This window comes from Symmachiella dynata (genome assembly GCF_007747995.1).
Lineage (GTDB): Bacteria > Planctomycetota > Planctomycetia > Planctomycetales > Planctomycetaceae > Symmachiella > Symmachiella dynata.
Window position 1 is genome coordinate 4,562,152 of record NZ_CP036276.1, and the last position, 57,671, is coordinate 4,619,822.

Annotated in this window: 49 protein-coding genes, 1 tRNA gene, 1 other RNA gene and 3 pseudogenes (2 of these 54 only partly in view); 23 read left to right on the plus strand and 31 right to left on the minus strand. The window is 55.1% G+C overall.

What is annotated here, in order from left to right:
• From Mal52_RS17225 to Mal52_RS17235, 3 genes are all read right to left on the minus strand, one after another.
• Positions 1 to 897, minus strand: the 5' portion of a protein-coding gene (locus Mal52_RS17225) for a DUF1571 domain-containing protein (protein WP_145377558.1). 114 nt of this gene lie to the left of the window's left edge; 897 of the gene's 1,011 nt are visible here — the first part of the coding sequence; the start codon lies at positions 895 to 897; its stop codon lies off the left edge, out of view.
• Between the two features lie 395 nt (positions 898 to 1,292).
• On the minus strand, positions 1,293 to 2,273 hold the full coding sequence (locus tag Mal52_RS17230; protein ID WP_145377560.1) for a YdjY domain-containing protein: 981 nt from the start codon (positions 2,271 to 2,273) through the stop codon (positions 1,293 to 1,295).
• 99 nt (positions 2,274 to 2,372) lie between these two features.
• Complete coding sequence (locus Mal52_RS17235; protein WP_145377563.1) at positions 2,373 to 3,227, minus strand: alpha/beta hydrolase; 855 nt, start codon at positions 3,225 to 3,227, stop codon at positions 2,373 to 2,375.
• 199 nt (positions 3,228 to 3,426) lie between these two features.
• Between Mal52_RS17235 and Mal52_RS17240 the strand changes: the two genes are divergently transcribed.
• From Mal52_RS17240 to Mal52_RS17250, 3 genes are all read left to right on the plus strand, one after another.
• The gene (locus tag Mal52_RS17240) at positions 3,427 to 4,593 is read left to right on the plus strand and encodes a hypothetical protein (protein WP_145377566.1); all 1,167 of its coding nucleotides are present in this window, start codon (positions 3,427 to 3,429) and stop codon (positions 4,591 to 4,593) included.
• A 262-nt stretch (positions 4,594 to 4,855) separates the two neighbouring features.
• On the plus strand, positions 4,856 to 6,109 hold the full coding sequence (locus Mal52_RS17245; protein ID WP_145377568.1) for an outer membrane protein assembly factor BamB family protein: 1,254 nt from the start codon (positions 4,856 to 4,858) through the stop codon (positions 6,107 to 6,109).
• Between the two features lie 219 nt (positions 6,110 to 6,328).
• Positions 6,329 to 7,324, plus strand: coding sequence for an alpha/beta hydrolase (locus Mal52_RS17250; protein ID WP_145377570.1), 996 nt, complete (start codon positions 6,329 to 6,331; stop codon positions 7,322 to 7,324).
• Positions 7,325 to 7,385: 61 nt separating this feature from the next.
• Here the strand turns inward: Mal52_RS17250 and crcB are convergent, their stop codons facing one another.
• A complete protein-coding gene (gene crcB, locus Mal52_RS17255; protein WP_145377571.1) occupies positions 7,386 to 7,787 on the minus strand; it encodes a fluoride efflux transporter CrcB in 402 nt (133 codons plus the stop codon).
• A gap of 49 nt (positions 7,788 to 7,836) precedes the next feature.
• Positions 7,837 to 9,228 (minus strand): DUF1501 domain-containing protein, encoded by a 1,392-nt coding sequence (locus Mal52_RS17260; RefSeq protein ID WP_145377573.1) that lies wholly within the window; start codon positions 9,226 to 9,228, stop codon positions 7,837 to 7,839.
• A gap of 515 nt (positions 9,229 to 9,743) precedes the next feature.
• Here Mal52_RS17260 and Mal52_RS17265 point away from each other — a divergent pair.
• From Mal52_RS17265 to Mal52_RS17275, 3 genes are all read left to right on the plus strand, one after another.
• Positions 9,744 to 10,766 carry a response regulator transcription factor gene (locus Mal52_RS17265; protein ID WP_197534275.1) on the plus strand — a complete coding sequence of 341 codons (1,023 nt, stop codon included), beginning with the start codon at positions 9,744 to 9,746 and terminating at the stop codon, positions 10,764 to 10,766.
• Positions 10,767 to 11,275: 509 nt separating this feature from the next.
• Positions 11,276 to 12,190: a choice-of-anchor L family PEP-CTERM protein gene (locus Mal52_RS17270; protein WP_145377578.1), complete on the plus strand. Its 915-nt coding sequence runs from the start codon at positions 11,276 to 11,278 to the stop codon at positions 12,188 to 12,190.
• Positions 12,191 to 12,504: 314 nt separating this feature from the next.
• Positions 12,505 to 12,575, plus strand: a tRNA-Gln gene (locus Mal52_RS17275).
• Positions 12,576 to 12,665: 90 nt separating this feature from the next.
• Here the strand turns inward: Mal52_RS17275 and Mal52_RS17280 are convergent.
• A complete protein-coding gene (locus tag Mal52_RS17280; protein ID WP_145377579.1) occupies positions 12,666 to 13,154 on the minus strand; it encodes a hypothetical protein in 489 nt (162 codons plus the stop codon).
• Between the two features lie 457 nt (positions 13,155 to 13,611).
• Between Mal52_RS17280 and argB the strand changes: the two genes are divergently transcribed.
• The 3 genes from argB (at position 13,612) to argF (ending at position 16,932) form a co-directional block, all read left to right on the plus strand.
• Positions 13,612 to 14,499: an acetylglutamate kinase gene (gene argB, locus Mal52_RS17285; RefSeq protein WP_145377580.1), complete on the plus strand. Its 888-nt coding sequence runs from the start codon at positions 13,612 to 13,614 to the stop codon at positions 14,497 to 14,499.
• Positions 14,500 to 14,664: 165 nt separating this feature from the next.
• Positions 14,665 to 15,870, plus strand: a complete 1,206-nt coding sequence (locus tag Mal52_RS17290) for an aspartate aminotransferase family protein (RefSeq protein ID WP_145377581.1) — start codon at positions 14,665 to 14,667, stop codon at positions 15,868 to 15,870.
• 138 nt (positions 15,871 to 16,008) lie between these two features.
• On the plus strand, positions 16,009 to 16,932 hold the full coding sequence (argF, locus tag Mal52_RS17295) for an ornithine carbamoyltransferase (protein ID WP_145377582.1): 924 nt from the start codon (positions 16,009 to 16,011) through the stop codon (positions 16,930 to 16,932).
• 18 nt (positions 16,933 to 16,950) lie between these two features.
• On the opposite strand, the gene Mal52_RS17300 is transcribed toward argF, so the two are convergent.
• The 3 genes from Mal52_RS17300 to Mal52_RS17310 all read right to left on the minus strand — a co-directional run bounded on the left by Mal52_RS17300 (position 16,951) and on the right by Mal52_RS17310 (position 20,151).
• Positions 16,951 to 17,238 carry a YbeD family protein gene (locus Mal52_RS17300; RefSeq protein ID WP_145377583.1) on the minus strand — a complete coding sequence of 96 codons (288 nt, stop codon included), beginning with the start codon at positions 17,236 to 17,238 and terminating at the stop codon, positions 16,951 to 16,953.
• A 155-nt stretch (positions 17,239 to 17,393) separates the two neighbouring features.
• A complete protein-coding gene (locus Mal52_RS17305; RefSeq protein ID WP_145377584.1) occupies positions 17,394 to 18,671 on the minus strand; it encodes a SpoIID/LytB domain-containing protein in 1,278 nt (425 codons plus the stop codon).
• Positions 18,672 to 18,822: 151 nt separating this feature from the next.
• The gene (locus Mal52_RS17310; RefSeq protein WP_231962378.1) at positions 18,823 to 20,151 is read right to left on the minus strand and encodes a tetratricopeptide repeat protein; all 1,329 of its coding nucleotides are present in this window, start codon (positions 20,149 to 20,151) and stop codon (positions 18,823 to 18,825) included.
• 357 nt (positions 20,152 to 20,508) lie between these two features.
• On the opposite strand from Mal52_RS17310, the gene Mal52_RS17315 reads away from it, so the two are divergent.
• From Mal52_RS17315 to Mal52_RS17325, 3 genes are all read left to right on the plus strand, one after another.
• A complete protein-coding gene (locus tag Mal52_RS17315; RefSeq protein ID WP_145377585.1) occupies positions 20,509 to 22,833 on the plus strand; it encodes a DUF1549 and DUF1553 domain-containing protein in 2,325 nt (774 codons plus the stop codon).
• Between the two features lie 119 nt (positions 22,834 to 22,952).
• Positions 22,953 to 24,401, plus strand: a complete 1,449-nt coding sequence (locus Mal52_RS17320; RefSeq protein ID WP_145377586.1) for a DUF1501 domain-containing protein — start codon at positions 22,953 to 22,955, stop codon at positions 24,399 to 24,401.
• Positions 24,394 to 25,023, plus strand: coding sequence for a hypothetical protein (locus Mal52_RS17325; RefSeq protein ID WP_145377587.1), 630 nt, complete (start codon positions 24,394 to 24,396; stop codon positions 25,021 to 25,023). The genes Mal52_RS17320 and Mal52_RS17325 overlap by 8 nt, the downstream gene beginning before the upstream one ends.
• Before the next feature lie 66 nt (positions 25,024 to 25,089).
• Here the strand turns inward: Mal52_RS17325 and Mal52_RS17330 are convergent, their stop codons facing one another.
• Positions 25,090 to 26,076: a leucine-rich repeat domain-containing protein gene (locus Mal52_RS17330; RefSeq protein WP_145377588.1), complete on the minus strand. Its 987-nt coding sequence runs from the start codon at positions 26,074 to 26,076 to the stop codon at positions 25,090 to 25,092.
• 27 nt (positions 26,077 to 26,103) lie between these two features.
• A complete protein-coding gene (locus Mal52_RS17335; RefSeq protein ID WP_231962379.1) occupies positions 26,104 to 26,586 on the minus strand; it encodes an RbsD/FucU family protein in 483 nt (160 codons plus the stop codon).
• A gap of 532 nt (positions 26,587 to 27,118) precedes the next feature.
• Between Mal52_RS17335 and sucC the strand changes: the two genes are divergently transcribed.
• Together sucC and sucD are read left to right on the plus strand one after the other, a co-directional pair.
• On the plus strand, positions 27,119 to 28,306 hold the full coding sequence (sucC, locus tag Mal52_RS17340) for an ADP-forming succinate--CoA ligase subunit beta (protein ID WP_145377589.1): 1,188 nt from the start codon (positions 27,119 to 27,121) through the stop codon (positions 28,304 to 28,306).
• Positions 28,307 to 28,534: 228 nt separating this feature from the next.
• Entirely contained in the window at positions 28,535 to 29,413 is an 879-nt protein-coding gene (gene sucD / locus Mal52_RS17345; protein ID WP_145377590.1) for a succinate--CoA ligase subunit alpha, read from the plus strand.
• Positions 29,414 to 29,675: 262 nt separating this feature from the next.
• Here sucD and ndk read toward each other — a convergent pair whose 3' ends face one another.
• Positions 29,676 to 30,143: a nucleoside-diphosphate kinase gene (gene ndk / locus Mal52_RS17350; RefSeq protein WP_145377591.1), complete on the minus strand. Its 468-nt coding sequence runs from the start codon at positions 30,141 to 30,143 to the stop codon at positions 29,676 to 29,678.
• Between the two features lie 216 nt (positions 30,144 to 30,359).
• On the minus strand, positions 30,360 to 30,923 hold the full coding sequence (locus Mal52_RS17355) for a hypothetical protein (protein WP_145377592.1): 564 nt from the start codon (positions 30,921 to 30,923) through the stop codon (positions 30,360 to 30,362).
• 471 nt (positions 30,924 to 31,394) lie between these two features.
• Here Mal52_RS17355 and Mal52_RS17360 point away from each other — a divergent pair, with 471 nt between their 5' ends.
• From Mal52_RS17360 to ssrA, 5 genes are all read left to right on the plus strand, one after another.
• On the plus strand, positions 31,395 to 33,524 hold the full coding sequence (locus tag Mal52_RS17360) for a LamG-like jellyroll fold domain-containing protein (protein WP_145377593.1): 2,130 nt from the start codon (positions 31,395 to 31,397) through the stop codon (positions 33,522 to 33,524).
• Positions 33,525 to 33,690: 166 nt separating this feature from the next.
• A complete protein-coding gene (locus tag Mal52_RS17365; RefSeq protein ID WP_145377594.1) occupies positions 33,691 to 34,698 on the plus strand; it encodes an ABC transporter ATP-binding protein in 1,008 nt (335 codons plus the stop codon).
• Positions 34,695 to 36,980, plus strand: coding sequence for an ABC transporter permease subunit (locus Mal52_RS17370; protein ID WP_145377595.1), 2,286 nt, complete (start codon positions 34,695 to 34,697; stop codon positions 36,978 to 36,980). The genes Mal52_RS17365 and Mal52_RS17370 overlap by 4 nt, the downstream gene beginning before the upstream one ends.
• A 144-nt stretch (positions 36,981 to 37,124) precedes the next feature.
• A complete protein-coding gene (locus tag Mal52_RS17375) occupies positions 37,125 to 38,447 on the plus strand; it encodes a PQQ-binding-like beta-propeller repeat protein (RefSeq protein WP_145377596.1) in 1,323 nt (440 codons plus the stop codon).
• Between the two features lie 161 nt (positions 38,448 to 38,608).
• Positions 38,609 to 38,967, plus strand: a transfer-messenger RNA (tmRNA) gene (gene ssrA / locus Mal52_RS17380).
• A 298-nt stretch (positions 38,968 to 39,265) separates the two neighbouring features.
• Here ssrA and Mal52_RS30565 read toward each other — a convergent pair.
• From Mal52_RS30565 to Mal52_RS17425, 11 genes and pseudogenes are all read right to left on the minus strand, one after another.
• Positions 39,266 to 40,261, minus strand: a pseudogene (locus Mal52_RS30565) (tyrosine-type recombinase/integrase); the annotation flags it as partial.
• Positions 40,262 to 40,291: 30 nt separating this feature from the next.
• Positions 40,292 to 40,495, minus strand: coding sequence for a helix-turn-helix transcriptional regulator (locus Mal52_RS17390; RefSeq protein WP_145377597.1), 204 nt, complete (start codon positions 40,493 to 40,495; stop codon positions 40,292 to 40,294).
• A gap of 183 nt (positions 40,496 to 40,678) precedes the next feature.
• On the minus strand, positions 40,679 to 40,921 hold the full coding sequence (locus Mal52_RS29880) for a YkvA family protein (RefSeq protein ID WP_197534276.1): 243 nt from the start codon (positions 40,919 to 40,921) through the stop codon (positions 40,679 to 40,681).
• A gap of 128 nt (positions 40,922 to 41,049) precedes the next feature.
• Positions 41,050 to 41,325, minus strand: coding sequence for a hypothetical protein (locus Mal52_RS29885; protein WP_197534277.1), 276 nt, complete (start codon positions 41,323 to 41,325; stop codon positions 41,050 to 41,052).
• Positions 41,326 to 41,337: 12 nt separating this feature from the next.
• Positions 41,338 to 41,928, minus strand: coding sequence for a hypothetical protein (locus tag Mal52_RS17400; RefSeq protein WP_145377599.1), 591 nt, complete (start codon positions 41,926 to 41,928; stop codon positions 41,338 to 41,340).
• 31 nt (positions 41,929 to 41,959) lie between these two features.
• Entirely contained in the window at positions 41,960 to 43,132 is a 1,173-nt protein-coding gene (locus Mal52_RS17405; RefSeq protein ID WP_145377600.1) for a type IV secretory system conjugative DNA transfer family protein, read from the minus strand.
• Between the two features lie 313 nt (positions 43,133 to 43,445).
• Entirely contained in the window at positions 43,446 to 44,267 is an 822-nt protein-coding gene (locus tag Mal52_RS17410; protein ID WP_197534278.1) for a ParB/RepB/Spo0J family partition protein, read from the minus strand.
• 50 nt (positions 44,268 to 44,317) lie between these two features.
• The gene (locus Mal52_RS29890) at positions 44,318 to 44,521 is read right to left on the minus strand and encodes a hypothetical protein (RefSeq protein ID WP_197534279.1); all 204 of its coding nucleotides are present in this window, start codon (positions 44,519 to 44,521) and stop codon (positions 44,318 to 44,320) included.
• A 734-nt stretch (positions 44,522 to 45,255) separates the two neighbouring features.
• Complete coding sequence (locus Mal52_RS17415; RefSeq protein WP_145377602.1) at positions 45,256 to 48,981, minus strand: WD40 repeat domain-containing serine/threonine protein kinase; 3,726 nt, start codon at positions 48,979 to 48,981, stop codon at positions 45,256 to 45,258.
• A 57-nt stretch (positions 48,982 to 49,038) separates the two neighbouring features.
• Positions 49,039 to 49,656, minus strand: a complete 618-nt coding sequence (locus Mal52_RS17420; protein WP_145377603.1) for an RNA polymerase sigma factor — start codon at positions 49,654 to 49,656, stop codon at positions 49,039 to 49,041.
• Positions 49,657 to 49,854: 198 nt separating this feature from the next.
• A complete protein-coding gene (locus tag Mal52_RS17425) occupies positions 49,855 to 50,697 on the minus strand; it encodes a hypothetical protein (RefSeq protein WP_145377604.1) in 843 nt (280 codons plus the stop codon).
• Between the two features lie 226 nt (positions 50,698 to 50,923).
• Here Mal52_RS17425 and Mal52_RS17430 point away from each other — a divergent pair, with 226 nt between their 5' ends.
• Positions 50,924 to 51,145, plus strand: coding sequence for a hypothetical protein (locus tag Mal52_RS17430; RefSeq protein WP_145377605.1), 222 nt, complete (start codon positions 50,924 to 50,926; stop codon positions 51,143 to 51,145).
• A gap of 109 nt (positions 51,146 to 51,254) precedes the next feature.
• On the opposite strand, the gene Mal52_RS30570 is transcribed toward Mal52_RS17430, so the two are convergent.
• The 4 genes from Mal52_RS30570 to Mal52_RS17450 form a co-directional block, all read right to left on the minus strand.
• Positions 51,255 to 51,473, minus strand: a complete 219-nt coding sequence (locus Mal52_RS30570; protein ID WP_145377606.1) for a type II toxin-antitoxin system RelE/ParE family toxin — start codon at positions 51,471 to 51,473, stop codon at positions 51,255 to 51,257.
• A gap of 11 nt (positions 51,474 to 51,484) precedes the next feature.
• Positions 51,485 to 51,748, minus strand: a complete 264-nt coding sequence (locus tag Mal52_RS17440; protein ID WP_197534281.1) for a CopG family ribbon-helix-helix protein — start codon at positions 51,746 to 51,748, stop codon at positions 51,485 to 51,487.
• A 206-nt stretch (positions 51,749 to 51,954) separates the two neighbouring features.
• On the minus strand, positions 51,955 to 52,383 hold the full coding sequence (locus Mal52_RS17445; RefSeq protein ID WP_197534282.1) for a type II toxin-antitoxin system VapC family toxin: 429 nt from the start codon (positions 52,381 to 52,383) through the stop codon (positions 51,955 to 51,957).
• Positions 52,376 to 52,654: an AbrB/MazE/SpoVT family DNA-binding domain-containing protein gene (locus Mal52_RS17450; RefSeq protein WP_145377609.1), complete on the minus strand. Its 279-nt coding sequence runs from the start codon at positions 52,652 to 52,654 to the stop codon at positions 52,376 to 52,378. The genes Mal52_RS17445 and Mal52_RS17450 overlap by 8 nt, the downstream gene beginning before the upstream one ends.
• 174 nt (positions 52,655 to 52,828) lie before the next feature.
• Here Mal52_RS17450 and Mal52_RS17455 point away from each other — a divergent pair, with 174 nt between their 5' ends.
• Positions 52,829 to 53,803, plus strand: coding sequence for a tyrosine-type recombinase/integrase (locus tag Mal52_RS17455; protein ID WP_145377610.1), 975 nt, complete (start codon positions 52,829 to 52,831; stop codon positions 53,801 to 53,803).
• Between the two features lie 185 nt (positions 53,804 to 53,988).
• Positions 53,989 to 54,264, plus strand: a pseudogene (locus Mal52_RS17460) (transposase); the annotation flags it as partial.
• Between the two features lie 44 nt (positions 54,265 to 54,308).
• Here the strand turns inward: Mal52_RS17460 and Mal52_RS17465 are convergent.
• Together Mal52_RS17465 and Mal52_RS17470 are read right to left on the minus strand one after the other, a co-directional pair.
• On the minus strand, positions 54,309 to 55,238 hold the full coding sequence (locus Mal52_RS17465; protein WP_231962381.1) for an IS3 family transposase: 930 nt from the start codon (positions 55,236 to 55,238) through the stop codon (positions 54,309 to 54,311).
• Positions 55,239 to 55,288: 50 nt separating this feature from the next.
• Positions 55,289 to 55,573 carry a transposase gene (locus Mal52_RS17470; RefSeq protein ID WP_420824937.1) on the minus strand — a complete coding sequence of 95 codons (285 nt, stop codon included), beginning with the start codon at positions 55,571 to 55,573 and terminating at the stop codon, positions 55,289 to 55,291.
• Between the two features lie 73 nt (positions 55,574 to 55,646).
• Here Mal52_RS17470 and Mal52_RS30255 point away from each other — a divergent pair.
• A pseudogene (locus Mal52_RS30255) lies at positions 55,647 to 55,862 on the plus strand (integrase core domain-containing protein); the annotation flags it as partial.
• 242 nt (positions 55,863 to 56,104) lie between these two features.
• On the opposite strand, the gene Mal52_RS17480 reads toward Mal52_RS30255, so the two are convergent.
• A protein-coding gene (locus Mal52_RS17480; protein WP_145377612.1) for a hypothetical protein crosses the window boundary here: on the minus strand, positions 56,105 to 57,671 show its 3' portion. Its footprint extends 479 nt past the window's final position; the window shows 1,567 of its 2,046 coding nt (coding positions 480–2,046); its start codon lies off the right edge, out of view — the gene reads right to left on this strand; the stop codon is at positions 56,105 to 56,107.

Consider the following 57,671-nt stretch of genomic DNA (forward strand, 5'->3'; position numbering starts at 1 on the left):
GGGGGTCAGCTTAGCCATCTCTTCATCTTCGGTGTCGTACCATCCAAAGTTTTGAACGAGCACGGGGATAGACCATTCCTTGTCGATGAGAACCACCGATTTGCGGTAGTCCGCTTCGATCTCTTCGTCTTGGAAATTCAGCGTGAAACTGTAACAGGGACGTTCGTTGAACAGTTGTTCTTGCCCCATGCAGCATTCGACGCTGTCGCCGTGTGCCAAATCGCGGCGGCGAAACTTGGCCATGGTTTTGGCGAGGTTCAGCAGTCCGGCTTGCGTGATCGGATGGCGGGATTCGCCCATGGCGATGGAACTGTCGGGGGCGATGGACAAGGTGAGCTTGCTTTTCAGCCCGTTGCCGCCGGCATGTACAACCATTTTGTTGCCGTGTTGGCCTTCGACGAACAATACTTCGCGACCAGCATCGCCGTTGAGCCAATGCATATAGACGCTAAACGGTTTGTGACGGTTTTTGATTTCGATGGTCTGCAATTCGGTGAGTTCTTCGGCTTCGTCCAACCATTCCTGTTTGTGGAAGTTCGCCGTATAACCGGGGTGTTTTTCCAACATGCGAATGCCGTCTTCCAGCAGCGCAATATTGAGCAACAAGGCCACGCGTCCGCGGCAGACCGTGCCGAGCATCGCAGAGCTGTTCTCTTGTTCGCCGGTAGAGTCGCCGTTTTCGGCTGAGGTATCTCCGGCTGATTCCGGTGAGGCGGCACGCGGCGCGATTTGTGAGATCACTGGCCTTGCTGCCGTGTTACGGGAGACGGCGCGGGCCGGTTCCAATTGAAAATTGAGAACCAGAACTCCAATGGCGGAGCAGGTGATCAGCACAGCCAAAAAGTTAGGACGGGTCGCGCCCGCAGGCAGGGCGTGGTGGCGTGGCTTTCGCGTCATACGAGTCAAGTCCTCGAATGCGAGACACCGCAACGTATTGGTCGATCATTGCACGGCCCGGAAAATCTTTTTTTCGTGCGCGATCACAGTACGTTACATTCAGCGAGACCGGTTCAGCACGCCACAATAAATGGTCGTGTCGGGCGACCGCCGTCTCAAAACGGAGGCCGTCAGTGTGAATCGCCGCAGGCGTCTTGCCGTGTGAATGAATAAGGTCGGGTGTTTATTCTTCGGAACACAGCGATGCAGCGACGCATGATTTTATGTCGGCGTAGTACAAGGCGTGAATCAACACTAACTGGATTCACCCTTGAGGATCCCCTGTTCGCTAAAGTCCCCGCAGCTTTGCTTGTCGGACAATGGTCTCTCAATTCATAGCCGGCGAGTGCTAATCGTCACTTTTTAGAAGATTTTGACGGCGTGGTTTTCGAGGTTGTGGCTGGCTTTTTCGACGCTTCGCCTTTGACCGGTTTGAATTGCGGAATCAACTCGACAGTGACTTCGGTTCCCAGGGGAGGGATCTGGTCGGTCGCCGCCTCGAAAAGCAGGTTCGCCTCGGCATCGGTGCTCTTCATAGCGACATCGATGATTGAAGAAGAGAAATTGGCGACGCTGATAATCTGTCCCGATTCGGCCAAATAGTATTCCGGGCCACCCGGTTCGTCGCGCACGAACTGACTACCGGCGAACACCCACTCGGCAGTCATCTTCCGTGGTTGGCTGTCGTCGAAAAATTTCTCGATCCCCTTTTTGTAGGCCGCATCCTTGCTCCAAGCGAGCAGGCGTTTTTTTTGTTTCTCAGTCATGGGACCGAACCACAGCAACTCCTTGGCGAACTTGTCGTAGCGCAACTCCGATTCGGCGGGAATTTTGAGATCGTTGGGTAATTTTTCCATCGGCACGGAATAGAACCGCCGCGTAACGCGCTGTACCCAATCTTGAGCGCGAACGCGATGCAGGGTTTTCTTTTTATCCCGCCATTGCACAAAGATGTCGATCTTCTGGCCGGTGGGCGGTTTGTATTCCGGATCGAATTGCGCCGGTTTGCCCGGCTTCGCACCTATCCGCAGCAACGCAGCATGGATGTACATCGCCTTGGAATCCAAGGAGACGATCGATTCGTGTTCCAGAGTTTGAGACAAACAACAGAAAAACTCCAAGACCGCTTCGCGTTGCACGACTTTGGTCTTCAGCAAAACGCGTTTGCCTTTTAAGTCCAGCAACACCGTCTCTTCGGGATTCAATTTAACCAAGGCATCGGCAGCTTTTTCCTGCTTGGCCGGTTTCTTAGCGGCTGGTTTGTCGGCGGCGCGGGCTGTCGTCAACATTCCGCTGGTCACGAAAAGCAGAAGCAGAATTTGCGGAAATGTTCTCATGGCTGGGCCTCGTAGAAATTGATGTCAGAGCGCACCGTGGAACAGAATCATAACACAGATTGGACAGTCGCCCATAGCTAATCCGCAGCGGAGCGTCGACTAGCCGATCGAATCGATCCAGCTCAACAAGTCTCGCACCGTTTCGTCGCGATTCGGCTCGAACTCCAAGGTATGCGCTGCATCGATGTATTCAATCAGTTTGCGTTTTTCAGAGGCAAAGCGCAGGAAATAGCCGCGTGTCGCGCGATTGTCGATAATCCGGTCTTGGCCGGCGAGCATCAGCAGCGTGGGACAAACGATGCACTCAGGCGCATCAAGCAATTGGCGATCCAACTGTCGATTGGCCAGCAGGAATCCCACAGTCACTTCGCGCAAGGTGAGCGGATCGCTGGAAATGTACGTTTGCCAATCGGGATCGGTGGTGAACAGACCGGGATCTTGCAGTGGAATCGGTACGCGTTTTTTCTGCGCACCTCCCACATCGGCGAGTGACAGTTTGAGGTTTTGCGTAGCCGTCGCACGGATCTTGGCGCGGATGCCGGGATACAGTAACGCCAAACCATCGAGCAACTCCGGTCGCCGCGCCGCCGTGAGTGCGGCCAATTTCCCGCCCCAACTGACCGACAGCAGGATCACGGGAGCCTGTCCGCCACGATCATTGGTAAAACGGACCCACTGCAGGAACTGCGCCACGTCGTTCAACAACCGGTCCGCATGCGGAGCATTGCCACGGCTGCGTTCGTTTAAGCCCGATCCGCGGCGATCCAAAAAGAGTACGTCATAACCCGCTTCGCACAACTGACGGCTGGACGCGGTATACCAACCGGAGTGACTTTGAATGCCGTGCAAGGCGACGATTGTCCCCCGCGGCTTGTCATGGGCCGCTCTCCACCGCCGGTAATGCAGGCGATATCCATCCGAAGCGGTAAAAAACTCAATCGCCGGTTGATGCACAGTGGTTGCTCGGGTTCGGGGAGACGTTCATTGCAATTCGGGAGTTAATAATTGTTTGTATCGGCGAGGCGGTGGTGGGGCAAGCGTTTCTTGCGTTGGCGAAACGGCTTGCGGTACGATGGTTGTGTGTTAAACGCCGTGGGTTAAACAAAGTGCGGCGACCCAAACGGCCTTCTTCAATCAAACCGAAAGCTTTGCAATGACTGAGCGACACGTGGTGTCTTGGATCGCGGCTGTGCTCATTTTTGCCGGGCCGCTTCAAGCGACGGCGGATGAAATCGATGATCAACTGCAGACAATCGCTACCTGCGGCCCGGGCGGTCAAGGTTCGGCGGCGGCTAAGCAAGCAGCGCTCGAACTAGTCGATTCCGGCATCGAAATCTTGCCGCGACTGCTGGAGGCAATGGATACCGACAACATCCTCGCCGCGAATTGGTATCGCACCATCTACGAACAGGTGACTCGGCGGGAGTTGAAAAAAACATCGCCGCAGTTCCCCCTGCAATCACTGCGTGATTTCGTGCAGGATGCTCAGCATCAAGGGCGTTCGCGCCGGTTGGTCTTGGGGCTATTGGACCGGTTGGACCCGAAGTTTCGTGATCGTTTTATCGCCACGCAAATAGCGGACGCCGAGTTCCGTAACGATGCGATTACGACGTTGCTGAAACAGGGCGATGAATTCCAGGAAGCGGGAAAAACCGACTCTGCGGCCCGGGTCTATGAGACGGCATTTCGCGCGGCGCGGGAGAGTGGGTTGATTCAAACGACGGCGGCGAAATTGAAAGCGATCGGCCGCGAAGTCAGCATCATCGACCACATGGGGTTGGTGATTGATTGGCATGTGTTGGGACCATTTGATGCCCCGGGAAAAAGCGGGTTTGATACCGTCTTTCCGCCCGAAGAGACCGTCGACCTGCAGGCCAGTTATGCCGGACAAAACGGCCGGAAGATCTCCTGGAAACGTTTCCGCACCACAGACAAAATGGGAAGCGTGAATCTGGTGACCGCCATCGCCCCGGTGGAAGAGGCGGTCGGTTACGCCTATACCGAAATCCTCTCCCCTTGCGAGCAGGACGTGCAACTTCGCTGCGGCGCGGACGACAATTTGTCGGTGTGGGTCAACGGCGAAAAAGTTTTCGCGCGCCGGCAATGGCTCAATGGCACTCGGCTGGATCGCTTTACAGCTCCCGTGCATTTGAAAAGTGGTCAGAACACCGTACTGGTAAAAATCTGCCAAGGCCCGCAACACAAAAACCCAGCCGTCGGGAACAACTGGTCGATGCAACTGCGGTTTTGCGACAAGGACGGTGCGAGTGTCGGAACGCATTCGGCGCTGCCTGAAATTTCTGAGAAAAACGTGGAGTGAAGAGTCGGCTGGGGAGTGGTGTATTTTTGATATTGGACATCTGAAATTTGACGACAGAAAACCTCGCGCAAAGGCGCGAAGGTCGCTAAGGAAATAGATGGTCTGCGGATCTTCAGTTTGCTGCCATTGTGGCTTTGCTTGATTCAGAATCGTCTTTAGCGCGAAAACCCTCACCCCGGCCCTCTCCCAGAGGGAGAGGGAGGAATTGTTTTAGGGTTTGGGGTGTATTGTTTAACAGCAGCGGCGGTTGGAGAGTCAAACTATGTTTGTGAAATCTACAATTCTCGGGTGTCTGTGGAGCATCGCTTTGGTCGGTAGCGTCACGGCCGAAAACTGGCCTGGTTGGCGGGGGCCGGGGCGTAATGGGGTTTCGGCGGAAAGCGAACTGCCTACCGAATGGTCCGAGACGACCGGCATTCGTTGGAAGACAGCCGTGCCGGGGTCGGGGATCTCCAATCCGATTGTCTGGGACGACCGCGTGATCGTGACAGCTTCGGACGGCCCGCAACAGGCCGATCTGCACATCATTTGTTATGCGACCGACGACGGACGCGAATTGTGGCATCAACGTCTATGGGGCACCGCTCCTACGCGGTATCACGCCAACAAAAGCAGCATGGCCAGTCCGGCCGCCGTCACGGATGGTCGTCACGTCTTCGCGTTTTTTGGTACGGGCGATGTCTTTTGCACAGACATGCAGGGGCAACTGCAGTGGCAACGGTCGTTGGCGAACGAATATGGACAATTCGAAAATCGCTTCGCTGCGTCAAGTTCTCCGCTGTTGTATCAAGATATGGTCATCGTGCAGTGCGATCACTATGGCGACTCGTACGTCATCGCGCTGGACCAAGAAACGGGGGCCAATCGCTGGAAGCGCGATCGTCCGGAAGCATGGTTGTCGTGGGCCTCGCCGCAATTGATTCCGGTTGGCAAGGGCCAACACGAGTTGATCGTATCGGGATCGCACAAGGTCGATGCGTTCGACCCCGCGACAGGCGAACCCTTATGGACGGTGAACGGCATGAGCCGCGAGTGCATTCCCACACCGGTGTTCGGCGATGGGTCGCTGTATGTGGTGAGCGGGCCCAAAAGTCCGACGATGGCGATCCGCCCGGGAGGTCGCGGCGATGTCACCGAAACGCACGTCCGTTGGCGAAATACGCGCGGCGCACCGTTTGTCCCGTCAGCGATATTGGTGGGCGAGCGATACTATCTGGTCGATGATGCGGGAATTGCCACCTGCCTCAACGCGGCTGATGGCAAGCGTGTCTGGCAAAAACGGTTGTCGGGCGCCTTCACTGCCTCTCCTGTTGCCGGAGACCAAAAGATCTATTTCACCAATGAACGAGGAGAAACAACCGTGATTGCCGCCGCGAAGCGCGGTTACAAACGATTGGCGCAGAATTCGGTGGGCGAACCGGTTTTTGCCTCCCCGGCGATCTCTCAAGGCTGTATTTTCATGCGCACCAATCGGCATCTGCTCTGTATTGACGGTCGTGGCAGCGATGAGCAATGAAACGATCGCCGCAGGTTTGCCGATGATGGTGGGTTTTCGGCTGCCGATCAGCAATCGTCAAGTGCCAAACGTCGGGTGTCCGAAGTGCGGATTGACCGGGTTGCCATCGGTCCATAGAATGAAAATAGCTGCTTGTAAGCGGCGTGGGACGGCAAATTTATCGTTTCGCTCCGCAACGCTTTTCACTGCGAATTGATTACTGGAACGGGACGGCCACCAATGAAGAGTTTGCAATCATTCGGCGCATGCGACGCCGGCACGCCAACCCTGAGAACCTCTCGCGCGAAATTTTTCGGCTGCTTAGCAGTGGTCGCGGGAGCTTGCCTGTTGGCGGCGCCGCGTGGAGCGCAAGCACAGGCCAACGACCCCAAACCGATCCAGCCGCCGCGCGACGTCACCTTCAAAACCAAAGACCGCATCGACCTGGCCGGGACGTACTGGGAATCCAACATCGGCCGAGAAGCACCGGTGATTATCTTATTGCACCGCGAAGGGGGCAATCGACTGGAGTGGACCAAGGGCATTGCGTCTTCGTTGCAACTCGCCGGCTATGCGGTGATTTCAGTCGACCTGCGTGGCCACGGGCAAAGCAAAGTCAATGCGGGGGCCAATAACCCAAACCGCCAGCGGAACAAAGTGAAGTTGATTCCGCAAGATTATAAAAACATGGTGGGGTACGACCTCGAAGCGGTGAAAGCATTCATCTTAGATGAACACCAAGACAGCAAGCTGAACATGAACAAAACCGGAATTGTCGGCGCTGAGATGGGTGCTGCCGTCGCCGTTTCCTACGCACTGCTTGATTGGAATAAGCCGCCGCATCCGGATGGAATCGGTCCTAACCGCACGCCGCGGGGACAAGATGTACGGGCTTTGGTGTTGCTGTCACCGGAAAAGGTTCCTGGTTTACCCTACGCCCGCCCGCTGACAATCCTACGCAATCCGGAATGGAACGTGCACCTGCTCGTCGCCGTCGGCAATCAGGACCGCAATGGGTTACGCGAGGCTGAAAAACTTTATGAACTGTTCAACAAAGTAGGGCAGAACGAAAATCGCAGCTTCCTGCAAATCTACCCAGGCAAATTGCGCGGCTCTGATTTATTGACCCCCAAAGAACTGAACGTCGAAACGCATATTACGAAGTTCTTCGAACAATCACTCAAGAGTCTGCCGGCCAATTGGCGGAACCGCAGAAGCAAACTTTATAGCGAGTGACGTTGATCCGGCGGAAGCACAGATCGGCAAACCGCACCTGCCAGTTTGATTGGCGGGCAGATCATCCTAAGACGAGTTGGGCTGACCAGCGCCCCAGTACAACCGCTCCGATTCCCAGCGCCAGATTTCCGACGACGTTTAGCAGGGCAAAACGTGCATCGCCTTCTTTGAGAAACATCTCGACAGTTTCGCTGCCGAAGGTGGAAAAGGTCGTCAACGCTCCCAAAAATCCGGTCATCAACACCAACTGCGTTTCGGTGGAGAGGTGGTTGCGCTGCACCAGGACCGTCGCCAGGCCGATCAAGAAGCAGCCAGCGACATTCACGGCCATCGTTCCCAATGCAAAAAAGGGAAACTCCGGTCCGTAGCGCTGAAACAGCAAGCCGCGCACCCAACCGGATAGGTAAAAACGGCTGACCGCTCCTACAAATCCGCCGACACCAACAAACAACAGTTCTTGCATAACGCGATCACTTCATGGTTGTGTTGAATGGCTGTGCTGTTGGGAACAGTCAGGACAATCCGGGAATTGAGTTGGCCGAGGCAGAGCGGATGATGTCGCCGGGAATCCCACTTTGTACCCGCAGCTCTGCGACGTCGATCAATTTGCTCAGGACCGTCGCGACCAGATGTTTCAAGGTAACCGGCTCGGTGAGCGGCCGGGATGCGTCACGGGTTGATTGTCCGATCACCTGCCCTGGAGCAATTCCGCCTCCGGCCAGCAACAACGGCGCTAATCCGCCCCAATGATCGCGTCCACCGCGATTGTTGATGCGGGGCGTACGGCCCATCTCGCCGGTGCAAACGAGTAAAATTTTGTCGCTCAACCCGCGAGCATGGACGTCTTCCAGAAATGCGGAGGTCGCATGGTCGAACGGTCGTCCCATGTAGTCCATACCTTCGGACACACCGGCGTTATTTTGATCGCCATGCATGTCCCATACGAAATTGGTCGTCACCGTCACGAAACCGCACCCACGCTCGCACAGCCGCCTTGCCAGCAACATTAACTTTCCAAGCGACTTAGAATTGTCGGCATACCGTTCGTGGTTTTTCCACTTCTTGTCGATCGCATCAGGACGGACTAACGGAGCCGTGTCATAGCGGGCGACCACGGCTGGATCCTCGCTTGACAAATCGAAGGCGTCACTCACGCCTCCCAGAATTGTGTCGAAGGCTTGCTGCTTGAGAGAATCGAGTCCTGCCAGCGAATTGTCGTCGTCCACGGCACGGCGGATTTTGTCCAAATTTGCCAACAACCGACGCCGATCATCCAACCGCGCCAACGGGAGTTGCAATTCCATATTCTTGCGCATCTCGCCCCCGCCGCTGGGCACAAACGGCGCATAGCCGCCTCCCAAAGTCCCTGTGGACTCGAAGTCGCCAAACTTCTTGATGGCTGGCATTGTGGAATCGTCAACCGCCCGTGGATAAAGGGCGATATTGGTGGGCATGCCATTTTGGGGATGATTTTGCCCGGCAACTCGAGAAAATAGCGATCCGAGATTTGCCCCGTGCGTCGCCGCGCCTACGATTGGTTTGATGTCGTGCCGACTGTCGCCGGAGGTAAAGGATCGCACGATCGTCGTCCGATCAGCCCATTTGGCCAATTGGGGAAACGTGCTCCCGTAGGTGATACCTGGAATCGATGTGGCAATTTCACCGGTGGCGCTGGCGATTCCCACAGGAGCGGACATCTTGGGATCAAAGGTTTCAATCTGACTTGGACCGCCATGCATAAACACGAAAACGACGGATTTTCCAGAAATCAGCGACTGGCCACCGGCTGCCTGCACGGAATTGGTGAAGAAGTCCGCCAACGACAGCCCCCCTAGCGACAATCCCCCAATCTTGAGGAATTCGCGCCGTCGCCCCGTTTGGCCCCCTTCACTGACCGTCAGCATGATTCATCTCCCGACCTTCACCGCTTGATCCTATCAGCCACAATGCTGCGCTCCCCTTAAGATACAGCATACGGCAGTGCAGCGTCTATCGTCAATTTGCGATGTAGAGCCACGTGCAGCGTGTGAGTGTTGTGCACGGGTTTGTACCAATTCAAATATTAACGACTCGAAGGAATAGAATCGTTGACAGGATCGGTGCTCAACAACAGTGAATTCTTCATTGCGCCGGGTTGTAATTGTGGGTGTGCTCGTCGCCCAGCTTGAATTTATCGCCCTAAGATGATGTGCAGTTTTATAACTGACCAGCAATGAGAAGAGACGAGCCGGCTTGGATTGAGTGGGCTTGTCCTTGAAGCCTTACGGCGGATTGCCAATAATTAAAGCTTAGCGCGCAACTGCTTTTCAGAATCGACCGCTCGATCAATTTGTTAAAGCGTGGCAATCTTTTTGAAATCGTACAGCGCTTGCAGTGGCCGTGGATTTTATTCCGATCACAAACGATGAAAAATTTCGAGATGACCATTTTGCTCGTCGAAGATCAGCCTGCTCACGCGAAATTGATCGAACGCGCATTCGAGTCAGCTGGCTCCGGTTTCCGGCTCTCTGTGGCCAGCAGCTTGCGTGAAGCGCAAAAGCTTCTCACCTCGAGTACCCCTGACGTGGTGATCGCCGACTTGGAACTTCCCGATGGACGTGGGACCGACTTGATCCGCCATGATAGAGGTGTGCCAGCATTTCCGGTCGTCGTGTTAACCAGTCATGGTAATGAACAGGTCGCGGTCGAGGCCATGAAGGCTGGAGCGCTGGACTATGTGGTCAAATCGTCGGCGGTCATGCGGGATTTACCGCGAATTGCCGCAGCAGCGATTCGTGAGTGGACGCACTTGGTCGAACGTCGCCGCGCCGAAATGGCGCGGACACAGTCACTGCGGCTTCTTGAGGGGGTGCTCGATTCGCTATCCGCTCAAGTGGCGGTTCTGGATGACAACGGCATGATTTTGATGGTAAATTCAGCCTGGGCAAATGAGTCTAGTCCCAATCCATTTTCCGGCAAGGCGTTTGGGGTGACCGTCAACTATCTCAGCGCTTGTGCCAACGTGACTGGTGAAATGGAACCGGCCGCTCATGCCATTGTCGCCGGTGTACGAGATGTGATCACGGGAATTCAGTCGCAGTTTTGTGTGGAAGTCCAATGTTACGACACCCCAGACCAACGTTGGTACCAGGTCGAGGTCTCGCCGTTTAGCGGCGCGGGAGCAGCCCGGGCCGTGGTCCTGTTCGAGGACATCAGCGAACGCAAACAAACGGAAAACGAGGCACGGGACAGAGCGATCCATTGCGAACGTCTGGCGACACTTTCGGACCGCGAACACGAGGTGATGACGATGGTGGTTGCCGGAAAAGCGAATAAGGTCATCGCTCGAGATCTGGGACGCAGCGAAAAGACGGTCGAAAAACACCGTGCCAACGTGATGAAAAAACTCAAAGTCCGCACAATCGCCGATCTGGTGCGAATTGCCGTTTCAATAGAACGGTAATCCCAAGGAACTGCCATTGGCCTCATCACAAACGGCAGCCACAATTTCGCACCCAGGCTACAGTACGCTTGAAAAATGAGCGGCGGGCTAGGTCTCTGGAGCGCGTCTTGGGCACTCTGCAAAACTTGCCCCGTCCAATCTTGCGGCAGGCTGGCGTTGTATGAGGCGGCTGCGAAGGTGAGCATCAAGTTTTGTGTCTCGTGAACGCCGCTGCTCTTATGAACTTTATTGATGACTCGCGGTAACCCGCCTATTTCGCGGCCGCCGATTTTCTACGATCCCCAGACTGACCCTTGATAAGGATCGCGACTTCGTCACTAGTTGACTAAGGGTTTTCCCTGAATAGTACCATAACACTAAAAAACTGCTTGCTATACGCTTAAGCGATGGTAAACTGCGTGGTTTACGGCGGTATCATTGACTTAAACACCATAGTGCAGTCATGACAACACAGCGGGCCTTTACCTAGTTTTACAGTATTGATTTTTCACCAAGAGGAAAGGCAAGAGATGAACAAGAAGTGGATTACACTGGGCCTTGCTGTCGCGGTTTCGCTAGGAGCAATCTCCGATGCGCCGGCGGCATCAATCACGCCGACATTGGATGCAAATTTGCTAGAAGCCGCACTGTTCCAGGCAGGTGGGGGAGGAATTGACCTATCGAGCGTGGTGGTCACGGTCAGCGGCCATTCCATGGGATTGGGTAGCGAATCTGCGGGAACCTACACTAACGCCTCGGGTACATACGGGATGGGGTCAGGGATCGTGATCTCCTCTGGTCAAGCCGGTGATTATGGCGACGGCCCAAACCTGGATACCGGTAAGACAACCGCTTATTCTGTTGCCGCCACAGTCGCCCAAGAGGCGCTGTTGGACCCGATTTCCGGAGGATCCTTTGATCATTCTGATGTGACGCAAATCGACATCTCATTCGACATGCTAGCTGGCTTTGACTCGATCTTCTTCAACGTCACATTTGGCAGCGAGGAATATGATGAATTTATTGGCGGAATTTATGTCGACGCCTTTGGGCTTTATGTCAACAATACGAATGTCGCGTTCGTAGATGGATTGCCGGTCAATATTGACCACCCCTACATGGGGAGTGCCGACGGCACAGAGTTGAACGGGCTATTGGGAAGCGCCGCCACCGGTGCTAGCAGCGGAGATCCCATGCCGGCGATCGGTTCGCTGGTTCACACGTTCAGCGCCTCAGTCAATCCGACGGGCAACACGCTGACCTTCATTATCGCAGACACGGGTGATGATGCACTAGACTCCACAGCCTACATTTCGCAACTAGGGGGCACGCTTCCGCCCGACCCCGCCGCCGTCCCCGAACCCAGCACTTTCGCACTGCTTGGTCTCGGTGGCCTCGCCCTGGTCGGATATGGCTGGCGGCGCAAACGGCAACAAGCTGCGTGAGTTTTGAATTGCCATCTTGAACGTCCAACCGTCGGCGCCCGCGCGTCGGCGGTTTTTTTACGTCCTGCGGGACGACAACCACTCAGCTGCGAAGCACAGTCCGCGACGACGTAGGCGTTTGGAAGCAGAGAGGCTACAGAAACTGCCGATGCATAAACGGACTGCAGTAACCTGCCCAGAAATTGCCAGCGTTTAAGTCATTGTTTATAAACGCCTTACAATGTCCCATCAACTCTAAGAGATTCGCTTGCAGAGGATGGTGACATCGTCTAAGATTCGCCTACCGCGTGCTGCTTACGGCAGCGAACGCAGTTTCCCCCCTGGTGTAATGGCAACACAACAGGTTTTGGTCCTGTCGTTCCAGGTTCGAGTCCTGGGGGGGGATTTTTTTCACCTCAGTCATTCAGTCGGGCTGCATAACGCCGCCCCGACGAATCGCGAACGGGGGCGTTTTTCGAAGATTCGCCCCCCTGCTTTAGATCTGCTCACGATGCCCGTTTGGGAATTCTCGCAGCCCCGGACCGACTTTCGACGGGGGCGACTCGATGAGCTTTAAGCGAATCGGATTATCGTCCCAGTAGCCCTCAATGGTCACCAGAGAGGCTTCTTCGTCCGCAAATGCCGCATTTTTGGCCGGATGGGCGGTCCACTCCCAGCGTTCAACCAGATTGAACCGCCGGTACAATTCGTGCATATCGAATTGAAAGCTCAGCGGGAGGTTTTGGCCGTCATTCTTGCCACCGACCAACTCGCAAGTCCCCAGATACAGGCTGACCTCCCAGCGATCCTCGGTGAGTCGGCAGTCGAACCCAACGCGTCCCACGCTGCAAAGTGGTTCAAAAAGCTCCGCCACCTCCTCAATAATGGGAGTAATCCACTGAGGGCGGTAATTGCGACGAGGTCGACGTCCTTGCTTCTCAAGTTGCGCAAGCAGATGTTGTATCGGCAAGTGTGTATTGCTCAAGAGTCGTCTCTTTCCGAGTCTTCTTGCTGTAGTATCAAATCCCGATGCGACGTGGGCATCACACAATTCACGTTCCCTAGAAAAGGCAGGAAGCAACGGTGATTTGATGCTGGAATTGGATTTTGGATTGTGTTGCTTGGCGAAATGCCGTTCGCGGTCCGTTTTGAGTTGGCTTCTCTAATAGCTTATCGGGGGGAATTCACTGCTGGTTTTACGCCAAATCCCCTGCATCAGCGGCTACGGGGAAACCGGGTTTGGGTCAGCGCGAAAGTACCGAGGCTACCGCGATTGTGATTTGAGGCCGGTCGTAACCGCCGTATCGATTTCGCGGATACTAAAACCGTTTGGTGGCTAAGAGTTGCGCTGCCGATTCTCGTTGAATACGCCTTCAGAATTGACTCACGCGCGGAAGGCTCTACAATCGGAACTTTTCCCTTTTCGTACGAGACAATCACCTGTGGACGACGCGACTCAAAAGGCGGGCGTGCTCATCGAGGCGCTGGGCTGGATCCGGCAATTTCGTGACAAGCACGTAGTCATCAAACTGGGCGGCAGCGCGCTCGAAAACGACGAAACTGTCCGGAATTTGCTCACCGACGTCATTTTCATGGGCGCTGTCGGCATGCGGCCGATTCTGGTTCACGGCGGCGGCAAGGCCATCAGCCAAGCGATGCAGGACGCGGGAATCGAGCCCCGTTTCGTCCAAGGCCGCCGGTATACCGACCAGCAAACCATCGAATTGGTCTCCGAAGTGTTGGCCAAGGAGATTTGTGGAAGTTTGGTTGCTGAAATGCGCAAGCAGGCCGGGCATGCGATGGGGCTGAGTTACCTTTCGCAAAATTGCCTCATTGGCGAAAAATTGACCCTGACCGGCGAAGGGGGAGAAGAAATTGATCTGGGCCGCGTAGGCCGGATTGTGGATATTGACGCAGATCTGATTCGCCGCACCTGTGAAGCGGGTATCATTCCGGTGATCCCTTCCATCGCTCTGGATAGCGCGGGCGATAAACTAAACGTCAACGCCGATACCGCAGCAGCGGCCGTTGCCAGGCTGCTGAACGTGGAAAAGTTAATTTTTCTCAGCGACGTGCCGGGAATTTTCTTGGATCAGCACAATCCGGAGACGCTACAGAATCATTTGGATGTCAATCGTTGTCGGCAGTTGATTGCCGATGGCACGATCGCAACGGGTATGGTCCCCAAAGTCGATGCCGCCCTGGAAGCGATCGCCGCGGGGGTTCGCAAAGTCCATATTGTCGATGGCCGAAAGTCACACTCGTTGTTGCTGGAGATTTATTCCGATCACGGAATTGGAACTGAAATTGTGCCGCCCGCATCGGCGTAGAAAACCCACGCGTCGTACGCAACATGCTGTTTTTTCAGTGATGTTGCGAACCTGTCCTATTGGTTAGGTGTCAATAACCTTTTCGCCGATTCCACGCGGCTTTTGTTCGACTCGATTCGACCCGCCGCACCCCTCTCATTCGTTTGATCCGCAGGAGACAAGATTGTGAATCCCGTCGCAACGCAGAGTAGCCAGGACACGATTGCCACGTTTGAAAAACATGTGATCCCCAATTATGGGCGATTTCCAATTTCATTGGTCCGCGGCGAAGGCTCGAATGTATGGGATGCGGAAGGACAGCGGTATTTGGATCTGTTCCCCGGTTGGGGCTGTAACATTTTGGGACATTGTCCACCGGCGGTCGTCCAGGCGATTCAGGAACAAGCCGCCCATCTGATCCATATCCCCAATTCCTGGTATACCGAACCACAAGGCAAGTTTGCCGAAGCCCTGACGACACGCGGGTTCGGGCAGGCCTTTTTCTGCAATAGCGGCGCCGAGGCGGTGGAGGCGGCCATCAAATTGGCGCGACTGCATACTCCCGAAAACCGCCATCGCATCATTACGTTCGAAAATGGTTTTCACGGCCGCACGATGGCTGCGACGACGGCGACCGCTCAGCCGAAGTACCACCAGGGACTGGGCCCGTTGATGGCTGGTTTTCGTTATGCTCGATTTAACGATGTCGATTCGGTCCGCGAACTGATCGATGACGAAGCGTGCGCCATCATGATCGAGCCAGTCCAGGGCGAAGGGGGCGTCAACATTCCCTCGGATGATTTCCTGGCCGAGTTGCGACAAATGGCCGACGACAACGATTTGTTGTTGATTTTCGATGAGGTCCAGACCTGCATGGGACGGACCGGCACGTGGTTCGGCTATCAACAATGGAATGTGCAGCCAGACATCATCACCCTGGCCAAAGGGTTGGCCGGTGGAGTGGCGTGCGGTGGAATTCTGGCCAAGGAAGAAATCGCCCCCAGCCTGCGTCCCGGGATGCATGCCAGTACCTTTGGCGGCAATCCGCTGGCGATGGCCGCTGGATTGGCAACCGTCGAAACGATTGAAAACGAAAATCTGCTCGACAACGTGACCGAGATGTCCGCACGCTTTCAGTCGCATTTTGAGGCACTCCAAGAAGAATTACCGATCATCCGTGAGTTGCGCGTGCGGGGCATGATGATTGGCGTGGACCTTACAATTCCCGCCGGTCCAGCTGTGGGCAAATGTATGCAACGAGGCGTCTTGGTGAACGCCACACACGACACGGTTGTGCGTTTGCTCCCCGCTTTGAATGTCACGGCCAGACAAGTTGATGAAGGGTGTGAGGTCATCGCCGACGTCCTACGTGAAATGGCCGCGGAAGTTTAACACGCCTCGTTGAAAAAACGTGCCGCGTGCGGCTTGTTCGTTCGTGGAAACTGTGCGACCGGGAATCACACTGTGGGGCAAGCCAGCAGTGGCCCCCGAGGGTAGCCGGAAGCCGCACCGAGTAAGGAATGACAAAGCATGAGACATTTGGACACACTCTTGAACTTCAGCACTGACGATGTGCAAGAGATATTTGCCATAGCGGATGAATTGAAATCACAATCGTTGCAGGGCAACCGCGAGCCCCGTTTAGCCGGCAGCGTGTTGACGATGCTGTTCGAAAAACCGTCACTGCGCACGCGGATCAGCTTTGAAGCGGCGATGGCCCATTTGGGAGGGACGTGCATTTTTCTCTCCACGGCTGAAGCGGGATTAAACGGTCGTGAGAGTGCCGTCGATGTCGCCCGTGTATTGGGCGGGTACTCCGATTTTGTGGTGATGCGCACCTTTGAACAATCGTTGATCGACCAATTCGCCCAGCACGCCGGGTGCGCGGTGATCAATGGCCTGTCCAATGACAGCCATCCCTGCCAAGCCTTGACCGACTTCTTCACGATGCGTGAGGAGTTCGGTTCGTTGGCGGGGCGACGAGTGACCTATATCGGAGATGGCAACAATGTCGCCAAATCCTTGGCAATTTGCGCCGGGTTGCTCAAGGTGCCGTATGTGGTCTCCTCGCCCGCAGGTTATGAATTGACGCCCGATTTTCTGCAACAACTCAAACGCACCATCCCCGATGTGGACATCACGCTCATCGAAGATCCGCATGCAGCCGTGAATGATGCGGACGTGGTCTATACCGATGTGTGGGCCAGTATGGGGCAAGAATCAGAGTCCAATGCGCGCAAACAGATTTTTGGGCCGTATCGCGTGGACGCCGATTTGATGGCGGCTGCGGCAACAGGTGCCAAATTCATGCACTGCTTGCCCGCCAAACGAGGGCTTGAGTGCACCGATGAGGTCATCGACGGCCCGACAAGCATCGCGTTTCAACAGGCGGAAAACCGCATGCACATCGCCAAGGGGGTCCTGGCTTGGTTGTCGAACGTCAACGCCAAGTAGTACAGCGGCAGCGGACTGCTAAAAGATCATCACCACGTCTTCGGTCAGATGCAGCGCCGAGTAGGCTGCAACGACCTGATGCGGAGTCCGCACCACCGGCTCAAAGGTGACCGACACATGCCGCCCGCCGGATGTTTCGCGTAAGCTATGTGGTGGATCGGCCGAGGCCTCTAGTGCCGAGCGCATGGCTGTGACGACCCGCCCCGGGAAATCGTTGACGTTTTTGCCGATGATCTTGAAGACATACCGGCAGGGAAAGTTGTGTGTCGATTCCAACAACTCGATTGTAGGGATTCCGTCCGGCATTCTGTGTCCTCAATGGGCCCAGACGCTTTGGAAGCGTCTTTGCAGCGGCGGGGCAATCCCGACGCAATTTTCTCAACGGCAATACGTGACTTGGCGGGTTCACTCGAATGCCAAACGTCCTGCGTAACGGCCTCGAATAGCAATCCACAGTTTGGTCAGTTCCGTGCCACCGTATTGCCAACGATCACGATTTCCGATCCAGGATAATAATACTGTAAGATTTGTTGCATGCCACGGCCAATTTTTGCTTGTCCCCGGGCGCCCCATTGGCACAACCCCACACCGTGACCGTGTCCGCGGCCATGCAGCGTATAATTTGACTGATGCTCAATGCTGAAATGTGGACTGCGGACGCCATGGCTGGAGAGTGCCGTCCTGAGCCGGTCTCCGCGAATCGTGCCGTGGCCCTGCTGATATTTGGCGTCAAACTCCAGAATTCGCCCCGGTGCCGCTGGCGGGATGTTCTCTAGTGCCAACAAACGTCCCCAACGGCCGGTCCGTCCTTTGACAACGGGATTCACTTTTTTCTCCATTTCCGCAGCTGTGAGCGAAACATCCCAGCGGTAATATTTCGCCTCGCGGCAATAATCGCATGGGACGGCCGCGACTGCCGGAACGGCGTCGCTGAACAACTCAGTGCCTTGCAGCGTATGTCCCCCGCAGACGGCCGAATAATAGGTGCAAAACAAACGGCCGGCGTAGGTACAAACCATGCCTCGCGTTTCGCTGACAATCTTTCGGCTTGCGGCGGATTCTCCGGCCAACAGACGATCCCCGGCACCGCGATACTGAAAACCCAAATATTTCTGGCTACGGGTATCCGCAAAAACATCGAACAGGGCGTCACGCGATGCCTGTCCCATTTGATACATGGCATAGGTCCGCGCGACGACCGCTTGTGCTTTGCGGGCTTCGGGTGGAAAGGCGGCGGGCATTTCACTGTCGACCACGCTGGCGACGTATTCCTCAAGCGGCAGAACGTTGACGGCTATCAGCTTTGTGCCGGGACGGCGATAGAACCGGACGGTCCCTCGATATTGATGCCCGTTGATCCAAATCGCTGGGGATTGCTGCGGATGGATTTCGAGGCGTGTGACTGGAAAATGATCGCGTCCGATTTGAAATCCGGTCTTGGTCACCGTCACAGTCGTGGCGTCTAGCTTTGCTGCATCGGCCAGTACGCGGGGGTTGCCCACCGGTTGCACGCGAAAAGGTCCATCGATTTGTATCGGCAGCGACGTGACCGGCGACGGAGTCAGGTTCACACGAATCGAAGATAACGGCCCACCCCCAACACTCTGAACGGGGGCGACTCGCAACAACGGGGGCGGCTGCGTTTTCTGGGCGGCGCGTCGGTCGGTCGGCCAAAACGCGTACGTCAGGCCGGCGACGACAGCCAGGAAAAGGAACGCGCGACCACGTCCGTTAGTCATGCGGATCTTTCGCGTCGTGAACACAAATCAACGGGTTGAAATCAGACTGCCGCCCGTTCCCAAACCCCGCTGGCATTTCCCCAGTTGTTGAGTCGATCCACTCTGGAAATGCCTTTGCGGGTTTTGAAACCAGATGCAGGAAGAACTGGCATCAGTCGTTTCGCAACTTGATGCCGATGTCGGTCAGTTTTCGTCGGACTTCATTGAGCGAGGTCACGCCGAAGTTTTTGCTCTCCAGAAGTTCGTCGGGGGTACGGGAGGTCAACTCGGCCAGCGTGTTGATTCCCAAACGCGACATACATTTGCGAGCCCGGACCGACAGATTCAAATCGGCCACCGGACGATTCAACAACGCCTGTTCTTGCGGCGAAAGGTCGTCGTTGCGAATTTGGTAGTCCCGCGGTTTGTCGCGCGGCGCCGACTGGCCTAACCGGAGACCTTTGGACTCCATCATTTCTCGAATTTCGATCAGCGAAGTTTCCCCGAAGTTCTTGCCGCCGAGCAGGTCGGTTTCGGACAATTCGGTGAGGTCGCCCAAGTTGCGAACGCCCATTTTCTGCAGGCAATTGCGGCTGCGTACAGAGAGTTCGAAATCGGTGACCGGCGTCATCAAGTCTTGGTTCAAACGACGTTGTGACTTCATGACGTCTTCGTCGAAATACATATCGTGCGAAGCGTCGATGTCGCGGAGGTACAATGCGGCCCGTTCGTGATTGGGATAGACCTCAAGCACTTTGCGGAAACAATAGGCAGCAGCGCGGTAGTTTTCGCTGTCTTCGTAGAGCAAGCCCAGATTGAGCAAGGCTCCCAGATACAGCGGTGGCCGTGAGAGAGCCCGTTCGTAAAGTCGAATCGACTCTTGATCGTTTCCGTGCAGCGAGTTGATTCCAGCCAGCGAGAACAACGCGCGGGCATGGTGTGGGTCAATATCGACGGCACGTTCAAAATACTCAATCGCACCGTAAGTGTCGCCACGATCGGAGTAGATACAGCCGTATTGATAAGAATATTCGGCGCGGGTGGCTCCTTCGCGAGCGACGCTGCGAAGGAGTTCTTCAGCTTCGTCAATCCGCCCAACGGCACGCACAGCACCGGCTTTTAACAATGTGCTTTGCACAGCGTCGTAGCCACCTTCGATTGCCCGGTCAAACGACTTGATGGCCTCGTCGAATTGCCCCAAAGCGACCTGGGCATTGGCCAAATAATAACTGGCCAATCCATTGTCTTTGACTTGCTGCAGGCAGTTCACGGCATCGGCGTGCAGTCCGACCATATAGGCGCCGATACCGGCAGCGAGACTCTTTTGTAACGAAGTGTCTCCCTGCTCGATTTCTTCGAGCAGCTCGCGGATTCCTTGCGTGACATCCTTATGCTGGTCATGAGTCACGGCTTCTTGTAATTCGCGAACTTCGTCCAAACCAAAGGTTGTCCGCCCGCGCAGAATCCCTTGCACATCAATCATTTCAGTCACGGTCACCACGAAAAACTCCCTACGGCAACGTCATTCGTAAATTGTCAGGTCGTACGGCCTCGCGGGGACGCAAATCCCGTCGAGCCGCAGGCGTATTTTTTTTCAGTCATCATCAGCGAGATCACGCCAACCAGGCAGAGCGTCCCCAACGGGACACAATTGCAAAATCCTAGCCGAACGCTCAAAATCCTATTCTGTGAAATCGCTATTCGCGTGGCGCGCAATACCACTTTGTATTTCGCATCACGTCGTGGTAAAGTATACAAATGTCGCTGATGTATGCAAGTTGGTCCGCTCGTTGGCCTTGTGCCATGGACCGCCCCGTGAAAACCTGCCGACTTTTTTCGACTTTTTGACGGACCGCGCATGTCTGATAACTGCCAATGCTCGCCCCCCACGAAACGGGAAACACCACAAATGCAGTTAATTGCTGCTGTTACGGTGCTCGTTTCGCTCTCCGCCCTGCTCTTTGGGCCGGCAACTACCTTTGCAGAAGACACAGCCGAGAAATCCCCTTTTGGAGCCGAAGAGGCGGCCTATTGGGCATTTCAGCCGTTCACTCGCCCGGAAGTCCCGTCGGTCAAGGACTCGGTACGGACCCCGATCGACGCATTTATCCTTAACCAACTACAGGAAAATGAGTTAACTCTCTCCGACCCCGCAGAACGGGGCGTTTTCATTCGTCGGGCAACCTACGATCTGTGGGGTCTGCCCCCCACCCCGGCGGAAATTGACGCGTTTGTGCACGATGAATCGCCTGACGCCCACGAGAAATTGATCGACCGATTACTGGCGAGTCCGCGCTACGGCGAACGATGGGGCCGGTATTGGTTGGATGTCGTCCGTTTCTCTGAGACGGCCGGGTTCAACGCCGACACCATGCGGCCGTTGGCCTACAAATATCGCGACTACGTGATCCGTGCCTGGAATGACGACATTCCCTACGACCGCTTTGTCCAAGCGCAATTGGCGGGCGACGAGTTATTTCCCAATGATCCCGATGCGCTGATTGCGACCGGTTTCAATCGGCTGTGGCCGGATGAGAGTAATGCCTCGAATGTCGAATTGGCTCGGCAGAGCATGCTCAACGACATGACCGGCACGGTGGGAGCGGTTTTCTTAGGCATGTCGATTGGTTGTGCCCAATGCCATGACCACAAATTCGATCCCATCCTGCAAAAAGATTTCTACCGTCTGCAGGCCTTTTTCGCCCCCATGATTCCCGTGCAACGTGTGACGGTTGGCGAAAAACAAGCGTTGGCTGACTATCACACCAAGCTGGCAAAATGGGAAGCGGATACGGCGGCGGTCCGTAAAGAATTGTGGGAATTAGAATTATCGGTACGCGCAAAGGCGACCCACGGCAAACGACTGAAGTTTCCATCCATCGTCCTGCAAGCCATCGACACTCCGCCCTGGGAACGCACCTCCCTACAGAACCAACTGGCATTCTGGACTGAGCGTCAAATCAAGTTTAATGAGAAAACTCTCGTTAAAAATCTCGATGAAACGCAGCGACTCCGTCGCAAGGAGTTAGAAGCGCAAATCAAATTGCTGCAGAAAGACCGGCCGACGCCTCCCGGCAAAATGGACATCATGGCAACCGTCGACGGAGCCTCGATGCCTGCGACTGCTCTTTTGGCTGGAGGAACTTACAACAAACCGGTTGAGGAAGTGCAACCCGGCTTTCCAACGGTCCTGCAAACCTCGAAAGTTTTCCAACCGGCGAAAATTACTCCGCCGCGCGACGGCACCACGGGACGACGGGCGACGCTCGCGCGCTGGCTGACCGACTCGAAGCATCCGCTCACGTCGCGGGTGATGGTCAATCGTATTTGGCAAGGACACTTCGGCCGCGGCATCGTGGCCAACGCCAACGATTTCGGCACACAAACCGCCCTGCCCTCCCATCCCGAATTGTTGGATTGGCTGGCGAGTGAATTTGTCGCACAAGGGTGGAGCATCAAAGACCTCCACCGCCTGATCATGAATTCGGCTGTGTATCGTCAATCGAGTCGTCCAACAGATCCCCGCGCCGCAGAACAGGATGCCGACAACGAACTCTACTCTCGGTTTCCGCGCAGGCGATTGGATGCGGAAGCGATTCGCGATGGGTTGTTGGCGGTTTCGGGCGAATTGAATTTGGACATGTACGGTCCCGGCGTCAAACCGGATCTGCCGCCGAATTTTAGTGCCCGCGAGGCGTGGAAACCGTCCAAAGATCGCGCTGCACGCAATCGGCGATCGATTTATATTTTGGCGAAGCGGAACATGCCCTACCCGTTGTTGCAGGCTTTTGACTTTCCCGACATGCACGAGAGTTGTGCGAAGCGACAAGAAACGACGATCGCGCCGCAAGCGCTGTCACTACTCAACAGCGGATTGGTGTTGGGATTGGCCGAACAATTCGCGGCCAAGCTGATTCACGATCAACCGCAACTGGACATCAACGATTGCATCACCCAAGCCTACCAGGAAGCGTTGGGTCGCACGCCAAATCCAGACGAGGTGGCCGCGGCGGCTGAGTTTATTGCCACACAGCAGGCCGTGATTGCCGCACATCGCGCCGCGGGACATCCGTCGCACTTTCCGGCGAATGTTCCCTACGTTTATGATGCCGCATTAGTCGGCGGGCTGGTGGATTTTTGTCACGCATTGTTCAACAGCAACGAGTTTCTGTACATCGACTGACTGGCCGGCTGTAAAACCAGTTTCAAAACCCGGTTACGCTTGTTCCAGAAACTTACAGACCAGTGTTAGTGGAACGCGTCAGAAGGTTTTGAAACAACTTGTAAGAGGATGAAGTGATTATGGATGCGTTCTCCACCAACCAGATGCTGCACCACCAATCATCACGATCTCGCCGCGATTTTCTCGCGCGGGCCGGCGGTGGATTTGGCGCGTTGGCCCTGCAAGGCTTGTTGCAACAAGAGGGGTTGCTGGCTGCGGAAAAGTCGGCCGTTAATCCGTTGGCCGCACAGGCGTCGCATTATATCTCGCAGGCCAAGAGTTGTATCTTTTTGTTCATGGATGGCGGACCGAGCCATTTGGACACCTTCGATCCCAAACCCAAGGTGAACGAATTCGCCGGGAAGCCGTTGCCCGATTCGGTCGAACGCGTGATCACGCCGATGGGCGTTTCGGACAATACGCTACTGGAAAGTAAACGCAAGTGGACCCGCTACGGCGAGAGCGGCATTCCGGTCTCCGACTGGTATCCGCACGTCGGTGAGTGCATCGATGACATCGCCGTCATCCGCTCCTGCTGGGCGAACGGACTGAATCACGTCGGCAGTGTTTGCCAAATGAACACCGGCAGCATCCTCGCCGGGCGTCCGAGCCTGGGAGCCTGGGTCACCTACGGCCTGGGAACCGAAAACCAGAACCTGCCCGCCTTTGTCGTGCTGTTGGATGAAGCCAAGGAACCACCCGGCGGCAGCCGTGTGTGGGGCACCGGATTTATGCCGGCTACGTTTCAGGGAACACGATTCCGCAACGGCGACAGTCCCATCCTGCACCTCGCCTCGCCGGAGACCATTGCTCAGACCCAGCAACGGAACAAACTTGATTTCCTGGCCCAGTTGAACAACAAACACCTTGAGTCACGGAGCGGGGATACACAATTGGAAGCCCGCATCGCCAGCTACGAATTGGCGTTTCGCATGCAATCCCACGCTCCCGAAGCGGTCGACCTGGCGCAGGAAACCGAACAGACGCAGCAGATGTACGGCCTGGACCAAAAGAACACCAAAGCCTTCGGCAAAAACTGTCTGCTGGCCCGGCGATTGGTCGAACGGGGTGTGCGGTTCATTCAACTCTATTCCGGTTCGGGCAGCAAATGGGATGCGCACTCGAAGATTGAAAAGAACCACACCAAGTATTGCGGCAGCACTGACAAACCGATCGCCGGTCTACTCAAGGATCTCAAGCGCCGCGGGCTGTTGGATTCGACATTAGTCATTTGGGGCGGCGAGTTCGGCCGGACGGCGATGTCGGAACAAGGCGACGGTCGCGACCACAACCCGTACGGCTTCACCATGTGGATGGCCGGCGGCGGGATCAAGGGGGGCCAAATCATCGGCCAAACCGACGACTTCGGACTCCACGCCGTCGAAGACCGCGCCCACGTCCACGATCTACACGCCACGATCCTCGAAGCGATGGGACTGGACCACACGCAACTGATCTACGAACACCAAGGCCGCCCGGAACGGGCGACGGTGAATGAAGGGGAAGTGATTCTGGATTTGTTTGGGTGATGATGTTTTTTTGAGAGATAAACAAGTTTTGTCGCAACTTTCGATGTCAGGTAATGGCTCACTTTCGATCCCCCGACTGGCGTTCGCCCTGGCTGGCGTCGCGCTCATTTCAGTTGCGTTCCTTCGGGGCAATTATCTACTCGGGCTCGGCTGTGGAATAGCTTACGTCTTCGTGACCACCGCTGCTATTTGGCTTTTTGCTCAATCGCTCGCCCGCAAACAAAGGGCATCCCGGATATGTGCTATCACTATAGCCATTCTTTCCGTGCCCATCGGATTAGTGATGGCGTTTCCCGCTGCTATTAACTCTGACATTCAATATTTTATCGACTCTCAAGCAACTGACCGGACTGTACGCGCCGAATTGAAACAGGTATTCGCTTCCGATCCTGTATTTTCCAATCTGTCGCTTTCAACACGACATCTCAAGGCATTGAATGTGACGATTTCCGGCACATTGCCCACTCGCAATGATCTGGAACGGCTACGAAATCGCATTTTGACTGAATGCCCAACGCTCAAACGTTGCGCGCTTCATTGGAATCTCACACTGCATGATTCGGGCCACCGAATAGATAGCCCTGATCGTGAGCTGTTTCCATCTACCGAGGAAGAGGGGTAACAAATCGGTGAATCTAAATCGTTACGACGAAGCTGTGGAGATTACGCGCCGGCGGGACCATGCCGCTTAAGGCGTGGGTGGCGTCCATAGAACATCACACCCCGGCAAGGCTTTGCGCAGTTGCTCGACACCGGCGGCTGTCACGCGCGTATTGGAAAGCGTTAATTCATCGAGATTTGTCAATCCTCTGAGATGCTCCAGTCCCCCATCGCTGATCTGGGTGTTGCACAGCCAGAGGTTACGTAATGATGTCAGCCCACTTAAATTCTGCATGCCGTCGTCGTCGACTTTTGTGTCGGACAGCCAAAGGGTTTCCAGGGAGGTCATTCCCCGCAATTGCTGGAGCCCTACTCCGGTAATATCGGTATCGAATAAAACGAGAGTCTCTATTCCGGTCAAGCCGCGAATATGCTTCAGGCCCTCGTCTGTGATATTCGCAGGGAGCGACAAGCCTTTTAGCGTGGTCAACCCACTGAGATGCGCCAAATCGTCGTCGCTGATTGACGTATGATTCAGGCCCAGGTCCTTCAAATTTGGCAGCTTGCCGAGATGTACCAGCCCAGCTCCGCTGACCTTGGTGTTAGACAGTTCAAGCAACTCAAGGTTTTTCAATTCACCAAGGTGCACCAAACCCGAATCGCTGACATCGGTATTGTGAAGCACCAGGGTCTTGAGATCGACCATTCCGCGCAGATGCGCCAGACCTGCGCCGGTGATTTTTGTGCCTTGCAGGTCCAGGTATTCGATGTGTGTCAGTTCACTGAGTTGTTTCAATTCGTCATCGCCCACCGACAGAAGAATCAATTCGGCGGACACGACTCTTTCGAACAATCGGAGCTGCGAGTCATCAATCGAATTCGGAACCCAACCAGGACGGACGATCTCTGTTTTCACTTTGCCCCGCCAATCGTTGACGGCAGTGATCGCCTGCTGTTCCAGGTGATAGGGCCACCAAAAACAGAATGCACCGGCAGCGATGAGTAGGAGACCGGCGACTACGAAGAAAACGGCCGTTCGGGGAAAACTGCGTCGCAGAGATCGGGTTTCGGTCATGGCAACGCTCCGCTAAGACTGACAAACCTACGGCGCCACCACCCCCTTCTTTAGAATCAGATTCGCATACAGCGCCGTTTCACTCGTTGCCACGATGGCGTAGGCTTCGCGGGCGCGGTCGTAGAAGGCGTGGCGGTCGATGAGGGTGAGTTGGATTTCGCGGTCTTCGGCGCGCTCCAATGCGCGGCGGAAGCCGGTCCAGATTGGAGGTTCGGTGGCGGACTTATCGACCGGCTGCATGACGACAGCGACGTCGTCGACGAAGGTGTCGACCGGCAGGAATTTTAAGATTCCCTCGATGACCGGCAGCCCCGCTAATCCGTCGCAGCGGACGAGCCGTTCGGCGTGTGAGTCGGCGGGGAAATTGCCGTCGGCGATCACGATTTCGTCGCCATGCCCCATGCTCATCAAGACCTGCATCAATTCGGGGGAAATCGTGGTCGGTACACCTTTGAGCATCGCCTGTGCCTCCGGGGTCTGGTTGTGGAATTTTGTGGGATTTGTCGGCATGCATGTTAACGGTTGCTGGCGGGATTGCCCACTGTTTTGTGGATGAGTGGGGCGAATGAGTTGTTGCGGGAGGATTGAAAGCCTTCCCCCGTGGAGCAACACTCCCCGGGTGGCAGCGATTGCCCACGGCAATCGGTGTGCCGTAGGCACAAGAAGCAGCAATTTAAGCGGTCCCTGCCAGCGAGAGTCTGCTCGTATAAGAAGCGCGGGAATTGCTGCTTCGTGTGGGCTGCGCCCACCCCGATGTCTGCGCCATCGCGGCTACCCCTAAATTCCTTTCCAACGGGACACTTCTATGAATTGTTATCTCGCAGATGCAATTGATTGCTGGTGGGAGAAAGGGTGAGTGAATCGTTGCGGGGGATTGCGTGTTGGTTGTGGGCCCTCACCCCCGGGCCCTCTCCCGGAGGGAGAGGGGGGGAATCGATTTCTTAGCTGCGTGGCGACTAGAAACGTGTCGGGCGCCTCGCTATGATGGCCGCGTTGCCACTGAGAAGGGCAATTGAATATTCACGAAAACGAGAGTATCAGCATGAAGATTCACGAATATCAAGGCAAACAATTGCTCGCCGATGCGGGTGTCCGCGTTCCGCGGGGAGTCGTCTGCAAGTCGGCGGACGAAGTCGCGGCGGCGTATGAGACGCTGGGCGGGTCGATTGCCGTCGTTAAATCACAAATTCACGCCGGCGGCCGCGGAAAAGGGCGATTCAAGGAATTTCCCGAGCAACCGGGCGTCGTGCTGGTCAAATCGGCGGCTGAAGCCCGTGAAAACGCGGAACGGATGTTGGGCCAAACGCTGGTTACGATTCAAACCGGCGACGAAGGCAAACAGGTCAATACGCTGTTTGTCGAAGAGGGATTGCAAATCGCCCGCGAATTGTATTTGGGCATTGTGGTCGATCGCGAAGCGGGCGGACCGGTCTTGATGATGTCCTCCGAAGGGGGGATGGAAATCGAAGAGGTTGCCGCCAACACGCCGGAAAAAATCTTCCGCGAACCGTTCGACGCCGACTACGGATTGATGCCGTATCAGGTCCGCAACCTGTGCTTTAAGTTGGGTTTCAACGCAGCACAAATGAAACAAGCCGGCAAATTTCTGCCGCAAGTTTGCAAGTTCTTCGCCGACAACGATTGCAGCATGGCCGAGGTTAACCCCTTGGTGGTGACGGCCGATGACGAATTGGTGGTGTTGGACGCGAAGATCGCCTTCGACGACAACGCCCTGTTCCGTCACAAGCCGCTGCTGGAATTGCGGGACCTGTCCGAAGAGGACGCGGCGGAAGTCCGTGCCGGAGCGGCCGGGCTGAGCTATGTGAATCTCGACGGCAACATCGGCTGTCTGGTGAACGGAGCCGGGTTGGCGATGAGCACGATGGATCTGATCAAACTACATGGCGGAGAACCTGCCAACTTCTTGGACGTAGGTGGCGGAGCCAACGTCGACCAGGTGACCGAAGCGTTCAAGATCATCCTGTCGGACTCGAACGTGAAAGCGGTGCTGGTGAACATTTTCGGCGGCATCATGAAGTGCGACACGATTGTCGAAGCGCTGTTGACGTCGTACGAAAAAGTGGGCTTCACCGTGCCGTTGGTGGTGCGGTTGGAAGGGACGAACGTCGATAAGGCCCGCGAAATGCTGGCTGCCAGCGGCCGCGATATTGTCAGCGCCACTGATTTGACGGATGCCGCTAAGAAAGTCGTCGGCACGTTGAGTGCATAACTGGTATTGGGTTCCCCAAACCGACGGCTTGCCGTCGTAATCGACGCACAACGACCAAAACGATTAAAAAACCAAAGAAGCTAACCAGACTAACATTGAGGACACCGGTAACGAACCTTTCCAGAAACACGCCTGCTTCGACAACATCCGTGTTTCATCTGTGTTCAATCTGTGGCCACGAAGTTCTTACCAAGCTAAATCGCGTTACGAAGAAGGCGAAATAGATCGATGAGTATTTTAGTCGATGCCGACACCAAGGTGATTTGCCAAGGGATTACCGGCCGCGCCGGGTTGTTTCATAGCCAGATGTGCCGCGAATACGGCACGCAATTGGTCGGCGGCGTGACTCCCGGCAAAGGGGGAACCGAGGTCGACGGGTTTCCGGTGTTCAACACCGTCGAAGAAGCTGTCGCCAAAACCGGGGCGAACTGCTCAATGGTATTCGTCCCGCCGCCCTTTTGTGGCGACGCGATCATGGAATCGGCCGACGCGGGAATTCCGCTGATCATCGGCATTACTGAAGGGGTGCCCGTGCTTGATATGGTTCGGGTCTCCAAATGTTTGGCTCGCACAGGCAGCCGGCTAATTGGTCCGAACTGTCCCGGCATCATCACACCCGGGGCGGCCAAGATCGGCATTATGCCCGGTTATATTCACAATCCCGGCACGGTGGGACTCATCAGCCGCAGCGGCACGCTGACTTATGAAGCAGTCTGGCAGTTGAGCAATGTCGGTTTGGGACAATCGACCTGTGTGGGAATCGGTGGCGATCCGATCATCGGCACGAATTTCATCGACCTGCTGGAGATGTTTCAAAACGATCCGGGCACCGAAGCGATTTTGATGATCGGCGAAATCGGCGGCAACGCTGAGGAGAAAGCGGCGGCGTACATTAAAGAACACGTCACCAAGCCGGTTGGATCATTCATCGCTGGCCGCACCGCCCCCAAGGGCAAGCGGATGGGACATGCCGGAGCGATCATTTCCGGTGGCAGCGGCACAGCTGAGGAAAAAATTGCCGCACTAGAAGCCGCCGGAGCCGTCGTGGCTGAAAGCCCCGCCGACATGGGTTCCGCCGTGCAACGAGCAATCGCCAAAGCGGGTTGAGCCTCAAAACAATTGGGGAGCCGCGATAGCTCCTGCTATCGGGGCGGGCAAAGCCCGCAAGAAGCTACAATTCTGTCGTGATCGAACAGAGGACGCGGCCAGACAAAGGAGCGTCGAATTGCGGCGTCCTGTGCCTACGGCACACCGATTGCTGCGCAATCGCTGCCACCCTGTGGGTTGAATCTTCTCCCCTTCCACAAGCCGACTACATGAGGTCGCTGTGTGCGACGCCAAGGCGTCGGCTTGGGATTTGTGCCCAACGCTATTTTTCGTCGTCGGCACAGACCCAACCGGCGAGGGTGGTTTCGTATTCGATCAATTCTTCCGCCTTGAAGTAAATCGGGATTTCCCGCGCGGCTGCCTCGGGGCCGTCGCTGCCGTGGATCAGGTTCATTTGGCGGGACAGGCCGAAATCGCCGCGGATGGTTCCCAGGGCCGATTCCCGACCGTTGGTTGAACCCATCATGGTCCGCATGACCGAAATCGCTTCGGGACCTTCAACGACCAACGCCACAACGGGGCCGGAGGTGATGAATTCTTCCAGCAGCGGATAAAACGGCTTCTCGACGTGCTCGGCGTAATGTTGGGCGGAAAGCTCTTTGGTGACCTGCAGCATCTTCAGGCCGACGATTTTCAGGCCCCGTTTTTCGATACGGGAGAGCAATTCGCCGCACAGGCGGCGTTGGACGGCATCGGGTTTGAACAAAATCAAGCTACGTTCGTTGGCCATTGTTGCGGTCATCCTTATGGGATTTTTGGGGTATTTGGTCTTGTTGGATAATTCCTCTGGGCCGTGAGTTTTAGCGAACACCGGCGGTCGAATGCAACACTGAACGGTAACGAAACGGCATTGAAGCGGCGCATAAAAAAACAGGCCGCGCGATGTGCATCGCGCGGCCTGCGAATTTGATCTGCTGGTGAGCCGATCGAATTTCGAAATGCCAATTCAGTCGGCCAAGATTTTCTTGGTTTCAGCAGCGACCTTTTTGACGTTCTCTTTTTTCAGTTTGCCTTTTCCGAAGGCGTGGTTGACTTTGACTTCCGATTCGACCCACATCATGACGGTGACGTCGGCGTCTTTGGAGATCTTGTATTCCTCAGGACCAGCGACATCTTCGATGATCGTCAGCGGAATCGTCAACTTGTTCTTTTTGGCCAACTCTTTGATCTTGGGTTCCATATTGTCGGCGTCATCACTGAGGAAGACGACGAAGGCGGACATTTTTTTGTCTTTGTTTTCGCCAACTTGCTTGTCCACATCTTTAATCAATGCCGTCAATTCCGGTGTAATTTCGCGGGCGAAAATGTTCACAACCGGCTTGCTCCCATAGCGGCAGCGGTAGCACAGGGTTTCCCCTTTTTTGGGACCTGTGATGTCGCGCACGTGATAGGCAGGAACAAACGTTCCCGGTTTCAGGCCAGATTCAACTTCAGCAGATTTTTCGGCTGCCGAAACGGCAACAAAGCCAGCCAAGATAAGCGCGAGACTCGGAACAACAACCTTAAGCATAGTGAAAGTGCCTCCTGATGGCGGGTTCGATGAGATGTGCCCATTCCAGGGGGCACACAACAGCTTGGGTAAACGTTTCTGAAATCACTCAGGATGACCGTGCCATGAAAAACCGCAGTCGGTCAACCACGTTCTACATCTAAAATTACTTAGTTTCCTAAGAGATTCATAGGCTAATGGACGCCTCTGGCGACGACGACGGCAAATATCCAGCGACTCGCCAATTGGCTGACCCACAGTGGTATGATCGTTTGGAGCGTGGGGATGTTCTGTGAAACGCATCACAATCGCTGCAATTTTCTTTATAAGTCGCGTTGTCCATGCGACAAGAATTGAGCAATTGGCCAAACACAGCAGCGGCGGAATTCCCTGATTGTGTGCGTCACGTTAACATTCAAACAGGTCTTTTTGTATTCAATACTCCAGCCACAAGCTGGCGATTGCCGACTGCGGAACCTTGAAGGGAATGATATGAGATCGGTTGCAGCAATACTCACCATCGGTGTTTTGATACATTTTGCAGCGACACCAACCCTGGCCGGTTTACAGGCGGGGGCCGCTGTGGTGGATGTGACGCCGACGCAACTTCCAGTCCTGGTTAACGGCGGCATGCTCAGCCGCTCGGTGGATACGGTCAAAACGCCGGTCAATGCCCGGGCAATCGTGCTGGACGATGGCAAAGAGCGGTTGGCGATTGTCGTGGTCGACAGTTGTATGATGCCCCGTCCGTTACTAGATGACGCGAAAGCCTTGGCCGCGTTGCGCACGGGAATCCGAGCGGACCACATGTTGATTTCAGCGACGCACACGCACACGGCCCCCTCATCGCTCTCCTGCCTGGGGACGGATGCCGACCCCAACTATGTGCCGTTTTTACGTGACAAACTGGCCGAAGCGATTGCCGCTGCGGAAGCCAACCTCGAACCGGCCCGCGTCGGCTGGGCCGTTGGCAACGCCGCGGAGTTTACGGCGCTGCGGCGTTGGATTCGCCGGCCGGATCGGATCGTGAATGATCCCTTCGGCAACCCCACCGTCCGCGCGAACATGCATGCGGGAGCCAACTGGGACGACGTGACAGGCGAATCGGGTCCGGAAGATCCCGACCTGTCGATCATTTCCATCCAAGCCACCGATGGCCGACCGATTGCTGTGTTGGCGAATTTCTCCATGCATTATTTCAGCGACCAAGCACTGAGCGCCGATTATTTTGGGCTGTTTAGTGAAGGTCTTAAGAGCAAATTAACAGTCGAGGGGGACACTTCGCATCCTCCGTTTGTGGGAATCATGTCGCACGGATGCAGCGGCGATATTTGGCGGCGAGATTACACGACATCCCCCCCAACTGAACCTGCGAAAACGATCGACAGTTTCGCAAATGAATTGGTGAAGATTGCGCTCGATGCGATAGGCACAATCCAGTACGACGAAGACGCGACGCTGGCCATGGCTGAAAGACGATTGACGCTCAACTACCGCGTCCCCAGTGCCCAACGATTGGAATGGGCTCAAAAAATCGTGGACGCCATGGGGGATCGGCCGCCGAAGAACACAACCGAAGTTTATGCGCGGGAGCAAGTGATCTTGCACCAGCGGCAATCGACGGAAGTCGTGGTCCAGGCGCTACGGATTGGCGACATTGGAATTGCGACCACACCGACGGAAACGTATGCCCTGACCGGTTTGAAACTCAAAGCGCAAAGCCCGTTGAAAAACACCATGGTGATTGAACTGGCCAATGGGGGTGACGGTTATATTCCGCCGCCGGAGCAACATTTTTTGGGGGGATACAACACCTGGGCGGCGCGGTCGGCCGGGTTGGAAATTCAAGCGGAGCCGAAGATCACCGAAGCAGCGCTGCAATTGCTGGAACAGGTTGCCGGGAGCCCACGTGAAGAGTATCAACAAAGCCGCGGCCCCAGCGCTGAGGCCATTTTGGCGGCCAAGCCGATCGCGTATTATCGGCTGGATGAGTTCGCAGCGCCGCACGCTGTCGATTCGTCGGGACATCATCGCGATGCGGTGTACGAACCGGGCGTCGTCTTCTTTCTGGAAGGTCCGCAATCGGATAAATTCTGCCAAGAGGGTGAAACCAACCGGGCCGCGCATTTTGCAGGGGGACGCTTGCGGGCGCATATGCAGGATCTGGGGGACCAGTATTCGGTGTCGATGTGGTTTTGGAACGGCATGCCCGATGAGGCCCGCGAAGTCAGCGGATGGTTGTTTTCGCACGGCCCCGATCATGGCTTAGGTTCTAACAGCGACCACTTGGGTTTGGGAGGAACGGAGCATCCCGGGAAGCTCATCTTTCGCCACGGTGGTGCGGGAGCAAAAACTGAGGTGGGGAAAACAACCATTCCGCGCTGGACTTGGAATCACGTTGTGTTCGAGCGGGATGGTGAGTTTGTACGGGTTTATTTGAATGGCCAACAACAACCGGAAATTGGTGTGAAGCTGCCATCCGGCTTGTTGTCACCAAGGAAACAGGTATTCTGGGGAGGCCGTGGGGACAACGAGTCCAACTGGGAAGGCCGCTTGGATGAGATCGCTGTGTTTCCGCGCGTGTTATCGACTGAGGAAATAAAAACGCTCGCGGGTCAATAATTCCGGCGGCTCGACGAATCTCCCACTTCGAGAAACTCTATAACGCGACTCAATTCCATTGATCCCACGGCGGCTTTTTTGCGTTCTCAATAGTTGTCGTGCGCCGACCAAAATGCAATGCTGCGAATTTCCCCCTGGCCCTCAACGAAATCTTGAGTGATTGCCTATGTCCGACGCGTCCATGATCATCGTTGACGATGTGCGAAAGACCTATCGAGATGGGTTGTTTCGCCGACAAAAGGTGGAAGCTCTTAAGGGGGTCTCGTTTGACGTCAAACGGGGCGAAGTGTTTGGGCTACTCGGTCCCAACGGCGCGGGCAAGACGACGCTGATTAAAATCTTGTTGGGGATTGTCCGCAAAACCGGTGGGCAAGCAACCTTGTTGGGGCGTCCCGCCGGAGAGCGTGCCGGACGGCAACGGGTGGGCTATCTGCCCGAAGGACATCGCATTCCGCAACACCTCAATGGCAACACGGCGCTAGAGTATTACGGCAGTCTCAGCGGTCTGTCGATGTCGCAAATTAGGCAGCGCCGACCGGAATCCCTGGCGACAGTGGGACTGGCCGAATGGGGCAAGATGTCGGTCAAGAAGTATTCCAAAGGGATGCTGCAGCGCCTGGGTCTCGCCCAAGCGATGTTACATAATCCCGACCTGCTCATCTTGGATGAACCGACCGATGGCGTCGATCCGGTGGGACGCGCGGAAATGCGGGAGATCCTGGCGCAACTCAAAGGACAAGGGAAATCAATTTTCCTCAACAGCCATATGTTGCAAGAGGTCGAATTGGTTTGCGACCGCGTCGCCATTCTGCACAAGGGCAAATTGCGGCATGTGGGGGACGTCAAAGACATCACCACGCTGTCGGGAGCGGAAACGGAATTTCTGTTGGAAGGCGCGGAGGAAACCATTCGCGGGATCATTGACAAAGCAGCCGTCCTGTCTTGGAGCGGTGCTGGTGAGAATCGCTTTCAGGTCGGTCTCCGCATCTCCGCGCAACCGGATGTCGACCGTACCGTTGATCAACTGCGCAAAGCGGGCATTAGTATTTGTCGAATGACGCCACGCAAGTTGACGTTGGAAGAGGCATTCCTGCAACTCATCCAAACCCAAACCGACGACCAATCGGGCAATGAACAACCCACTGAAATCACAAGCTTTGGTGCCGAATCATGAAAGCGTATCTCGCCGTCATCAAAGACTCGTTTCGTGAAGCGTTCGCCTCGCGGGTCCTGTGGATCTTGCTGGTACTGATCACGCTGTTGTTGCTGTTGCTGGCTCCTTTGGGAGTGAAGGACGAAGTGGCGGCGACGCTGAGTCGGGGTGACATCTCAACGGGGAGCGAATTTTCCAACAAGCTCGTCGAACAATCCCAGTCCGAGAGACCGTTGCCGGGGAAACACATTTGGCAGATGCTGCCCCGTGATTTGCAGGAACAGATGACGCAACTGCAAGCCGGGGAAAATGGGCGGAGTTCGTTCCGAGTCCTCAAGCCGCTCATTAAAAAGTTGAATGAATTGCTCACGCGGACTGACTTTTATGACGAGGCAGCTTGGAGCCGATATCCACTGGGCGAGGAAGCACGGCCGTTGCTGGAACGTGGTGTTTCCAACCTTTCGGAAACAGAGCTGAAACGCTTCAATCGATTGGCACTGGACGCGGCGTATCCAGCCGACATTCGGCCCGTCCCAGAAATGGCGACGCGCGTCGTCTATTTCGGTTATGAAATGGGTGGACCACTGCCCGCTGACCGCGAAAAAATGCGTGATGTGGTGCTAACGGTGTTGATGCAGGTCATGACATTGCTGGTGGGTGTGTTGGGTGTTTTTGTGGCGATTCTGGTCACAGCCTCGATCATTCCCCACATGTTTGAATCGGGTGCCATTGATTTGATGTTGAGCAGACCGCTATCGCGCTCGTTGTTGTTTCTGTCGAAATTCATTGGAGGCTGTACGTTCATTCTGTTGAACTCGGCTTATCTGATCACCGGACTGTGGTTGTATGTCGGATTGCGATTCGATATTTGGAGTAACAAGTTGTTGCTCTGCATTCCGGTGTTTTTGTTTTTGTTTGCTATCTACTACTCGGTTTCGGCATTTGCCGGTGTGGTTTGGAAAAATGCCGTCGTGTCGGTGGTAATCACAATTTTGTTTTGGGCCGCCTGTTTTACAGTGGGGACATCGAAAGAGGTCGTGGAAACGATCTTTCTCAATCCAGAGCGATTTGCCGTTTTGGTTCCGGCGGGAGAATCGTTGCTGGCGGCGAATAAATCGGGCCAGACGTTTCAGTGGCAACCCGATGACCATACGTGGCAGCCAGTCTTCACCTCCGGATCAGGCGATGCCGGTCTGTTGGGATTGATCTATCCCATGGTCGGCCCGATCTATGATTCCCAAGCGGATCAATTGGTCGCGATTGCATCGTCGCGACCGGGCGTTCCCGGCTTCGCTGGTTCGGGAACAATCGTTGTTGGCAAGCGCAGCAACGATTGGGAGCGCATTCCCAGCATTTCCACGCCCCCCGGCACGCAAACGTTGTTTATCGAGTCCGAAGGAACAATCCTCATCGCCGGCGCTGTGGGGATCTTTCGACTTGAAGGAGAGAGCAAGACAGAACAGGTCGCGGGGAACGACGTGGCTCCTCAAGGCAAGGCGGCTAAATTTGTCGAAGCTGGACCGGAAGGAACGGATTCTTGGTCGCCCCCCTTCGCTGCTGATCGGAATCCTCAAAATGGCAATCTGGCCATTTTTTCGCGCGGCACATTAAACCTCCTCAAGCCGTCCGATGACGGAAGATTTACGATTGACCAAACAACGGATCTAGAGACCAAGGAACTGGCGCTGGTGGCTTATGCTGGAAAGACCATCCTTGTCGCACTGGGCAGTGGTGAAATCCGCACGTTTGATGCCGAGACGTTGAAGCCAACCGGCAGCTTTCAGCCGTTCGACAGAGACAAACCTCAGCAAGTAGCCGCCTCCCCGAACGGACGTTGGTTTACGGTGCAGTTTCACAACAACAAGACATGGACGTTCGATACAAAAACTGGCGAACCACTTGTTACCGATATTGCCGGTCAAGGAAATATCTCCGCGGTTGCCTACACAGCGGACAACAAACTTCTGGTCGCTGACCGCTATCCGCGCGTGCTCGAATATGACTTAGAAACCGGCAATGTCACACGACGCTTCGAAGCGGGCAGCGGGCGGTTGGAGTTGTTCTATCGCTACGTTCTCAATCCAATCTATACGGTTTTCCCCAAACCGGGCGAACTCGATAGCATGGTGCTGTATCTACTGACCGACGAGAAGACGCCTTCCCTGGACATCAAAAAGGGGCCGGAAAACCTGCAGGATGAGCGGGCGACTTTGAACATTTGGGAGCCGGTCTGGAGCAACTTAGCGTTTTTGGCCGTGATGTTGGGCCTGACTTGTCTATACATCGAGCGCAAGGACTTTTGAGCCACGGCCGGATGCAGCGAGAATGCACCCGCTGAATTGTTGAGATTCCGCCGACGAGCGTTTAAAACAGATAGAGCGAATTCGCGCACCAAGCCCCCGTGACCCTCACGTGTAATCAATTGCCCTACAGCTAGGATTTCCCCCATGACATGTTCGCGGATTATTGTTGTCCTATCGGCACTTGCCATAGCGACAACGCAGTTCACAGCGCAATTGCCAGCCGGTGATCACTCTCCCGAATGGCGGGGGAACAACGGCCAAGGGCATTCCGATGCGGTCGATCTGCCCGAATCGTGGAACGAAACGGAACACATCGCTTGGAAACAGAAGCTCCCCGGCCTGGGTTGGTCAACGCCGGTCGTCGAGAACGGCCAAGTGTGGGTGACGACCGCCATCGATAAACTCGCCCCTCCCGCAGAAGCCGAACGGCGCCGCAAGGCCAGCACCAACTCGCAGCCACTGCGGATTTCAGAATCGGTGAGCCTGCGTGCAGTTGGGTTGGATTTGCAGACGGGAGAAATCATTCGCGAGGTAGAGGTGTTGTCCCAACAGGATCCACAGATGATCCATATCGACAATACCTATGCGACTCCCAGTCCGATCATCGAAAACGGTCGGTTGTATTGTCATTACGGCCCTTGTGGAATCGCCTGCTTGGATGTCAACACGGGTGACGTGTTGTGGCGGAACCAAACGTTGGTCGTCAAGCACGAGAACGGCGCGGGGAGCTCGCCGATTCTGTGGAACGACCTGTTGATCATTCATTGCGACGGCATCGACCGGCAATACATTGTCGCCTTGGACAAACAGACGGGTGAGGAAGTCTGGAAGACGCCACGAACCGGCAAGCTGCACGACAATCCACAGTTGCGCAAATCGTATGCGACATCGCTGATTGTCGACATCAACGGCCAACCACAAATCGTCTCTCCCTCCGCCGATTGGATTTACGGATACGATCCGTCCACCGGCAAAGAGCTGTGGAAGCTGAACTACGGCACGTTGGGATTTTCCAATGCCGCACGGCCGGTAGCCGGCAACGGAATGATCTTCACCTGCACCGGATATATGAAATCGCAAATCCTGGCATTCAAAGTGGATGAGCAGAATAAACCGAGATTGGCCTGGCGCTACAAAGATCAGGTCCCCAACGTCTCCTGCCCGCTGTTGGTCGGCGACGAAATCTACTTCGCCTCCGATGCCGGAATCGCCACCTGCATCGATTCCAAGACCGGGAAACTGCATTGGAAAGAACGGATCGGTAAACGCTTCTGGGCGGCACCGCTGTATGCCGACGGCAAGATTTACTTTTTTGACCGCAACGGCACAACGACGGTCATTGCCCCGGGAACGACATTTAAAAAACTGTCGGTGAACAAACTCGAAGGCACCCTGCTCTCCACCGCCGCCGCGGTCGATGGTTCGCTCATTCTCAGAACCGACCAAGCGCTGCACTGTATTCGTTAGATTCGAGAACAGTAGGGCAACGGAAAAAGCGGCCCATTTGGCGGCAATTCACCGAAAAACCCAACGGAAAGGGAAAGTTGGTGGTTGACTCGGTTTGATTTGGGACGATAATTACCTTTGGTGCGGACGGAAATTGACCGTTCGCAACAACAACCCGACCCGGGGGCGATCGGTTTCGACTGGATCACTGCAGGTAGGGGTGGCGTGTCGTGGTTGATCAGCCGGCCACGTAAAAAGCTGATCAAAAACTAATTGCCGAAAAGCAATTCCAAATGGCTGCCTAATCATGGCAACCCTGGTTTAGGAATCCCCGCCTAAGGAGTCCGAAGACCAGTCAAAAAATTGGGCTGGCGCCGAGTCAATGTCCGCTACGTTCGGCGCGAGACAAGTGGTGGGCTAGCTGCGAGCAGGCTTTGTCTATTTGAGCCTGCCAATGCGAAACTCAATCAATAGAATACACACGTAGAGGCCTTTACTGAGGTATCACAGGACGCGGGTTCAATTCCCGCCGCCTCCACTTTGCCACCTTTTGACAGGTGGCGACGATCAACGCCTAACCCCCTGTCACCACAGGGGGTTTCGCTTTTGGGGCCGGTTTTTGTCTTGCCATCTCTTGCCTCCGAATGACACCCAACGCCGCCGGAAATGCAGCGCCCGTGCAGCGCTGGCTCGTCAGGTTGCTCTTTCGGAACAGACGGTTTGACTGGTTGCTGCGGAGCGGGAAGGTTCGCCACGGCTTTCGCCTGATCGGCAATTCCGATATGCGTGTAACGCATCGTCATCTTCACGTCGCTGTGTCGAGCCAACGCCTTGGCTTCCGGCAATGTGGCTCCGTTTCTCAGTAGTTCCGTGATATGCGTATGCCTTCCGGCCGCATGGAAGTCGGCCACGCCATCTTCCGTCTCGTAGGGAATGCCCACCCGCTCCAGGTCCTTTTGGACCATGAACCAAGTCTTCTTGCGATCGAGGTTCGGAAAAAGCTTCTCACCGGGTGGGATGCCCTTGAGCCACTCTCGGAGCATCCCGACCAAATCTGGGTGCAGTGGCAGGACATCCTTGCGGCGATGCTTCGAGCAGCCCGCCTCCACGGTTACAGTCGGTGGAACGGCATCGAAGTGGAAACTCCTCACCGAAAGGCTCGCCAATTCCTTCTTTCGCAGCCCTGTCATGTAGGACAGAGTGTAAATGCGTGCTCGCTGTTCACCATTAAAACGCTGAACAGACACTCCGCTGTTTCGAGCGGCAGCAATGAGACGACCGATTTCCTCGGCTGTCAAAGCTCGTCGCTTGCGCCGGACGTCGACTTCTTGATTGAGCCGCTTCATACCGATCAACGGATTGACGAGCAGCCGTTTTGTGGAAACACACCAGTTGAGGAAGGCATCCATCGCCTGGAGGTAATGGTTGAACGTCCGGTTTCCCAGATTCTCCTCACGGCGGAGGGATCGTAGATGCGCCTGCACTGCCTCAGTATCAATGTCGCCAAGATTGGCAAACCCACAGCCGACAACAATCCGTCGAATCCGCCCCATTGTCAATTTGACATATTTCGGTGTGTTTTCACTCAGACTCTCCTCGAATGCCGCGAGATGATCGGAAATCTCGGACTGCTTCTGTTCGGCGTATCGCTCTTGCTGCGGATCAATCATCCCCGTTTGCCGTAGGCGGGCTTCCGATTCCAGCTTGGCCGCCAATTGCTCGGTCAGGCCTTTGTCGGTGAAGCCTTTCTTCGTCCGGCGTTTCCCCAGGTGATCCCGGTACTGGATCGTGTACGGCTCATGTTTTCCCTTGGAACGTTTGTAGATCGAAGCCATTGGTTTTTTTCCTCCGAAATCATTTTCGCATCAAGTTGGTTTGGGGCAACCACTGGCAATCCAGTGACGAAGCTCTTCACCGATCCAACGGACCGCTCCGCCAATCTTGACCGGCTTCGGAAGGTCCCCGGCGGAACGGAGCCGCCAGACCGAGCGAGGTGAGACTTGCAACAGCTGAGCGACCTGTTCCACCGTCAAAAGCAACGAGGTATCGAATCCATGCTGTTCAGGCATTTCAGTTCTCCAACGGTTTCAAACCTGTCTGTGTGGATCGCTTTAAAGTTCACTGCGCGAGGTGAGAACGAGTTGCAGTAAGAAAACCACAGGATCATTCACTCCTCAATTATCATGGGCCAGAGTTGCCGACGGTCGGGTGAAACTCACCATTCACCCGACCGCCTGTGCAACGCAAGCGACCTAACCCCAGAATGCTTCTTTCGCATTTTTGATTGCCACCCCCATGATACCCGCGTCATCGACGTGGCAAAGCAATGGAATCAGATCAGGAATAAGGTCCAATGGGCTGACCAGGTAAACAACGGCGCCGACCAGTGCCAGCAATGCGACAATTTTGCTGCGTGGGCTAGGTCCCTGACCGGTCGCCGCATGCGCCGGCGATGTCATGCCGACAAGGTTAGGGATTGTGGTTGAGAGGTTCATCTTCATCGTCCTTTTGATTGTTGCTCGTAGGTCCCGCCGCAACACACGGCGCGGACTCCGAGCAAGAGGCAAACTTGTTTTCCAAAACTCTGGTGAGATCCGAAGAGGAATTCGTCTTGAGGCCATCGCTAACGGACGATGTCTCGTTCCGGTTCCCGGCTCGGCTCTGACCGCCCTGCGTAATCGTCGAGCATCTTCTGATAACCATGCACCGTGCCAATTTCCTGAGTCACCATGGCTTGTGTCGGACTGGCAATGGTCCCAGGCTCCTCGTGCGTCTGCGTGATCCCATTCCAAGGATTCAGCACGGCGTTCTGCAGATCCTTGAGTCCCCGCCTCCATTCAGCCCACAACACACTCGCCGTGCTGGGACGCGTCGAGGCCGCCTCGCGTTCGTCAGACATTCATTTCTCCTTTCAGAAATCGTTGACATGGAAATCACCCCGAAACATGGACGCCATATTCCTTTGTTCTATAGCGGCATCCTGCATGGCCCGCACTCGGTTGACGGTGCTCTGCGTCTCGAAGGCCCGCACAACTAACAACGAGGCAAACCCAAGAAAAACATAGGCCCCGACAGCTTCAGACCAAGGACACAGGGCCGCCCCTGCCAGAATGCAAAACACTGGCTCCAACGACTTCGCACTCCCTTCTGTTCTCACGAAGGGGAGCTTCATTGCCAGGGCGGGATAGCCGTCGTACTTCGAATGCCATACGGCTCCCGAACGCCAGACTCGATAGGTTTTGAAGCGTTGGTAGATCAAGGCGGCGAGCCAGGCCCAGAGGAACAGAAGCATCGTTGGGTCTTCCGTCCCGCAGAGGTAAAACAGAATCAACAGTAAGGCCACCACACCGTTACGACCGAGCGCATGGGTTCCGAAGCTGTGCCGCATGAAGACCGTGAGGCAAGTGGCATGCCCGGCGGCGAGGATGTATAGCAGGTTCACTCCCTGCCGTGGGGTGAGCAGGTTGTCTGCGATCTCAGGTTGTTGTTGGCTTTGGCTCATTTCGTAACTCCTTGAGTGACTGGGAGTGGGATTACATCTGGCTGAACGACACGTTCAGCCAGTTTTGGCCATTCGAGAATGGCTGGCCATTGCGAAGCAGGATCGCGTCACACATCAAACCGTTGACGTGACCGCCGGTCCGTAAACCGTTCATGAAGACGTTCGGTTGCACGACGCTTTCGTAATGCTCACTGAAACTGCCGGTGTATTGCGAGTGCCCCTTCAGGTCGTCCCACAGATCGGTTGTCGGAGCCATCGAACCTCCGATAAATGTTTGCAGTGTCTTCCCGAGCTTCGAGCTGGCCCATTCCGCCGAGATCGGATCACATGCGTGGATGATGGTATGGCCGAAGTTAGCCATCAGTGCATCCGCCTGATGCCGCCCCGCTGGCCCTTTCAGCACCGAATACAGGCTCGACAGCGATTGCGTCAGGAAGACCATGCAACCCAGATGTGAACGACACTGCGCGAGGTATTGACTGTCGAACGAATTCACGAACTGCTGGGCTTCGTCACACCAGATGACGTTAATCGAATCCCCCTCCGTAGCATCACGGCGGAGAATGGCTTTCTGGGTCAGATACTTCCAGCCAGCGTTGATAAAGCTCCCAATATCGCCCCAGGCGGCTGGAGCCATGTTTACCATGACCCATTTGCGGTCGAACATGTCATCCGGAGAGACGTTCGTTCCACCGGAGACAAGCGACCTCGTGATCCCGGTATTGAACACATGTAGAATTCCGTTTACCCCAACCTCGATGGAGCTTTTTGTTTTGGAGGCCATGCGGGGTAATTCGGAAAGCCAGTAGTCAAAGGCCAATTGGCAGTCGTGAGTATCCACCGCTGACTTATCTGCCAAGTAGGCAGCTCGAATACACTGGTGATGAAACCCTGTTTGCCAGCTCTCGCTGCTAATCTCTTCGGCTCCATTGGCAGCCCCTCCGATAAATCGCTGCAAGTCCGGAGCGGTCACTTTACCGGTCGCAACCTTGATAATCTGCACGGCGTTGTAAAGCATGCGCTCCTGTTCTCGTTCCCAGAAATCCGAATTCTCGGAAGCGCTGTGATCGCTGGAACGGAGGGTTTCCCCGATGGTCATGATCAAGCGGGTGATGTTTCGGGTATGGCCTCCCTGCCGCATCTCATAGTCCAAGAAGTCGAACCGCCACGGGCCATCGGGAGAGAAGACGATTAAATCCTTCATTCGTTCTGCTTCCGCGAACAAGCGTTGCCAAAAGAGCGCATCATCCGGCTTCGCACACAGAATCAAGCCGCCGTTGTTCCCCTGCGCCAAAATTGACCGCGCCAATTGCTTCCCCGACGAACTCGTCTTGCCACTGCCGCTCGCACCGAGGACAGCCACTCCGCCGTTCAATAACCCCCGCACGGTCAGGCAGTCCCGCTCCGACCAGTTCAACAACGGCTGGTCGAGTGAACCCCAGCTGCGTCGCCGCTTGAGAAATCCCAACATGCTGTGCGTTCCTTTCGTAAATGGAGATTCCCTACCCTGAAGGTGATTAAGCTTTGGCTTCATCGCGCAGGAGTCGTAACAACGTTGGCAGGCTCACGCCGCGAGGGCGCATCTTCTTGGCCTTCGACACCAATCGTTCCAGCAGTTCCAGAAAGCGTTCGAGGTCCAACTCGGTGGCCGTCACCGAAACCGATTCTCCTTTCCCCAGCACGGCGACCGCTCGACTGAGCGGCGCCGGTTGGGAAAAATGCTGATCCACCTGCCGGCGAACCTTCCGCCGTCGCACCAAAGTGTCGCGCGTCATCTGCCCCGCCACCACTTTCGCGGCAAGTTCCGCTTGTTCGATCGGATTCGACACCCGTGCCAATTCGGCCGCCAGCGACACAGGGATCTTGCCGGTCTTGATGTCCGTCTGAATGTTCTCCGGGAGTGACAGCAAGGACAGCAACTCCGAGACCATCTTGTTCGACAGGCCCAGGCGCGCGGCAGCCGCCGAGGCGGTCTCGCCGGACAACTCTTTCAACTGCTTGATCCCCTTGGCCAATTCGATCGGATTCAGATCCTCCCGATTGACGTTCTCGGAAAGCATCTTCTCCACCACGTCCTCTTCGGCAATCGTCCCACCGGCCACCGTCGCCAGAATTGTCTTGTGTCCTAACAACTTCACCGCTCGGAAGCGGCGTTCTCCCGCCACTAGTCGAAAACCCTCCCCGTCTTGGTGGACGTGTATCGGATGAATCAGCCCATGCTTGCGGATGTTCTCCGCCAGGGAAACGATTCCCGGCTCGTCGAACGTCTCCCGTACTTGAGCCGCGACTATGATCTTATCTAACGCAAGTTCGGCCACTTGATGATTTTGACTTGTCATGCTCTCTTCTCCTTTGCGAGTAGTAGTAGTTGATGACGAGTTTATTGGCGTCATTGCCCCGACTGTTGCTTGCCTTCCTTCGCCCCTTTGGCTTCGGACACCCCGGCACCGATTCCCTGCAACACCGACTTGGCGATCGCAGCGACCACATCGCGGAATTGACTCTGCGGAATCGCCAGCAACACCAAGATCGCCAACGTGACGAACGTCCCACATACCATCGACAATTTGATAATTCCCCAAATCCCGTTCATTTTGGTACTCCTTGATAGCTCAAGTGGTCACATTTTGTTATTCGAGGAGACCAGCACGAAGCACACCAGCAGTGCCTCTAAAACGTGTTGCTTCCTGTGTCGGTGCATCTCACCATTCTCCCCAGAAGTTCTGAAACAGTTGTCCGGCCACATGGCAGGTCGCTTCCGTGGAGTTACGCACGACACGTGATGATTGTTGCAGCGGCAACAAAAAAAAACCGACCAATTTGGTCGGGGCCTGATCAGGTCTCTTCGCTGACTATCAAATCAACGGCGTCGTTATTTGGGAGGAATCCCCAGAAACCGCAGGAATCGATTCACGATGGATCTCGCCCGTGAGTATTTGACGCGTTCCTAAACGGCAATCGTGATGATCGGTTCGCCAAACAGGTATCGCCGTCGCAGAACGACTTCCCTGTCAGCGTTTCCGTTCGCGTACGGTCGAGCGGTTCAAACCACACAAACACTTCGGACTGTGTGGGGTTGCGAATGACAAAGTCGAAACGTTGTCCGGAATCTTTGGGACTTACCACCAGTCCGGCATCACAAATCACGCGGCCTTCTGTCGCTAACCAGTTGTCTTGCATTGAAGTGGCCTTTCGGTATCGCACGGGAATAGATCACCTACTGGACGAAAACGAACGACCCGGAAGATGAACTGCGGAGCCCCATGCCCTCGCTGAGTCGTCTAACCTCTTCATTGCGCAATGCGGCTGGTTTTTCGAAAAAATCTGCTATTTAACCGCAGGATTTTCCCAACCTGCGACCAGCTCTTTGAGCAGCCGATCGATGGACTCGCTGGCAGAGAAGCCGTTCGCTCCCGCGACCTCGCGGACGGCCACAGGTTGTTCACTGCCGATCGATCGCCGCAGCGGGACCGACAACAGCGGCCGAAATGTACTGGCGCAACAGATGTCCAGGCTCCTGTCGTTGACTCGGTAGAGTCGACGAATGCCTTGCGACACAGCTTCTTCCTCGGCAACCTGCTCCAGCGGAATATCAAGCCGTATTCCTGACTCAACATCGAAGAACTCGGGCGGCTCCGTGCTGATCGCTAACTTCATGCCGTCCGAAAAGAAGGTGAACCCTGCCGGTACCTTACCTTGCTGTCGCGCTGCCGGAATCTCACACAATCTCTCTCCAGTAACCAGATCCCAAACAGCGACTGCCTCTCCAACACGGGCGGCCAGTCGCCGACCAGCATGGCTCAAAGCCATCCGAGAGTATTTTGCCACATTGATCGACCGGGGCTCGTCGTCGGATCGGATTGCCCACACCTTGATTTGCGTTGGGCTGACACACGCGGCGAACGTGCTTTCGTCCAAACTCAGCGCCCAGCGTCCTGGGCCTCCGCCGACACATGGGTACTCAAGGACCTGTGTGCCCTGCGCACGATCCCAAAGAATCAGGCGGGGCGGTGATACGTCTCGGCGATGACTGTAGGTGGCCAGAGCCAAATAGTTTTCACGATCGCTAAGCAGACTGGCAGAGAGCAATTCTCCTTCACGAAGCGGGAACTCCGACAGCTGACCATCGTTGTTCCGAATCCGGACCACACGAATGGTGTCATTCGGTGTCCCTGGCGTCAGTTCCACGATGTTTCCGGTTTCCAGATCAAGTGCTTCCGGATTCCTCTGCGGCCACACGCGAATCACACCGCTTCGATCAGCACTGACCGGTCGCCCATTAGGCAATTGTCCGACACACGTAATGTCTTCTTCATGACCGTGCAGAACCTCCGGGCCCACGACGTCGTCCAGTCCATCACTGACGACCCACGCGTAGACCAGATGATCGGATCCACCGGCGATGAGGTGACTTATGTGCCCCCTGTTCTGAAAGTCGATGCATGTCGCCTGACTGGGCGGAGAGAGGGTGATATCACGAAACGATGCTGACTCTCGGGGCCTGCTGAACGCGGGCGGCCCCAACAGCCGACGATCCCGGGTGTGCTTCAGCAGGTGGATCTTCTGATTGAAGCTGGCCAGACGGGCAATCCACATCGAGCCATTCTGTCGCACCCGAACAATTCCCGACTGAATATTTCCGCCCGGCCTGAACACCCGGTCCGATCCGCTCGCGATGGTTTCCCAGCTCCATGAGTTGGAATCTTTCGCTCCAATGCACGATGAATACAGTTGTGTGCCATCGTCTGAGAATCCTAGAAACGAAACGATGTCAAATGACCCAGCACCTGAAAAACGCTGGGGAGTGAGCGTACCACGACCACGTTGCCTTGCTGAACTGTTCGGGCTGGTCAGCCGTGTGCCTTTGTCCGTCACATTCCATGCGGTCCATGTGTTTTGATATCCCCCAGCGACCACAAACTCGCCATCCGGACTGAAGGCGACTGTACGCCCGCTGACAGATGCATCATCCTTGATACTCAGAAGTTCTTCCCCACTGAGGGTTTCCCAAACCTTTACATAGCCCGTTCGCTTAGGATTTCCCAGGTGAAACCCGCTTGCCGCGACCAACCGGCCGTCCGGGCTGAACGCCACACTGCAGTCCCATGAATGTGACAAGTCGTGTGACAGTAGGTTCGATTTGCGAGGCACGAGACGTCGCTGCCAGACCTTCGCGTGAGTATTCAGATTCCACACGGTCACGTTTTGAAAGTCGCTTGCAGCCAACATTTCGCCAGACCGGTCAGACACCAAACAACGGCAGCCAGCTCCGTTTTCTAATACGGCAGCCGCATTCTGCCTCAAGTGATTCCAATAGTACCATTCAAACCCTCGCAGATCGTGGCCACTGCCATCCTCTGTGGGATCATGTCGAGCCAGCAACTCCGAAGCTTGCTTGATGTGACCCTGATCCCATGCCCGCTGAATCTGCTGGAGATCATTTGCATACGCAATCAGCGCGGCATGCTTCTCCGCTTTCCTGCGAAGGGCTTCTTTCTGCTGCACCGTTTTCTGTTGCGCATCGATCACCTTCCGTGAAGAATCGACCTGACCTTTGGTCAGCTCTACCTCCGTTGAAAGTTCCTTGTTCGATTTCAGCACCGTTTGATGCTGCGCGGTTGCCATTCTTCGTTCTCTTTCTGCCGTACGGAATTGAACCTGATACACAACCGCAATGGTCAGGGTGACGAGAACCGCCACGGTCAACCCGGCAATGATCCGGTACGGTTTGCTGACTGACCGGTAGAGCCGTTCCCAATGCGTCGGTGTACGCGTCAGGATTGGTTCGCCCTTCAGGAAGCGACTCAGCTCCATGACGATCTCATCTGCTGACTGAAATCGCTGAGCCGGGTCCTTTTGCAGACACTTTTCGCAGATCGTTTCCAGATCTCTCTCAACGCCCCGATCAATGCGTCGCGCCAAGGGAGCCGCGATGTCCATCCGACCGACTGAATTGAGTTTATCTCCATCGAATGGCATTTCTCCGGTCAGCAACTCAAACAGCACCACACCGAATGAGTAGATGTCACTGCGGAGGTTAATTTCTTTGCGACGTAGTGCCTGCTCAGGAGATTTGTAACCCACTGTGCCGGCACCGGCCGTTTCGGTCCTGATGGAGTCGCTTCTCAGGCGCGCCAATCCGAAATCGGCGATCTTTGGACGCCCCTTTAGATCGAACAGAATGTTCTTAGGCTGCAGGTCGCGATGGACGACATCTTTGCCATGGGCTGCAGCCAATCCTTGCGCCACTGCACGCATCACTCTCACCGAACGCTTGTTCCATTCCGATCGCTTCTTCCTGGGGTTAGTTTCTCGGTGTTTGCGCTCCCGTCGTGACCATGTCACCAGAGTCCCACCTGCCATGTACTCCATCACCAGAAACGGTTCAGAAGAATCACTGCCGACCACGAACAGCGTGATCACGTTCGGATCCTGAATCTTTGCAACCAGTTGTGCTTCCCGACGGAATGCTCCGTACGCCACCGATCCGCTTTGCTCGCGGAATCTCAGCATCTTGACAGCAACGATTCGATCCTCTGCCAATTGTCTGGCTTCGTAGACAGTGCCAAACCCTCCACTATCGATTTTCCGGATGAACCTCAGTCCCTCAATCGCGGGAAACCCTGACCGGGTTTTCGTCATCTCAAGAGCAACCTGTTCCAATTCCTTTCTTAGTTCTGTGTCGAGTCGCGCAAGCCGCTGGCAATACACATCCACCGAGGGAGTGTCGCCCCAACGGTTCAATGCGCCAAACTCTGCGACAAGGATTTCATTTGGCAATTCCTCGACCGCACCCAACTGAGGAAAACGTTCCACATAGGTCAGCAGACTCGGACCTGTGATCTCAGTCTCTGGATCCTCGGCAGTACGCCTCCAGGATTGTTCAACATCAATGGCAATCAATGCGACAAGGAACGTCTTGATTTCGCGGGAGGAGAGCCGTGATCCCGTTGCCTGCGCTGCTTTGTTCAAGTACTTCTGAATCGACGGAGTCGCACCTGAGATCCACGCCCGATCGAATTGGCGCCTCAGGTTCCACAGTATCTTTTCCATAATGATCTGTATTGCCTTACTTAACAGGTCGAGCGAGACTCAACTGACCTCACGACATCAGCCGAGTTTTTCTGCTCGCTCTTCAGCTTCGAGTCGCTGTGCCAATAGACTCTCAAACCTCTTGATTGTTGCGCGGACTGTCGCGATGGAGCAACGGCACGCCTCTGCTATTTCGTCACACGTACGATCATCGTCTTCATCAAGGTAAATGACAAGAATGCTCCGTTCGAATTCCTCCAGATCACACCCGTTGATCGCCTCCTGTAAACACACTCCGACCAGTTGTTCCTGCTCTGGTTGCCCGGCCAGATCAATTGCCGCTTCGACAATCATTGCCAGGCTCTCCGGAGCGACACTGATGACTTTATTCTGTCGCCTGAAGCCAACCATCGTCTTACAGAACACAATTCTCCCCAGGAGTCCGGCGATATTCCACTGAGGCGGGTCGAATTCCGGTTTACCGACGGCGCTAAAGAAGCTGCGAAATCCTTCCTGAACAATTCCACTGGAGTCGTACGTTGCCCGATTGTGCGAATTCATGAGCCGCCGTCGCACTTTCTGCAGCATCTGTCGGACGTATCGTTCGTGCAACTCGGCGGCGGCGTTCTGGTCCCCACCTCGAAATCGCTCCACCAGCTCTCTGTCAATCTCTTTCTCTTTGTCACTTTGTGACATCGCAGATATCTCCTTGAAAAACCGTGCAATTTGTCGTCGTAAATCATTTGTCAGGGGACACGTTCGCGTCCTCCAACATTCTCATTGCGCTGAAGAGCCGTCATGCGGCATCATTTCGCAGGATTTGTCAGAATTTATCGAAAAAGATCCTCAATGTTGCATTCCCAGCGACACAGAACACTGAATTGGGATGGACCGCTACTGCCTGCCTCCACGGGGGATTCCTGTTTCAAGTCCCTCATCCAATGCCAATCGCTGCACCAATGATTCCTCAAACCTCTTGATCGTCGCGCTGACGGTCGCGAAGGAGCAATCGCAAGCATCGGCGATTTCGATGCGGGTTCTATTATCTTTCCGATCGAAATGGATTGCAAGAATTCTTCGTTCAAGTTCAGTCAACTCAGACTCATCCACGACCTGCGAAGGGACCGACTGCACAAACGTTCTCTTTCCAAATACCGCTCCGACAGTGCTGACCGCTGTGGACCACCGCTCACGCGTCGTGACTTTCGTGTTTCCCGTTAGATTCAATTCGTGAAACGCGACATCCGTATTGCCAGGTGCACGACTGAAGGGGAGTTTCTTTACAGCATTGTGAAAGGTGATCCGTCGTGGCAACAGCTCTTCCACGACAGCTTCCTTTAATGGCATCTGGACAACCCAACGCCCTCCCTGGCTTGGACTCTGGCGAACAGTCAACTCGTGTAGCTCGCCGTGATGTGACCGAATCTGCTCTTTTAGTTTGGTTGCACTGCTTTCGTCCGGCATCACAATCTGAATCGCTTTGTAGCGGTCCGAGCCAATGAAACTCCAACTCACCAGTCCGCGCCGTGAAGCAAACCGGATCACGTCTCCTGGCGGTAACGTTTCCAGCAAATGGTTATTCAGTTGCAAGGAGGTAGCCGTGTTTCCTTTATCGGAGCTGTGTGAAGGATTATCTGTAATTCCCCTTGTTCTCGTGTTGTTTCGTGAAGAGCTGGCCAGCACGGCATGAGCATTGATTGGATCAACTACTGCGCGCAAGCACCTGCCGTCTTCCACTATAGCGCAACTTCCTTACTCATTCGTTAACGACTGATTTCTGCCGCGTAGACCAATGCCGAGAACGAACCGGGGCTGAAGCTGACAGCGTATCGATCGTGTGGCGACTTGCGAATTGGCGCTGATGAATGACGGCGCTCACTGGCCGCGCATGAACGTTCAACTCCGCTAATATGCGAGATCGTCCGAACGTCAAGGAATCAAGCCCTATGAATTCATCGCGACCGTGAAAGACGCGCCGATCAACTCCCCTCAGGAAGACGAAGTGCTAGGGACCGTTCTCGCTTACGAATCCCCCGTTTCTGGTGATCCCCGGAATGAACAACGGTTCGATCGGATGCTAGATATGCTGGGCGTCAATCCTGAGACGGACCAATTGGTTGGTACCGATGAACAGGTAATCGAAGCACTGGATAGCGCCCTACGGCTGAGTCCTCGAACTCGCTGATGATCTAATTCGCACCTTTCAATCGATAGCGCTGCTCACGCCACGACTCATATAAAAGTAGTCTTGCCATGAGGTATAGCGATTTTTCATTTTCGGTATGCCGTTTCTGTTATGGCTTCCGTCTCGTGCGAAACACGCAGAGAATCTGGCTTTCCTGTTCCATAACTCGGTAAAGGATGATGTACGCCAGCCCCAGAACGATGAGTTCTGGTGTGCCGATTCTGCCGGGTCGTGGAAACTCTCCTAATCGTTTTACCGCTCGTTCCAAACGTTGAATCCGCTGTTGCACCGGATGCGAATTTTTCCTTCGAACGTAGGCATTTGCCAACTGGAGTCAATTCAGTCTGCTGGTGAGCCAGCGGACTTTCCTCCCCCTAGCTCACGCATTATTTTTTGCACGTCCTTGGCGGATGCTAATTGCCCCTCATCCGCTTCCACAAGCGCAGCCTCAACTTCGTCGATCCGCCATTTCTGCAACGAGATGAATTCGGAGACCGCCCGCTTGATGAGATAGCTCCGGTCCCGGTCCGTTATTTGTGCCAGCTTGTCCAGGAATGCGACGTCATCCGCGTCGAGACGACAGGTGATATTGGTTTTTTGCATATTCCCTCCGTGGTTGTTGCCCCAATCAGAATACATTGTCTTGCGAGACACCGCATCGACTTTCAGCAGATGACCAAGCGGTCCGCTATATTCTGAATGCTCCTTAGTGGAAAACCACTCTGATGAACTGCCTGGATAGACGCCCTTGCGGCGTCGGCACGAAGTGCCGTGTGACCTGTCCGGGGATTCAACACTTTTTGTTTCAACTACAATTTCGGTGACTTTCGCTTCGCTCCTGAACTCGCGAGAGGCTTCCGAATCAACACCAATTCAATCGGAGCCTCCACATCGGCCAGCCGCCCGTCGGCGGTGTACAGTGGTGCGTCCAGGGTGATGGCCAGTGAGAGGCAGGCCCGATCGGCGAAGGAGAGGCCCGCATCTTTGGTTGCCCCATACAGGCTCGCCGCTACCGTCGCCTGTCGTGTATCGAACGCGACGACGTCAATCCGCGCCCCTTCGAGCAGCAGAGCCGTCGCCGCCATGTCGCCGCCGCGCTCCAGCGTTTTTTTCAATACCTCGGAATAATTCACCGCCGACATGATCGCACCGAACAAATGCTGCTCGACCAGATCAGCCCCGCGCTCGCCCTGCGCATAGGCCAACACGGCGGACGCATCGAGTACGACGTCACTCACGTTCGCGCGCCGCCTCGTCGCGATGCTCCTGAATAACCTCATCCGCCAGACTTACCTCCGGCGGCACCAGATTCTGAAAGTAGGCCTGGATCGCCCGCAACGCCTGCTGCGGCGTTTGCAGATGGACCCCGGTCTCATCCTGCACGACCGAGACTTCCGATCCCTTCTTTAACCCAAACGCCGCCCTCACCTCGGCAGGCAACACGATCCGCCCCGAACCATCCACCGTCGCCCCGAACACCCGTCGTCCTTCCGCTTCACCTGCCTGCATGCCGTTCCTCCCTGATTGTGACACCTGCTTTAACGCTGACACACTTTCACAATTCGGTCAAGCACTTTCCACACTGCCGCAAACCACCATCCACGGGATGACAGCCGTTTGTGATAAATAACATCCTTTATTTCCCCCTTGCGCGGAGTGGCGAAGTCGACTACGGTCGGAAGCATGGATGATGATGCGAAGATGATAACGATTCTCAATGGCCACCGAGATTTCGCTCGTGTCGATTTGCCATCGTCGATTCGGGATGCCGGAGCGGCGTTTGCCTGGGACGAGTTTTTTGCCGGGGTCATTCGAAATCACCACACGCGGACGGCCTACTTGCAGGCGGTTCGCAAGTTTCTTGCCTGGGTGGAAGAAACCGAAACTCCACTGGAGCGCATCTCGCCCGGCATGGTGGGGGCCTATTTTAATCAGCATCCGGGAAGTTTGCCGACGAAGAAACTGCATCTCGCGGCGCTGCGTGCATTCTTCGACGTGCTGGTGCAGCGGCACGTGTTGATCCTGAATCCGGCAGCCACGGTTCGCGGAGAACGGTACGCCGTGATTGAGGGCAAAACACCGGAGATTTCGCGAGATCAAGCGCGAGACTTGCTCACATCAATTGACACGACGACACCCATCGGCCGCCGTGACAAGGCGATCATTGCCACGCTGATCTATACGGCCGCGCGTGCCGGAGCTATCGCCAATTTGCGCTTACGGGATTTTGTCTGGGATGGCTCGCAGTACGCGCTGCGTTTTCTGGAAAAAGGAGGCAAGTCGCGCGCGATTCCAATTCGGCACGATCTGCAAGGCTACTTACTGGATTATTTGAATTCATTTGAGTGGCAAACGGAAAAGAGTGAAACCGTCTTGTTTCGCTCTGGCCAGGGAAGAACGGGCCAACTCACCCAGCGTCCGCTCAGGAACATCGACATCTGCCGCATGGTCAAACGTCGCTTGCGGGATGCTGGCTTGCCGCCTCACCTCTCTCCACATTCGTTTCGCGTCGCCACAGTGACTGATTTGCTGAACCAAGGCATCGCGTTGGAAGACGTGCAATACCTGGCCGGACATGCCGATCCAAGGACGACCCGGTTGTACGATCGTCGGCAAAAGCAGGTCACGCGGAATACGGTCGAGCGGATTTCGATTTAACACAGAAAAGTATCGGAAAAGGTTCTTAAAAACAGTGAACAGAAAACAAGACCAGAGGAGCTGGTTAATAAATACTTGAAATCTGTCAGTAAATGTGCCATCTCACAGGTATGGTGGCCTGCCTTTAAAAAACTGTGCCATTGGTTATGAAGGTTTCTGAGCGATTATTGCAAGGAGATCTTTTAATGACGAAACGACGCAGGCGGCATTCGCCGCAGCAGATTGTGAAGAAGTTGCGTGACGCCGATGCGATGCTCAATGCCGGGCAAGACGAAGCGGTCGTGCTGCAGGCGTTGGAAGTCAGCCAAGCGACATTGGACCGTTGGCGGAAACAGTACGGCGGGATGAAGTCAGAGGAGGCGATGCGACTCAAGGCCTTGGAAGATGAGAACCGGCGGCTGAAGGAAATCGTGGCGGACCAGACGTTGGACATCAAGATGTTGAAACACCTTGCGGAGGGAAACTGGTAAGCCCTTTGACCTGCATCAAATTCCTGTACCACCGCTTATGAAGATCGGGTTAGGTAAAGCACGTCCTGTTTTTCATCGGAAGCTTCGTGAGCCCCGTTCGCCTTCGCTGTCGCCTCGGCCTGCGTAGCGGGAGGGGCCGAGGGGGCGGCGATGGTGGGCGGGGCGGACCCCGTTTGTCGAGTTCGAGCTGAGGTCAACCTCTGCCCAAACTCCGCCGGCGTCAAATATCCCAGTGAACTGTGTGGCCGATGCTCGTTGTAATCTTCACGCCAAACTGTTGTCAGCTGTCGTGCCGCTCGCAAACTTTCAAACTCCTCGGTCGCTAAAAACTCATCACGAAACCGGCTGTGAAAGCTTTCCGCAAAACCATTCTCCCACGGACTGCCCGGCGCGATGTACAACGCCTCCACGCCCAACTGTCCTAACCAACTCCGAAGCGCCTGCGCCACAAACTCCGGACCATTGTCGCTGCGAACATGACGCGGCACGCCCCGCATGGCGAACAATTCCGCCAGCGTGTCGATCACATCTTCACTTGTAATGCTGCGATCCACTTTCAAAGCCAAACACTCCCGGGTGTGTTCGTCGACGATCGACAACCACTTCAGCGGACTGCCGCTCGCCGTGCGATCGAACACAAAATCCCACGCCCACACATCGTTCTGGGACGCCGCTTTTCGCCGGTGACAGCCATTGGCAGTCGTTCCCAGACGGCGTTTCTTACGCTTCTTCTGCGGCACTTTCAGCCCTTCTCGACGCCACAGCCGATAGACCCGCGTGTCGCTCGCCCGCCAACCTTCGCGACGCAGCAAATGGGCGATGCGGCGATAACCGAACCGCGAACGACGACCTACCAACTGTAGCATCCGCTTGAGCAAACCATGCTCATCGTCGCGCGGTTGCGCCACATAGCGTTGGCTGCTACGAGGCTGCTTCACCACGTGGCACGCTCGCCGCTCCGACACCGCAAACGTGTGTTGCAGTTCACGGACGGCACTACGCTTTCGAGAAGGGCTTACCAGTTTCCCTCCGCAAGGTGTTTCAACATCTTGATGTCCAACGTCTGGTCCGCCACGATTTCCTTCAGCCGCCGGTTCTCATCTTCCAAGGCCTTGAGTCGCATCGCCTCCTCCGACTTCATCCCGCCGTACTGTTTCCGCCAACGGTCCAATGTCGCTTGGCTGACTTCCAGCGCCTGCAGCACGACCGCTTCGTCTTGCCCGGCATTGAGCATCGCATCGGCGTCACGCAACTTCTTCACAATCTGCTGCGGCGAATGCCGCCTGCGTCGTTTCGTCATTAAAAGATCTCCTTGCAATAATCGCTCAGAAACCTTCATAACCAATGGCACAGTTTTTTAAAGGCAGGCCAGTTGGTTAGGACAGTTGGGCGTGGAGGCGTTGTACATCGCGCCGGGCAGTCCGTGGGAGAATGGTTTTGCGGAAAGCTTTCACAGCCGGTTTCGTGATGAGTTTTTAGCGACCGAGGAGTTTGAAAGTTTGCGAGCGGCACGACAGCTGACAACAGTTTGGCGTGAAGATTACAACGAGCATCGGCCACACAGTTCACTGGGATATTTGACGCCGGCGGAGTTTGGGCAGAGGTTGACCTCAGCTCGAACTCGACAAACGGGGTCCGCCCCGCCCACCATCGCCGCCCCCTCGGCCCCTCCCGCTACGCAGGCCGAGGCGACAGCGAAGGCGAACGGGGCTCACGAAGCTTCCGATGAAAAACAGGACGTGCTTTACCTAACCCGATCTTCATAAGCGGTGGTACAGGAATTTGATGCAGGTCACGTTGACATGGTTACCTTCAGAACAACACTATTTGCCTATAACTTTTGAAACAGTTTTTTACTACCACTGAATCCTTTTATTGCCCTAATCCCACTCAGGATCAACTTGCGTGACGTTTCAAGGTGTTTCAATTGTTCTCGGCCTGACGCAGATTCCTCTCGTACCATTGCCTCCGATAGAGAGATGGCTAAAGCAGCAGCATTCTGCGGTAATGTCAGTGGCTCTGAGTTTCCAAAACAATCTTTCCAGATTCCAATGGTTCTGTTTTCAGGAGCATTGTAGATCTGTTCTCGGCGAACCATGCCGAGCGATGTCAATATCAAAACGCTGCTTCCCGGGTCATCACACAAGCTGGTCGCATACCGACTTCCCCATCTATGGCTGGCCTGTGCCCCATCAAGTAGTAAAGAAATCACAAGATTTGGTCCAATCGCCCGTAATACCTGTTGAACTGGATCAATTCTCGCGAGATCCTCGCAAATTAACGTTGAAATCGCATATCGATTTTTGAGAATCCAAAACAAACATTCCCGCTCTGAGACATCCGTATCTTCCCACCATACTTCCCCTCTCAGCCATCTTCCAAGGTCTTCATTTGTATTGTCGTTAATTTGTAATTGTGAGGCGATGTTGTAACGCATGATTTGAGATTTATCCAATCTCCAGCGGTGATGCTTTACCTGAAGACGACGAAACGACACGTACTTCATATTCGGATTAGTGTCGCTTGGTTGCTCCCCGTTGTGCCAGTGTAAGTTTACCCGCGTATACACAGCATTGATATTTCTTCCTTTTTCATCGTCTTTTACGAACCGTCGAGATTTCACCCCGCTTACAAAAAGACTTATTGGCTCAATTTCTTTTTCTCGCTGTCCATCATCTTCGCATCCCGAAACCATCAGTCTGTGCGATACTCTTTCTGCCACAGCATGTGAAAGTGCCAACTCTGGAAAAATGATGCCGTCGATGTGCCCGAGTTCGGCGTTAGCTATCCTGAGCAGATCTCGCAGTCCTGACGTAAGGTGGTGAACCTGACCATCTTCAGTGTCAGCCAAATCATAAAGCCACGTCAAATCTGTGGTATATTTGAGCTTCTCGTCCGGTCGTGTCGATTGGGGTCTGCAAGGTTGGAAACTGGTGGCACTTATTTCATATGGATAGGGGACCAATAGCAAATTTAGTCCGCCTTTGCTCTCTGGGCTGTACCCAGTAAAGGTGTTGAACCAGAATGTGTTTACAACTCCTTTTGGAGGTAGTAGAGCCAAACTATGAGAAAAAGACCGTATAGTTTGGCCAACAGTGGGAGTGAGTGCCTTCGGTTGCACACAGACCAGATACGGAGGTACGTGACGGCAAATCGAAGATGGTACGTACGGCAAAAGCTCGTTTTCAAACTCGCGTGTGCTCAATGTGTCTTCAGTTTCTTCGAAATCCGGTTCAAGATCCTTGATGCCGCTAATACGTTCTGGGCGACCGATATGATCTTTGTAGTAGGAATGCTGTTGACTCGCGTATATCAACTGATGAATAGGGTTATCGACTATTGGGAATGCCCGCGATTCCACACCCGCACACGCAATATCTGCAATGTGCAACAGTTTG

What these genes read in the sequence shown, in the direction of transcription:
- Mal52_RS17230 (WP_145377560.1), bottom strand. Translation starts at nt 2,273, where the DNA reads ATGAGAACATTTCCGCAAATTCTGCTTCTGCTTTTCGTGACCAGCGGA.
- Mal52_RS17240 (WP_145377566.1), top strand. Translation starts at nt 3,427, where the DNA reads ATGACTGAGCGACACGTGGTGTCTTGGATCGCGGCTGTGCTCATTTTT.
- Mal52_RS17245 (WP_145377568.1), top strand. Translation starts at nt 4,856, where the DNA reads ATGTTTGTGAAATCTACAATTCTCGGGTGTCTGTGGAGCATCGCTTTG.
- Mal52_RS17250 (WP_145377570.1), top strand. Translation starts at nt 6,329, where the DNA reads ATGAAGAGTTTGCAATCATTCGGCGCATGCGACGCCGGCACGCCAACC.
- crcB (WP_145377571.1), bottom strand. Translation starts at nt 7,787, where the DNA reads ATGCAAGAACTGTTGTTTGTTGGTGTCGGCGGATTTGTAGGAGCGGTC.
- Mal52_RS17260 (WP_145377573.1), bottom strand. Translation starts at nt 9,228, where the DNA reads ATGCTGACGGTCAGTGAAGGGGGCCAAACGGGGCGACGGCGCGAATTC.
- Mal52_RS17265 (WP_197534275.1), top strand. Translation starts at nt 9,744, where the DNA reads ATGACCATTTTGCTCGTCGAAGATCAGCCTGCTCACGCGAAATTGATC.
- Mal52_RS17270 (WP_145377578.1), top strand. Translation starts at nt 11,276, where the DNA reads ATGAACAAGAAGTGGATTACACTGGGCCTTGCTGTCGCGGTTTCGCTA.
- argF (WP_145377582.1), top strand. Translation starts at nt 16,009, where the DNA reads ATGAGACATTTGGACACACTCTTGAACTTCAGCACTGACGATGTGCAA.
- Mal52_RS17300 (WP_145377583.1), bottom strand. Translation starts at nt 17,238, where the DNA reads ATGCCGGACGGAATCCCTACAATCGAGTTGTTGGAATCGACACACAAC.
- Mal52_RS17305 (WP_145377584.1), bottom strand. Translation starts at nt 18,671, where the DNA reads ATGACTAACGGACGTGGTCGCGCGTTCCTTTTCCTGGCTGTCGTCGCC.
- Mal52_RS17315 (WP_145377585.1), top strand. Translation starts at nt 20,509, where the DNA reads ATGTCTGATAACTGCCAATGCTCGCCCCCCACGAAACGGGAAACACCA.
- Mal52_RS17320 (WP_145377586.1), top strand. Translation starts at nt 22,953, where the DNA reads ATGGATGCGTTCTCCACCAACCAGATGCTGCACCACCAATCATCACGA.
- Mal52_RS17330 (WP_145377588.1), bottom strand. Translation starts at nt 26,076, where the DNA reads ATGACCGAAACCCGATCTCTGCGACGCAGTTTTCCCCGAACGGCCGTT.
- Mal52_RS17335 (WP_231962379.1), bottom strand. Translation starts at nt 26,586, where the DNA reads ATGCCGACAAATCCCACAAAATTCCACAACCAGACCCCGGAGGCACAG.
- sucC (WP_145377589.1), top strand. Translation starts at nt 27,119, where the DNA reads ATGAAGATTCACGAATATCAAGGCAAACAATTGCTCGCCGATGCGGGT.
- sucD (WP_145377590.1), top strand. Translation starts at nt 28,535, where the DNA reads ATGAGTATTTTAGTCGATGCCGACACCAAGGTGATTTGCCAAGGGATT.
- ndk (WP_145377591.1), bottom strand. Translation starts at nt 30,143, where the DNA reads ATGGCCAACGAACGTAGCTTGATTTTGTTCAAACCCGATGCCGTCCAA.
- Mal52_RS17355 (WP_145377592.1), bottom strand. Translation starts at nt 30,923, where the DNA reads ATGCTTAAGGTTGTTGTTCCGAGTCTCGCGCTTATCTTGGCTGGCTTT.
- Mal52_RS17360 (WP_145377593.1), top strand. Translation starts at nt 31,395, where the DNA reads ATGAGATCGGTTGCAGCAATACTCACCATCGGTGTTTTGATACATTTT.
- Mal52_RS17365 (WP_145377594.1), top strand. Translation starts at nt 33,691, where the DNA reads ATGTCCGACGCGTCCATGATCATCGTTGACGATGTGCGAAAGACCTAT.
- Mal52_RS17370 (WP_145377595.1), top strand. Translation starts at nt 34,695, where the DNA reads ATGAAAGCGTATCTCGCCGTCATCAAAGACTCGTTTCGTGAAGCGTTC.
- Mal52_RS17375 (WP_145377596.1), top strand. Translation starts at nt 37,125, where the DNA reads ATGACATGTTCGCGGATTATTGTTGTCCTATCGGCACTTGCCATAGCG.
- Mal52_RS17390 (WP_145377597.1), bottom strand. Translation starts at nt 40,495, where the DNA reads ATGCCTGAACAGCATGGATTCGATACCTCGTTGCTTTTGACGGTGGAA.
- Mal52_RS29880 (WP_197534276.1), bottom strand. Translation starts at nt 40,921, where the DNA reads ATGAACCTCTCAACCACAATCCCTAACCTTGTCGGCATGACATCGCCG.
- Mal52_RS29885 (WP_197534277.1), bottom strand. Translation starts at nt 41,325, where the DNA reads ATGTCTGACGAACGCGAGGCGGCCTCGACGCGTCCCAGCACGGCGAGT.
- Mal52_RS17400 (WP_145377599.1), bottom strand. Translation starts at nt 41,928, where the DNA reads ATGAGCCAAAGCCAACAACAACCTGAGATCGCAGACAACCTGCTCACC.
- Mal52_RS17405 (WP_145377600.1), bottom strand. Translation starts at nt 43,132, where the DNA reads ATGAAGGATTTAATCGTCTTCTCTCCCGATGGCCCGTGGCGGTTCGAC.
- Mal52_RS17410 (WP_197534278.1), bottom strand. Translation starts at nt 44,267, where the DNA reads ATGACAAGTCAAAATCATCAAGTGGCCGAACTTGCGTTAGATAAGATC.
- Mal52_RS29890 (WP_197534279.1), bottom strand. Translation starts at nt 44,521, where the DNA reads ATGAACGGGATTTGGGGAATTATCAAATTGTCGATGGTATGTGGGACG.
- Mal52_RS17415 (WP_145377602.1), bottom strand. Translation starts at nt 48,981, where the DNA reads ATGGAAAAGATACTGTGGAACCTGAGGCGCCAATTCGATCGGGCGTGG.
- Mal52_RS17420 (WP_145377603.1), bottom strand. Translation starts at nt 49,656, where the DNA reads ATGTCACAAAGTGACAAAGAGAAAGAGATTGACAGAGAGCTGGTGGAG.
- Mal52_RS17440 (WP_197534281.1), bottom strand. Translation starts at nt 51,748, where the DNA reads ATGCAAAAAACCAATATCACCTGTCGTCTCGACGCGGATGACGTCGCA.
- Mal52_RS17450 (WP_145377609.1), bottom strand. Translation starts at nt 52,654, where the DNA reads ATGCAGGCAGGTGAAGCGGAAGGACGACGGGTGTTCGGGGCGACGGTG.
- Mal52_RS17455 (WP_145377610.1), top strand. Translation starts at nt 52,829, where the DNA reads ATGGATGATGATGCGAAGATGATAACGATTCTCAATGGCCACCGAGAT.
- Mal52_RS17470 (WP_420824937.1), bottom strand. Translation starts at nt 55,573, where the DNA reads ATGACGAAACGACGCAGGCGGCATTCGCCGCAGCAGATTGTGAAGAAG.